Origin of the sequence: Pseudomonas violetae, assembly GCF_023072615.1 — a bacterium.
GTDB classification, from domain to species: Bacteria; Pseudomonadota; Gammaproteobacteria; order Pseudomonadales; family Pseudomonadaceae; genus Aquipseudomonas; species Aquipseudomonas violetae.
Window position 1 is genome coordinate 1 of sequence record NZ_JAKNRW010000030.1, and the last position, 56233, is coordinate 56233.

The 56233-nt window shown below is 57.2% G+C and carries 64 protein-coding genes and 1 pseudogene (1 of these 65 cut by a window edge); 15 read left to right on the forward strand and 50 right to left on the reverse strand.

From position 1 onward, the window contains the following. Positions 1-315 (reverse strand): bifunctional diaminohydroxyphosphoribosylaminopyrimidine deaminase/5-amino-6-(5-phosphoribosylamino)uracil reductase RibD (gene ribD, locus L9059_RS23970; protein ID WP_247293364.1); only part of this gene is annotated, 315 nt, incomplete at its 3' end. After that, positions 312-776, reverse strand: coding sequence for a transcriptional regulator NrdR (gene nrdR, locus L9059_RS23975; protein ID WP_003228656.1), 465 nt, complete (start codon positions 774-776; stop codon positions 312-314). The genes nrdR and ribD, both read right to left, overlap by 4 nt. Positions 777-904: 128 nt before the next feature. Between nrdR and L9059_RS23980 the strand changes: the two genes are divergently transcribed. The 3 genes from L9059_RS23980 (at position 905) to trxA (ending at position 3032) form a co-directional block, all read left to right on the forward strand. After that, complete coding sequence (locus tag L9059_RS23980; protein WP_247293365.1) at positions 905-1369, forward strand: YbaY family lipoprotein; 465 nt, start codon at positions 905-907, stop codon at positions 1367-1369. Continuing rightward, on the forward strand, positions 1366-2022 hold the full coding sequence (locus L9059_RS23985) for a class I SAM-dependent methyltransferase (protein ID WP_247293366.1): 657 nt from the start codon (positions 1366-1368) through the stop codon (positions 2020-2022). Before L9059_RS23980 ends, L9059_RS23985 begins: the two co-directional genes overlap by 4 nt. A 137-nt stretch (positions 2023-2159) precedes the next feature. Next, positions 2160-3032, forward strand: a complete 873-nt coding sequence (gene trxA / locus L9059_RS23990) for a thioredoxin (RefSeq protein WP_247293367.1) — start codon at positions 2160-2162, stop codon at positions 3030-3032. A gap of 105 nt (positions 3033-3137) precedes the next feature. Here trxA and L9059_RS23995 read toward each other — a convergent pair whose 3' ends face one another. Further along, entirely contained in the window at positions 3138-3479 is a 342-nt protein-coding gene (locus L9059_RS23995) for a hypothetical protein (RefSeq protein ID WP_247293368.1), read from the reverse strand. 134 nt (positions 3480-3613) lie between these two features. Between L9059_RS23995 and L9059_RS24000 the strand changes: the two genes are divergently transcribed. The 5 genes from L9059_RS24000 (at position 3614) to L9059_RS24020 (ending at position 7569) form a co-directional block, all read left to right on the forward strand. Beyond that, a complete protein-coding gene (locus L9059_RS24000) occupies positions 3614-4204 on the forward strand; it encodes a DUF2796 domain-containing protein (protein ID WP_247293369.1) in 591 nt (196 codons plus the stop codon). Between the two features lie 33 nt (positions 4205-4237). Continuing rightward, positions 4238-4948, forward strand: coding sequence for an ABC transporter ATP-binding protein (locus tag L9059_RS24005; RefSeq protein WP_247293370.1), 711 nt, complete (start codon positions 4238-4240; stop codon positions 4946-4948). Position 4949: 1 nt separating this feature from the next. Further along, complete coding sequence (locus L9059_RS24010) at positions 4950-6215, forward strand: ABC transporter permease (protein ID WP_247293371.1); 1266 nt, start codon at positions 4950-4952, stop codon at positions 6213-6215. Between the two features lie 11 nt (positions 6216-6226). Then, positions 6227-6745, forward strand: a complete 519-nt coding sequence (locus tag L9059_RS24015) for a DUF3299 domain-containing protein (RefSeq protein ID WP_247293372.1) — start codon at positions 6227-6229, stop codon at positions 6743-6745. A gap of 125 nt (positions 6746-6870) precedes the next feature. Continuing rightward, on the forward strand, positions 6871-7569 hold the full coding sequence (locus tag L9059_RS24020; protein ID WP_247293373.1) for an OmpW/AlkL family protein: 699 nt from the start codon (positions 6871-6873) through the stop codon (positions 7567-7569). A 159-nt stretch (positions 7570-7728) separates the two neighbouring features. Here L9059_RS24020 and L9059_RS24025 read toward each other — a convergent pair whose 3' ends face one another. Continuing rightward, positions 7729-8658, reverse strand: coding sequence for an NAD-dependent epimerase/dehydratase family protein (locus tag L9059_RS24025; protein ID WP_247293374.1), 930 nt, complete (start codon positions 8656-8658; stop codon positions 7729-7731). Beyond that, positions 8651-9535 carry a sugar nucleotide-binding protein gene (locus tag L9059_RS24030; protein WP_247293375.1) on the reverse strand — a complete coding sequence of 295 codons (885 nt, stop codon included), beginning with the start codon at positions 9533-9535 and terminating at the stop codon, positions 8651-8653. Before L9059_RS24030 ends, L9059_RS24025 begins: the two co-directional genes overlap by 8 nt. 397 nt (positions 9536-9932) lie before the next feature. On the opposite strand from L9059_RS24030, the pseudogene L9059_RS24035 reads away from it, so the two are divergent. From L9059_RS24035 to L9059_RS24050, 4 genes and pseudogenes are all read left to right on the forward strand, one after another. Next, positions 9933-10229: pseudogene (locus L9059_RS24035) on the forward strand (DUF72 domain-containing protein); the annotation flags it as partial. A 2-nt stretch (positions 10230-10231) separates the two neighbouring features. Further along, positions 10232-11026 (forward strand): endonuclease/exonuclease/phosphatase family protein, encoded by a 795-nt coding sequence (locus tag L9059_RS24040; RefSeq protein WP_247293376.1) that lies wholly within the window; start codon positions 10232-10234, stop codon positions 11024-11026. Beyond that, the gene (gene clsB / locus L9059_RS24045) at positions 11023-12315 is read left to right on the forward strand and encodes a cardiolipin synthase ClsB (protein WP_247293377.1); all 1293 of its coding nucleotides are present in this window, start codon (positions 11023-11025) and stop codon (positions 12313-12315) included. Before L9059_RS24040 ends, clsB begins: the two co-directional genes overlap by 4 nt. Further along, positions 12302-13288 carry a lysylphosphatidylglycerol synthase domain-containing protein gene (locus tag L9059_RS24050; RefSeq protein WP_247293378.1) on the forward strand — a complete coding sequence of 329 codons (987 nt, stop codon included), beginning with the start codon at positions 12302-12304 and terminating at the stop codon, positions 13286-13288. Before clsB ends, L9059_RS24050 begins: the two co-directional genes overlap by 14 nt. A 108-nt stretch (positions 13289-13396) precedes the next feature. Here L9059_RS24050 and L9059_RS24055 read toward each other — a convergent pair whose 3' ends face one another. From L9059_RS24055 to L9059_RS24065, 3 genes are all read right to left on the reverse strand, one after another. Next, positions 13397-14152: an alpha/beta hydrolase family protein gene (locus tag L9059_RS24055; protein WP_247293379.1), complete on the reverse strand. Its 756-nt coding sequence runs from the start codon at positions 14150-14152 to the stop codon at positions 13397-13399. Next, complete coding sequence (locus L9059_RS24060) at positions 14142-15251, reverse strand: DUF3182 family protein (RefSeq protein ID WP_247293380.1); 1110 nt, start codon at positions 15249-15251, stop codon at positions 14142-14144. Before L9059_RS24060 ends, L9059_RS24055 begins: the two co-directional genes overlap by 11 nt. Before the next feature lie 129 nt (positions 15252-15380). After that, the gene (locus tag L9059_RS24065; RefSeq protein ID WP_247293381.1) at positions 15381-16367 is read right to left on the reverse strand and encodes a GlxA family transcriptional regulator; all 987 of its coding nucleotides are present in this window, start codon (positions 16365-16367) and stop codon (positions 15381-15383) included. A 101-nt stretch (positions 16368-16468) separates the two neighbouring features. Here L9059_RS24065 and L9059_RS24070 point away from each other — a divergent pair, with 101 nt between their 5' ends. After that, entirely contained in the window at positions 16469-17023 is a 555-nt protein-coding gene (locus L9059_RS24070; protein WP_247293382.1) for a cysteine hydrolase family protein, read from the forward strand. A 156-nt stretch (positions 17024-17179) separates the two neighbouring features. Further along, the gene (locus L9059_RS24075) at positions 17180-19381 is read left to right on the forward strand and encodes an OsmC domain/YcaO domain-containing protein (protein ID WP_247293383.1); all 2202 of its coding nucleotides are present in this window, start codon (positions 17180-17182) and stop codon (positions 19379-19381) included. 256 nt (positions 19382-19637) lie between these two features. On the opposite strand, the gene L9059_RS24080 is transcribed toward L9059_RS24075, so the two are convergent. From L9059_RS24080 to L9059_RS24090, 3 genes are all read right to left on the reverse strand, one after another. Next, positions 19638-20108, reverse strand: coding sequence for a hypothetical protein (locus L9059_RS24080; RefSeq protein ID WP_247293384.1), 471 nt, complete (start codon positions 20106-20108; stop codon positions 19638-19640). A 176-nt stretch (positions 20109-20284) separates the two neighbouring features. Next, positions 20285-20818 (reverse strand): single-stranded DNA-binding protein, encoded by a 534-nt coding sequence (locus L9059_RS24085; RefSeq protein ID WP_247293385.1) that lies wholly within the window; start codon positions 20816-20818, stop codon positions 20285-20287. A gap of 9 nt (positions 20819-20827) precedes the next feature. Next, complete coding sequence (locus L9059_RS24090; protein ID WP_247293386.1) at positions 20828-22225, reverse strand: MFS transporter; 1398 nt, start codon at positions 22223-22225, stop codon at positions 20828-20830. A gap of 191 nt (positions 22226-22416) precedes the next feature. On the opposite strand from L9059_RS24090, the gene uvrA reads away from it, so the two are divergent. Beyond that, complete coding sequence (gene uvrA, locus L9059_RS24095) at positions 22417-25251, forward strand: excinuclease ABC subunit UvrA (RefSeq protein ID WP_247293387.1); 2835 nt, start codon at positions 22417-22419, stop codon at positions 25249-25251. Between the two features lie 63 nt (positions 25252-25314). Here uvrA and bfr read toward each other — a convergent pair whose 3' ends face one another. From bfr to rplA, 39 genes are all read right to left on the reverse strand, one after another. Next, positions 25315-25779, reverse strand: coding sequence for a bacterioferritin (gene bfr / locus L9059_RS24100; protein ID WP_007933692.1), 465 nt, complete (start codon positions 25777-25779; stop codon positions 25315-25317). 149 nt (positions 25780-25928) lie between these two features. After that, a complete protein-coding gene (locus tag L9059_RS24105; RefSeq protein WP_247293388.1) occupies positions 25929-27383 on the reverse strand; it encodes a catalase in 1455 nt (484 codons plus the stop codon). Positions 27384-27621: 238 nt separating this feature from the next. Further along, the gene (gene rplQ / locus L9059_RS24110) at positions 27622-28008 is read right to left on the reverse strand and encodes a 50S ribosomal protein L17 (protein ID WP_007896790.1); all 387 of its coding nucleotides are present in this window, start codon (positions 28006-28008) and stop codon (positions 27622-27624) included. A 42-nt stretch (positions 28009-28050) separates the two neighbouring features. Then, positions 28051-29052 (reverse strand): DNA-directed RNA polymerase subunit alpha, encoded by a 1002-nt coding sequence (locus L9059_RS24115; protein WP_003186012.1) that lies wholly within the window; start codon positions 29050-29052, stop codon positions 28051-28053. 22 nt (positions 29053-29074) lie between these two features. After that, entirely contained in the window at positions 29075-29695 is a 621-nt protein-coding gene (gene rpsD / locus L9059_RS24120) for a 30S ribosomal protein S4 (protein ID WP_003210056.1), read from the reverse strand. 18 nt (positions 29696-29713) lie between these two features. Beyond that, a complete protein-coding gene (gene rpsK / locus L9059_RS24125; RefSeq protein ID WP_002555466.1) occupies positions 29714-30103 on the reverse strand; it encodes a 30S ribosomal protein S11 in 390 nt (129 codons plus the stop codon). A gap of 30 nt (positions 30104-30133) precedes the next feature. Then, the gene (gene rpsM / locus L9059_RS24130; protein WP_003194635.1) at positions 30134-30490 is read right to left on the reverse strand and encodes a 30S ribosomal protein S13; all 357 of its coding nucleotides are present in this window, start codon (positions 30488-30490) and stop codon (positions 30134-30136) included. Between the two features lie 130 nt (positions 30491-30620). Further along, the gene (rpmJ, locus tag L9059_RS24135) at positions 30621-30737 is read right to left on the reverse strand and encodes a 50S ribosomal protein L36 (protein WP_002555468.1); all 117 of its coding nucleotides are present in this window, start codon (positions 30735-30737) and stop codon (positions 30621-30623) included. Between the two features lie 27 nt (positions 30738-30764). Next, positions 30765-32093 (reverse strand): preprotein translocase subunit SecY, encoded by a 1329-nt coding sequence (gene secY, locus L9059_RS24140; RefSeq protein ID WP_247293389.1) that lies wholly within the window; start codon positions 32091-32093, stop codon positions 30765-30767. After that, positions 32094-32531 (reverse strand): 50S ribosomal protein L15, encoded by a 438-nt coding sequence (gene rplO / locus L9059_RS24145; protein ID WP_007896782.1) that lies wholly within the window; start codon positions 32529-32531, stop codon positions 32094-32096. It abuts the gene before it with no gap. A gap of 3 nt (positions 32532-32534) precedes the next feature. After that, entirely contained in the window at positions 32535-32711 is a 177-nt protein-coding gene (gene rpmD / locus L9059_RS24150) for a 50S ribosomal protein L30 (protein WP_003186033.1), read from the reverse strand. 2 nt (positions 32712-32713) lie between these two features. Continuing rightward, a complete protein-coding gene (gene rpsE / locus L9059_RS24155) occupies positions 32714-33214 on the reverse strand; it encodes a 30S ribosomal protein S5 (protein WP_007943782.1) in 501 nt (166 codons plus the stop codon). A gap of 3 nt (positions 33215-33217) precedes the next feature. Beyond that, positions 33218-33568, reverse strand: coding sequence for a 50S ribosomal protein L18 (gene rplR / locus L9059_RS24160; RefSeq protein ID WP_003186037.1), 351 nt, complete (start codon positions 33566-33568; stop codon positions 33218-33220). 10 nt (positions 33569-33578) lie between these two features. Continuing rightward, a complete protein-coding gene (gene rplF / locus L9059_RS24165) occupies positions 33579-34112 on the reverse strand; it encodes a 50S ribosomal protein L6 (protein ID WP_003176412.1) in 534 nt (177 codons plus the stop codon). A gap of 12 nt (positions 34113-34124) precedes the next feature. Next, on the reverse strand, positions 34125-34517 hold the full coding sequence (gene rpsH / locus L9059_RS24170; RefSeq protein ID WP_008065722.1) for a 30S ribosomal protein S8: 393 nt from the start codon (positions 34515-34517) through the stop codon (positions 34125-34127). Between the two features lie 208 nt (positions 34518-34725). Beyond that, positions 34726-35031: a 30S ribosomal protein S14 gene (gene rpsN, locus L9059_RS24175; RefSeq protein WP_003176414.1), complete on the reverse strand. Its 306-nt coding sequence runs from the start codon at positions 35029-35031 to the stop codon at positions 34726-34728. A 13-nt stretch (positions 35032-35044) separates the two neighbouring features. After that, positions 35045-35584 (reverse strand): 50S ribosomal protein L5, encoded by a 540-nt coding sequence (gene rplE / locus L9059_RS24180; protein WP_003176415.1) that lies wholly within the window; start codon positions 35582-35584, stop codon positions 35045-35047. A 22-nt stretch (positions 35585-35606) separates the two neighbouring features. Further along, positions 35607-35921 carry a 50S ribosomal protein L24 gene (rplX, locus tag L9059_RS24185; RefSeq protein WP_003176416.1) on the reverse strand — a complete coding sequence of 105 codons (315 nt, stop codon included), beginning with the start codon at positions 35919-35921 and terminating at the stop codon, positions 35607-35609. 11 nt (positions 35922-35932) lie between these two features. Continuing rightward, entirely contained in the window at positions 35933-36301 is a 369-nt protein-coding gene (gene rplN, locus L9059_RS24190) for a 50S ribosomal protein L14 (protein WP_002555479.1), read from the reverse strand. A 23-nt stretch (positions 36302-36324) separates the two neighbouring features. Then, complete coding sequence (rpsQ, locus tag L9059_RS24195; protein ID WP_003176419.1) at positions 36325-36591, reverse strand: 30S ribosomal protein S17; 267 nt, start codon at positions 36589-36591, stop codon at positions 36325-36327. A 2-nt stretch (positions 36592-36593) separates the two neighbouring features. After that, on the reverse strand, positions 36594-36785 hold the full coding sequence (rpmC, locus tag L9059_RS24200) for a 50S ribosomal protein L29 (protein ID WP_008030901.1): 192 nt from the start codon (positions 36783-36785) through the stop codon (positions 36594-36596). After that, entirely contained in the window at positions 36785-37198 is a 414-nt protein-coding gene (gene rplP / locus L9059_RS24205; RefSeq protein WP_007943783.1) for a 50S ribosomal protein L16, read from the reverse strand. Before rplP ends, rpmC begins: the two co-directional genes overlap by 1 nt. 12 nt (positions 37199-37210) lie before the next feature. Next, positions 37211-37897: a 30S ribosomal protein S3 gene (gene rpsC, locus L9059_RS24210; RefSeq protein WP_003176422.1), complete on the reverse strand. Its 687-nt coding sequence runs from the start codon at positions 37895-37897 to the stop codon at positions 37211-37213. Positions 37898-37910: 13 nt separating this feature from the next. Further along, positions 37911-38243: a 50S ribosomal protein L22 gene (rplV, locus tag L9059_RS24215; RefSeq protein ID WP_003103908.1), complete on the reverse strand. Its 333-nt coding sequence runs from the start codon at positions 38241-38243 to the stop codon at positions 37911-37913. Positions 38244-38256: 13 nt separating this feature from the next. Beyond that, on the reverse strand, positions 38257-38532 hold the full coding sequence (gene rpsS / locus L9059_RS24220; protein ID WP_002555486.1) for a 30S ribosomal protein S19: 276 nt from the start codon (positions 38530-38532) through the stop codon (positions 38257-38259). A 16-nt stretch (positions 38533-38548) separates the two neighbouring features. After that, positions 38549-39373 carry a 50S ribosomal protein L2 gene (gene rplB / locus L9059_RS24225; RefSeq protein WP_247293390.1) on the reverse strand — a complete coding sequence of 275 codons (825 nt, stop codon included), beginning with the start codon at positions 39371-39373 and terminating at the stop codon, positions 38549-38551. A 14-nt stretch (positions 39374-39387) separates the two neighbouring features. Next, a complete protein-coding gene (rplW, locus tag L9059_RS24230; protein ID WP_002555488.1) occupies positions 39388-39687 on the reverse strand; it encodes a 50S ribosomal protein L23 in 300 nt (99 codons plus the stop codon). Further along, positions 39684-40286 carry a 50S ribosomal protein L4 gene (gene rplD / locus L9059_RS24235; protein WP_007896707.1) on the reverse strand — a complete coding sequence of 201 codons (603 nt, stop codon included), beginning with the start codon at positions 40284-40286 and terminating at the stop codon, positions 39684-39686. Before rplD ends, rplW begins: the two co-directional genes overlap by 4 nt. Positions 40287-40298: 12 nt before the next feature. After that, positions 40299-40934 carry a 50S ribosomal protein L3 gene (gene rplC, locus L9059_RS24240; protein ID WP_003186059.1) on the reverse strand — a complete coding sequence of 212 codons (636 nt, stop codon included), beginning with the start codon at positions 40932-40934 and terminating at the stop codon, positions 40299-40301. Between the two features lie 80 nt (positions 40935-41014). Beyond that, positions 41015-41326, reverse strand: a complete 312-nt coding sequence (rpsJ, locus tag L9059_RS24245) for a 30S ribosomal protein S10 (protein ID WP_003186070.1) — start codon at positions 41324-41326, stop codon at positions 41015-41017. A 141-nt stretch (positions 41327-41467) separates the two neighbouring features. Beyond that, entirely contained in the window at positions 41468-42661 is a 1194-nt protein-coding gene (gene tuf / locus L9059_RS24250) for an elongation factor Tu (RefSeq protein ID WP_008145495.1), read from the reverse strand. A 31-nt stretch (positions 42662-42692) separates the two neighbouring features. Further along, positions 42693-44798, reverse strand: coding sequence for an elongation factor G (gene fusA, locus L9059_RS24255; protein WP_247293391.1), 2106 nt, complete (start codon positions 44796-44798; stop codon positions 42693-42695). A 30-nt stretch (positions 44799-44828) separates the two neighbouring features. Continuing rightward, a complete protein-coding gene (gene rpsG, locus L9059_RS24260; protein WP_002555493.1) occupies positions 44829-45299 on the reverse strand; it encodes a 30S ribosomal protein S7 in 471 nt (156 codons plus the stop codon). 117 nt (positions 45300-45416) lie between these two features. Then, entirely contained in the window at positions 45417-45788 is a 372-nt protein-coding gene (gene rpsL / locus L9059_RS24265) for a 30S ribosomal protein S12 (protein WP_002555494.1), read from the reverse strand. A gap of 216 nt (positions 45789-46004) precedes the next feature. Further along, positions 46005-50204 carry a DNA-directed RNA polymerase subunit beta' gene (gene rpoC, locus L9059_RS24270; RefSeq protein ID WP_123365583.1) on the reverse strand — a complete coding sequence of 1400 codons (4200 nt, stop codon included), beginning with the start codon at positions 50202-50204 and terminating at the stop codon, positions 46005-46007. A 64-nt stretch (positions 50205-50268) separates the two neighbouring features. Beyond that, positions 50269-54342 carry a DNA-directed RNA polymerase subunit beta gene (rpoB, locus tag L9059_RS24275; protein WP_247293392.1) on the reverse strand — a complete coding sequence of 1358 codons (4074 nt, stop codon included), beginning with the start codon at positions 54340-54342 and terminating at the stop codon, positions 50269-50271. Positions 54343-54562: 220 nt separating this feature from the next. Next, positions 54563-54928, reverse strand: a complete 366-nt coding sequence (gene rplL, locus L9059_RS24280) for a 50S ribosomal protein L7/L12 (protein WP_008145490.1) — start codon at positions 54926-54928, stop codon at positions 54563-54565. 80 nt (positions 54929-55008) lie between these two features. Continuing rightward, complete coding sequence (gene rplJ, locus L9059_RS24285) at positions 55009-55509, reverse strand: 50S ribosomal protein L10 (RefSeq protein WP_247293393.1); 501 nt, start codon at positions 55507-55509, stop codon at positions 55009-55011. 198 nt (positions 55510-55707) lie between these two features. After that, positions 55708-56233, reverse strand: the 3' portion of a protein-coding gene (gene rplA / locus L9059_RS24290) for a 50S ribosomal protein L1 (protein ID WP_007896626.1). The gene runs 170 nt beyond the window's last position; only the last 526 of its 696 coding nucleotides appear in the window; its start codon lies beyond the right edge, outside the window; it ends in the stop codon at positions 55708-55710.

Below are 56233 nucleotides of genomic sequence, written 5' to 3' on the forward strand. Positions count from 1 at the left end.
CACCACCCGTGCCAGGCCGGCATTGACCAGCGCGTCGGCGCAGGGTGGCGTGTGGCCGTGATGGCTGCAAGGTTCCAGGGTCACATAGGCGGTGGCCCCACGAGCCTTGTCGCCGGCAGCGCGCAGCGCATGGACCTCAGCGTGAGGTTCACCCGTGCGCTCGTGCCAGCCTTCGCCGACGATCTGCCCGTCGCGCACGATCACACAGCCGACCCGCGGGTTGGGGTGGGTCGTGTAATGACCTTTGCGCGCCAGTTCCAGGGCGCGGGCCATGTAGTGGGCGTCGAGGACGGCTTGCTCTGCGGAGGTACTCATTCTTTCACCGGCTCACGGGCCAGGCGATCGATCTCTTCGCGGAACTCGTTAAGGTCCTGGAAGCGGCGATACACGGAGGCAAAACGAATGTAGGCGACTTCATCGAGCTTTTGCAGCTCAGCCATCACCAGTTCACCGACCACGAGAGACTTGACCTCACGCTCGCCGGTGGCTCGCAGTTTGTGTTTGATGTGCACCAGCGACGATTCAAGGCGTTCGACACTCACCGGACGCTTTTCGAGGGCACGCTGCATGCCGGCGCGGAGTTTTTCTTCGTCGAACGGCTGACGACTGCCGTCGGTTTTGATCAGGCGCGGCAACACCAGTTCAGCCGTCTCGAACGTCGTGAAGCGTTCGCCGCAGGCCAGGCATTCACGCCGGCGGCGCACCTGTTCGCCCTCGGCGACCAGACGCGAGTCGATGACCTTGGTGTCGTTGGCACCGCAGAAGGGACAGTGCATGGTGGCAGGCAACAAAAAAAGGGAGGGCCATGGTAGCGCATCCCCGTGGCAAGACAAGCCATAGGGTTTGCGGTATACAGACTGGCTATATCGACCGATCCATGGATTTCACCCTGCTGGAGCCGTAAATGCCACTAAGACCGCTCGTTTTGCTCAGCCTTTTCAGCCTGCTGGTGGCCTGCGGCACTGATGCCCCCAAGCCCCAGCCACCGACCCCGGGCCCCGCGCCGCAACAGGCGCAGAAGAAAGCCCGGGAGTCGGCCAATCTTGGCCCCTTGCCCGCTTATCAGCGCGAGTTGAGCGGCACGCTGCAAGGCGTACCAGCCGACGCCGAAGTCGAACTGGCGCTGCTGGTGATCGACGATAAGGACCGCCCGCAGCAGTTGCTCGCCAGCTCCAGCCTGATTGGTACCAATCAGGTCCTGCCATTCCATCTGCGCTTCAATCCGGAAGCCTTTCCGGCGGGCCAGCGGGTTGAGCTGCGTGGTCGCGCCAGCCAGTCGGGGCAGCTGATTCTGCATCTGCCGTCGCAGGTCATCACCCTACCGACGACCCAGGCCATGGGTCAGCTGCAATTCGTCAAAGCACCATGATTGCACCGCTCGACCTGCAACAGGCGCTGGGGCAATTGCTGGGTGATGCGCAGCTGCTGCCTGTCGCGTTGCCCGGGACACAGCTGAAACTCTGGCTGATTGACGGTGACAACATGGACCGCGCCTTCAGCCCGGAGGAAACCCGGCGGATCCTGCATGAACCGCCGTACTGGAGTTTCTGCTGGGCCAGTGGTCTGGCGGTGGCGCGCTACCTCGCAGAACACCCGCAGTGGGTCGCCGGCAAACGGGTGCTCGACTTCGGCGCCGGCTCCGGGGTGGCGGGCATTGCGGCGCTCAAGGCCGGGGCCCTGGAAGTGGTGGCCTGCGATCTCGACCCGCTGGCCATCGCCGCGTGTCAGGCGAATGCCGAACTCAATGACGTGCAGCTGCGCTACTCGACAGACTTTTTTGCCGAGGCGGATCGGTTCGATCTGATCCTGGTGGCTGACGTCCTGTACGACCGGGCGAACCTGCCGTTGCTCGATGAATTCCTGAGTCGCGGGCGAGAAGCGCTGGTGGCGGATTCGCGGGTGAGGGATTTTCGCCATCCGCTGTATCGGCGCATCGAGATGCTCGAGGCGATGACCCTGCCGGATCTGGCCGAGCCGGAGGAGTTTCGGCATGTGAGTCTTTACCACGCGCAGCGCGCTTGAAGTCGCCAAAAGAGCGCAGCCTGCGGCAGCTCCTGCGTTGACCGCGCATAAATCTGGTCCTGTAGGAGCTGTCGCAGGCTGCGATCTTTTGCGCCACCCCTTATAGTGAGCAGATTAACGCTTCCAAGAGATCCCCCATGAGTCAGGAAACGCCGTACATCTTCGACGCCACCACCGCCGATTTCGACCAGTCGGTGATCGAGAACTCATTCCACAAACCCGTCCTGGTGGATTTCTGGGCCGAATGGTGCGCGCCCTGCAAAGTGCTGATGCCAATGCTGCAGACCATCGCCGAGAGCTATCAGGGCGAGCTGTTGCTGGCCAAGGTCAACTGCGACCTGGAGCAGGACATTGTCGCCCGCTTTGGCATTCGCAGCCTGCCGACCGTGGTGCTGTTCAAGGACGGCCAGCCGGTCGACGGTTTTGCCGGTGCGCAGCCGGAGTCGGCCGTACGCACCATGCTCGAGCCGCATGTGCAGATGCCTCCGCCGGCCGCCGCCGATCCGTTCGAACAGGCTCAGGCGCTGTTCGACGACAGCCGCTTCGCCGATGCCGAAGCCGTACTCAAAGTGCTGCTGGGTGAGGACAACTCCAACGCCAAGGCGCTGATTCTCTACGCCCGCTGCCTGACTGAGCGTGGTGAGCTGGCTGATGCGCAATCGGTACTCGACTCGGTCAAGAGCGACGACCACAAGGCCGCCCTGTCCGGCGCCAAAGCGCAGATCCAGTTCCTCGGCCAGGCCAAGGACCTGCCGGATGCCGCTGACCTGAAGGCACGTCTGGCGAAAAACCCTCTGGACGATGAAGCCGTCTATCAACTGGCCGTCCAACAATTGGCCCGTCAGCAATACGATGCGGCTCTGGACGGATTGCTCAAGCTGTTCATTCGCAATCGCAGCTACAACGAAGGCCTGCCGCACAAGACCTTGTTGCAGGTGTTCGAGCTGCTGGGCAACGACCATCCGCTGGTGACCACGTACCGTCGCAAGTTGTTTGCTGCTCTTTACTGATTGCCATCACTGTAGGAGCGAGCTTGCTCGCGATGGGCGTCAACGAAAACGCGGGGCACCTGATTCACCTCGGTGCTCTCAGGTTTTTCGCGAGCAAGCTCGCTCCTACAGCCAGCAGTAGAGCGGCGTATCTGCGCCGCTGACCACCTTCACATCCGCACAATGGCGCAAGCGCACCAACAGGCGCTTGCCCGCTGCCGCGCTGCCGGCCAGCCCTTCCAACTGCTCCAGCAAATCCGGCCCGCTCAACTGCCCGGCCTTGCGCAACAGGTCCTTGGCGACCTGCCACAGCGCATCGTCCTGATTGACCGGTTTCGCCGCAGGCGCCGCGCTGGCTTCAACCGGCGCGACCTGCAACTGCGCGCCGAGCCGCGCCCAATCCGCGTCGTCCATCTCTAACGTCAAATCCACCGGCCATGCGCCGATGCTCCCGCGTATACGCAACATGAGTCTGCTCCCACATTTTTCTTCTGCGCATGCTCCCACGGGACTTGTGCAACGCCAAGCAGGCAGTCAAACTCTGCACGCATACGTTATAAGATTACATAACATTTTATTTACCTTCCGCCCGGAGAATTCCCATGCGTTGTCTGTTGCTCGCTTTGCCGTTCGCCCTGTTGCCGTTGGCCAATGCTCACGCCGCCCAAGCCCATGAACATGATCACGACCATGAACACGGCAGCCTGGAAGCCCATGAGCATGGCGTCGGCCGATTGAATGCGGCGCTGGATGGTCAGACGCTGGAGCTGGAGCTGGAAAGCCCGGCCATGAACATAGTCGGTTTCGAACACCAAGCCACCACCGATGCCGACAAAGCCAAGGTCGCCACCGCCCGTGCACAGCTGGAAAAGCCCCTGGCCCTGTTCAGCCTGCCGAAAGCTGCCGGCTGTGTGGTCGCCAACCAGGCGCTGGAAAGCCCGCTGTTCGGTGACAAGCCCCACGCCGAGGATGATCACGATGAAGCAGCCAAGGGCGAGCACCACCACGATCACAGCGAAATCCACGCCCACTACCACTTCACCTGCTCGACACCGGCGGCACTGAAGTCCCTGGACCTGGCGAATGTCTTCAATACCTTCCCGGCCACCCAGAAAATTCAGGTACAACTGATCGGTCCGAGCGGGCAGCAAGGCGTTGAAGTGACGGCCAAGGCGGCCGCCCTTAAATTCTAAACCTCCCCCCCTTACGCTTATGAAACCGGTGCTATGACCCAACCTCTCATTGAACTGTCCGACCTGGGCTTCAGCTGGCCCGGTCATCCACCATTGCTCGACATCCCGGCGTTTCGCCTGGAGGCCGGTGAGACCTTGTTTCTCAAAGGCCCCAGCGGCAGCGGCAAGACCACCCTGCTGGGCCTGCTCGGCGGCGTGCAGAAGCCCGATCGCGGCAGCATTCGGCTGCTTGGCCAGGAGCTGACCGAGTTGTCCGCGGGTGCTCGCGACACGTTTCGCGTCGATCACACCGGCTACATCTTCCAGCAGTTCAACCTGCTGCCATTTCTCTCGGTGCGCGAGAACGTCGAGTTGCCCTGCCATTTCTCCAGGCTGCGTGCCGAACGGGCCATCCAGCGTCATGGCAGCGTCGACCAGGCTGCCGCCACCCTGCTTGCCCATCTGGGGCTGAAAGATCAGCACCTGTTGAGCCGACGCGCCGACTCCCTTTCCATCGGTCAGCAGCAGCGAGTAGCCGCCGCCCGTGCTCTGATCGGCCAGCCGGAACTGGTGATCGCCGACGAGCCAACCTCGGCGCTGGACTATGACGCCCGCGAAAACTTCATTCGTCTGCTGTTTGCCGAATGCCGCGACGCCGGCTCGAGCCTGTTGTTCGTCAGCCACGACCAGAGCCTGGCGCCACTGTTCGACCGCCATCTGTCCCTGGCCGAGCTCAACCGCGCCGCCGCGTCCGAAGAGGTGTGAGATGTATCTGTTTCGTCTAGCCATGGCCAGCCTGGCTAATCGCCGCTTCACTGCGATCCTCACTGCGCTCGCCATTGCCTTGTCGGTCTGCCTTCTGCTGGCCGTGGAACGCGTTCGTACCGAAGCCAAGGCCAGCTTCGCCAGCACCATAAGTGGCACCGACCTCATTGTCGGCGCGCGCTCCGGCTCGGTAAACCTGCTGCTGTATTCGGTGTTTCGCATCGGCAATGCCACCAATAACATTCGCTGGGACAGCTTCGAACACTTCGCCAACAACCCGAAAGTGAAGTGGGCCATCCCGATGTCCCTGGGCGATTCCCATCGTGGTTATCGGGTGATGGGGACCACCGAGGCGTACTTCGAGCACTACCAGTACGGCCGCACGCAGCACCTGCATCTGGCCGAAGGCCGGGCATTCGCCACCGATCCATTTGAAGTGGTGCTAGGCGCCGAAGTGGCGGATGCGCTGCACTACAAACTCGGCGACAAACTGGTCCTGGCCCATGGCGTCGCGGTGATCAGCCTGGTCAAGCACGATGACAAGCCGTTCACCGTGGTCGGCATCCTCAAACGCACCGGCACCCCCGTAGACCGTACATTGCACATCAGCCTGGGTGGCATGGAGGCGATTCACGTCGACTGGCACAACGGCGTACCGGCCCGGGGCAATGGGCGCATCAGTGCCGATCAGGCGCGTAACATGGACCTCACGCCGCAAGCGATCACCGCCTTCATGTTGGGCCTGAACAGCAAGATTTCCACCTTCGCCCTGCAACGCGAGATCAATGAATTTCGCGGTGAGCCGATGCTTGCCATCCTGCCCGGCGTCGCCCTGCAGGAATTGTGGAGCTTGATGAGCACGGCGGAAAAAGCCTTGTTCGTGGTGTCGCTGTTCGTGGTGCTGACCGGATTGATCGGCATGCTCACGGCGATTCTCACCAGCCTCAACGAACGCCGGCGCGAGATGGCAATTCTGCGTTCGGTCGGCGCTCGTCCCTGGCACATTGCTTCGTTGCTGGTGCTGGAGGCGTTTGCCCTGGCGCTGTCCGGGGTGATTGCTGGCGTGGCCCTGCTGTACGTATGCATCGCAGGCGCCCAAGGGTATGTGCAGGCCAATTACGGTTTGTATTTACCATTGGCGTGGCCAAGTGAATATGAATGGACGCTGCTCGGTGGCATCCTGTGCGCCGCGTTGCTGATGGGCAGCGTGCCGGCCTGGCGTGCGTATCGCCAATCTCTTGCCGATGGCTTGTCGATCCGTTTATGAGGAAGTCGAAGATGCCCCGCGCCCTGCTCGCGCTGTTGATGCTGTTCGCCCTGCCCCTGTGGGCAGCCGAGCCCAAGGACCTGACCTGGTCGGAAATGATCCCGCCGGACGCAGCGCCGGAAGTGCCTAACATGACGCCCCTGCACGACCTGTCGCAGATGAGCAGTGCGCTGTCTGCCGAGTCGGCGCCAGCGGCGAAGCAGGACATGCCGAATGCGCCAGTGGTGCAGGGACTCGACGGCCAGAATATTCGCCTGCCGGGGTACATCGTGCCACTGGAAGTGAGTGAGGAAGGTCGCACGACGGAGTTTCTGCTGGTGCCCTACTTCGGCGCCTGCATCCACGTGCCGCCTCCGCCGTCGAACCAGATCGTGCATGTGAAAAGTGAAGTGGGTGTGAAGTTGGACGAGCTGTATCAGCCGTACTGGATCGAGGGGCCGTTGCAGGTCAAGGCGTCGAGCAGCGAACTGGCGGACGCCGGATATCAGATGGATGCAAACAAGATTTATGTGTATGAGCTGCCGGAGTAAACCCCGGTCATTTTATGCTGTTTGTAAGGGCCCCATCACTGTTTCATTGAGCTGCATCAAAAGTCCTGATTGTTAGCCACCTTACCATTGGACATCGAAAACTTTTAACGTCCTTTGGAGCCCTCATGCACAAGTCCGCGCTCTGCGCTTCGCTGTTTGCCCTCGCGCTCGCAGCCCCGCTTGCCCACGCCCACGAAGCTGGCGACATCATCGTTCGCGCCGGTGCGATCACCGTCAACCCGAAAGCCGACAGCTCCAGCGTCAAGGTCGACCAGGGCCCGCTGGCGGGTGCCAACCTGGGTGGCAAGGCGACCATGAGCAGCGACACGCAACTGGGTTTGAACTTCGCCTACATGATCGACAACAACTGGGGTATCGAATTGCTCGCGGCCTCCCCGTTCGAGCATGACGTGAAGATCAAGGGCACTGCCCTGGGCGCGGCCAACGGCAAACTCGGCTCGCTCAAACATCTGCCGCCGACCCTGAGCGTGGTGTACTACCCGCTGGATCACAAGTCTGTATTCCAGCCGTATGTGGGTGCCGGCATCAACTACACCTGGATATACGACGAGCACGTCGGCAGTGAAGCCAGTGCCAACGGCTTCAGCAATTTCAAGGCGGAAAACTCCTGGGGCATGGCGTTCCAGGTCGGTGCCGACTACATGATCACCGACAACATCATGCTCAACGCACAGGTGCGCTACATCGACATCGACACCACCGCCACCGTGGAAAACAACGCAGTGGCGCCGGGCACCCGGGCCAAGGTCGACGTGGATGTGGACCCGTTCATCTATATGGTCGGGCTCGGTTACAAATTCTAAACCGCTTTCGTCGGAACGCCTTCGCGAGCAAACCCGCTCCCACAGGAGAATGCGATCCACTGTGGGAGCGGGCTTGCTCGCGAAGGCGTCGGCACGGTCAACACCCGTCCAGAAACGAAAAAGGCGCCTTTGAAGGCGCCTTTTGCATTGCAGTAGAATTCAGCGCCCCAATAACCGCGCCAATCCCACATTCATTGGCGTCTGCTCCGGATAGGTAAACCGCTCCAGCAACCGTCGATTGTTCGCCCGTGAATGACGAATATCCCCGGAGCGCGCCGGACCGTAGCTCACCGGCGGCAACTCACCCACTACCGCTTCCAGCGCCTGTAGCATCTGCTTGAGCGTAGTCGCCTGGTTCCAGCCGACATTGATCGCGCCCACCTCGACCTGCGGCTTCTCGATTGCTTGCACCAGCAGATCGACCAGGTCTTCGACATAGACAAAATCCCGGGTCTGCTCGCCATCACCAAACACGGTGATCGGCAGGCCTTTCTGCGCCCGTTCGCTGAAGATGCTGATCACCCCGGAGTACGGCGAGGACGGATCCTGGCGCGGCCCGAAGATGTTGAAGAACCGGAAGATCACCGGCTCCAAACTGTGCTGGCGTCGGTAGAAGTCAAAATAATGCTCGCTGGCCAGCTTGTCGGAGGCATAGGGCGTCAACGGCGACTTGGGCGTGTCTTCGTCGATTGACTCGCCTTCACCGTTGTTGCCGTAGACCGCCGCGCTGGAGGCAAACACCACGCGTTTGACCCCGGCCTGGCGCATGGCTTCGCACACATTCAGCGAGCCTATGAAGTTGCTCTGGTGGGTCTTCACCGGATCATCCACCGAAGCCTGGACCGAAGCGACCGCCGCAAGGTGCACCACGGCGCTGCAGCCGGCCATAGTCCGCGCCACCAGCGCTGCATCGGCGACATCACCGAGGACCAACTCGATCTTGGGATTGTCCAGCGGCAGGTTGCTGCGTTTGCCGGTGGACAGGTCGTCGAGAATGCGCACCGAATGGCCCTTGGCGAGCAAGGCGTCGGTCAGGTGCGAGCCGATGAAACCGGCACCGCCGGTGATTAGAATTGGGCCGTCAGCCATGGCGATAGAACCTGTCCAGTAGGCCCGGGAGCGCCGCGCGCCAGGCACGCGGTTTGATCCCGAACGTGTGCAGAATTTTCTTGCAGGCCAGCACCGCGTGTTGCGGCTCTTCGGCAGCGTCCGGGCGCGCGGCGTGAGCCTGGGCGGTCGGCGCTTCGATGGCCAGCGGGTGCAGGTTGCGAGCTTCGGTCAGGATAGCCTGCCCCAGTGCCAGCGGCGTAGTGGCCTCATGCCCGGCGTAATGGTAGGTGCCCCAGAGCGGCGCTGCACAATCAAGTTGCTTGAGCACCGAAATAATTACACGGGCGGCATCGTCGACGGGCGTCGGATTGCCTCGGCGGTCGTCGGCCATCAGCAGTTCATCTGGCTGCTCGGCGCGAGCCAGGAAGCGCCCGAGGGTGCCGTCGACGCTGTCATCGAGCAGCCAGCCGAAGCGCAGCAGCACGTGCTGCGGGCAAGTGGCCCGCACGCTTTGTTCGATGCGCCACAAGGCCTGGCCACGCAGGCCCAAGGGCACCGGCTCGTCTTTTTCGCTGTAGGCAGTCGCGCGGGAACCGTCGAACACGCGATAGCTCGACGGTTGCAACAGAACGATGTTGTGGTGCTGGCACAATTCGGCGAGGCGCTCGACTGCGCGTTCCTGCCCGGCCAGACGCTGTTCACTGACCACCTCGGCCTGGAACCAGTCGAAGTAGTACGCAAGGTTGATCAGCGCATCCGGGCGGGTGTCGTCGAGCAATTGCGTCAGGCTCGCGGCATCCCAGCCGTCTTGCGGCGGGCGGGGGGCGAGGAAACCGATGTCTTCCTCCGCACCGAGGCGAATCAGCGCCTGCCCAAGGGCATTTCCGCCACCCAGTAACATAAGGCGCATTCGCATAGAGTCAGCAGGCCCAGTCTGATTGGAACGATGGCTTTTAGACAGCACCCGGGGGTGAGGTCATTGATAATTGCCGGAATCGTTGCATTTTGCGGGTTTAGTACGCAACCGTCACCCGTAAAGTGTAAATTGCCTCAGGAACTTGCCAATCCCTCCTGTCGCTGCCCTGGCGGGCTTCCACCCCGCGGTCAGTGCCTGGTTCCGCAACAACTTCCAGACGGTGACTGTCACCCAAGACCCGCAAGGTCCACGAAGTACTCAGCCTTCAGTACCTGCTGGATCGCCGTGTCGAGTAGCCCACGGCTGCTACCGTCCGTAGCCCGGTCGAAACTTTCTCTATCGCCCCGCAGTCAGCAAAAGAACGGGGTAGTCCGAGGACCATTAGACGGGAGGCGACATGGCGGCGATTCATATGGGTATTTCAGGCTGGCGCTACGTGCCCTGGAGGGAGGATTTCTACCCAAAGGGTTTGACCCAAAAGCGCGAATTGCAATTCGCGTCGAGGGCGGTCAACAGCATCGAAATCTATGGATCGTTCTACGCCCTGCAACGTGCGCAGCGGTATGCCGATTGGAACGCCCAAATCCCGTCGGACTTCGTGTTCAGCGTCAAGGCCCCGCAGCTCGTCACCCACGTCAAACGCTTGCGGGACGTGCATGAACCCCTGGCCAACTGCTTCGCCTCCAGGGTGCTGTCATGAGCCTATCTCAACAGCCCGATGCGCCAGAACGACTGCAAACCCTCGCCCCCGTGCGGCGCTTCACCGTACTGACGGTCAACACTCACAAGGGTTTTACCGCGCTTAACCGGCGTTTCATCTTGCCTGAACTGCGCGAAGCGGTGCGCGCCGTGTCAGCCGACGTGGTGTTTTTGCAGGAAGTCCACGGCACTCACGAGCAGCATCCCCAGCGTTACGATAACTGGCCGACGATGCCGCAGTACGAATTCCTCGCCGACAGCCTGTGGCCCCAATTTGCCTATGGCCGCAACGCGGTCTACCCGGCAGGTGATCACGGTAATGCGCTGCTGTCGAAATTTCAGATCATCCGCCATGACAATCTCGATGTGTCCATCAGCGGGCATGAAAACCGCGGGATTTTGCACTGCGTGCTGCGCCTGCCGGGTGACGGTCCGGAGGTGCATGCGATCTGCGTCCACCTGGGCCTGCGCGAAACCCACCGCAACGAGCAACTGCGCCTGTTGGCCCGACGCCTTGAAGAACTGCCGGAGGATGCGCCAGTGATGGTCGCCGGCGATTTCAATGACTGGCGCCAGCGCGCCGACGCCCTGCTCAAGCCCTGCGGTTTGCGCGAAGTGTTCGCCGAGCACCATGGCAAGCCCGCGCGCAGCTTTCCGGCACGGATGCCGGTACTGCGCCTGGACCGCATCTATGTACGCAACCTCAAGGCCAGCCGTCCGCAGGTATTGGCAACACGGCCCTGGTCCCACCTATCCGACCACGCACCGCTATCGGTGGAGATCGAGCTATGAGCATCCCGTCGATGGAGAAAACCACTTTGGACAGCGTTTCCGTACCGCCGGTGCACGAGCCCGCAGCCGTTGATGTCGAGTACGGATGGCAAGGCAATAATCGCGTGGAACTGTTGGAAAACGGCGAGGAGTATTTCCCCAGGGTGTTCGAGGCGATGCGCCAGGCCAAGACGGAAATCATCTTGGAAACCTTCATCGTCTTCGAAGACAAGGTCGGCAACGAACTGCAGGAAGTGCTAATAGGCGCCGCTAAACGAGGGGTGCGCGTTACCGCCAGCCTCGATGGTTTCGGCTGCGGCGAACTCAGCACAGGCTATCTCACCGCGCTGAGCGAAGCGGGTGTCCGCTTGCAGATCTTCGATCCGGCCCCCAAGCGCTTGGGCATCCGCACCAACTGGTTTCGCCGGCTGCACCGCAAGATCGTGGTGGTGGACGGCACGATTGCATTTATCGGCGGCATCAACTTTTCCGGCGATCACCTGCTCGACTACGGCCCCGAAGCCAAGCAGGATTACTCCGTGGAGATCCAGGGGCCGGCGGTGGCGGACATTCATCATTTTGCCCTGCTGCAAAGTGGTCGTCCTGCCCGTGCCAAATATTGGTGGCAGCGCCGCCGGCAGCGCCGCTCGGAACTGGCAGTCACTGATCACGATGGCCAGGTGCGCCTGGTGTATCGCGACAACGGTGATCACCGCACCGATATCGAAGAGGTCTATCGACAGGTGCTGCGCAGCGCCCAGCGCCGGGTGGTGATCGCAAACGCCTATTTCTTCCCGGGCTATCGCCTGCTGCGCGAGATCCGCAACGCGGCCCGCCGTGGCGTAGAAGTAAAGCTGATCCTGCAAGGTCAGCCGGACGTGCTGGTGGCCAAACTGGCTGCACGCATGACCTACGACTACCTGCTCAAATCCGGCGTGCAGATTCACGAATATTGCCAACGCCCGTTGCACGGCAAAGTGGCCTTGGTGGATGAGGACTGGAGCACCGTTGGCTCAAGCAACCTTGACCCGCTGAGCCTGTCGATGAATCTTGAGGCCAATGTGCTGATTCGCGATCGCACTTTCAATCGTCAGCTGTTCGAGCGCCTTGAAGACCTGAGCAACAATCACTGCAAGGCCATGTCCGCGCAGACATCGCCGCGTGGGCGGGTGTGGCACATGACCGTGGGTTTTCTGGTGTTCCACTTCCTGCGTCACTTTCCAGCCTGGGCCGGGTGGTTACCGGCCCATAAGCCGCGCTTGAAACTGTTTACCCTTCCGAACGGGAGCGATCGCCATGAGCAGCGCTGAAACACAGTCGGCGCCGCACGCCGAGAGCCCGGGTAAATCTCGCTGGAGTCGCTGGAAACGGCCGCTGACGATGTTGTTTTTCCTGGCCCTGATCGTGCTGTTCACGATGCTCGCCCGGCGCATCGAATGGAATGAAGTGTTCGACACCCTGGCGGATTTCAAGGTGCGCACCTTGATCATCGCGTCGGGACTGACGCTGGTGAGTTTCCTGGTATACGCCTGCTTCGACCTGATCGGTCGCACCTACATACGCCAGGACCTGACCTGGAAGCAGATCCTTCCCGTGGGCATCATCAGCTATGCCTTCAACCTCAATCTCAGCGCCTGGGTCGGCGGTATCGCCATGCGTTATCGCCTGTATTCGCGTCTGGGCGTAAGCAAGTCCAACATCGCCAAGATCCTCGGCCTCAGCCTGGCGACCAACTGGTTCGGCTACATGGTGATTGCCGGTGCGGTGTTCAGCAGTGGGCTGGTGCGCATGCCGCCAGGCTGGAAGTTGAGCAGCACAGCCTTGCAGGGCGTCGGGGTGGTGCTGTTGCTGGTGAGCGCTGGGTATCTGGCGGCCTGTCAGTTTTCCAAACGTCGCGAGTGGTTGATTCGTGGGGTGGAAATCAATTTACCGTCGTTGCGCATGGCCGTCCTGCAACTGGTACTGGGCGCGCTGAATTGGTCATTGATGGCCGCCGTGATTTTCACCCTGTTGCCGAGCAAGCTCGATTATCCGTTGGTGCTGGGCGTGCTGCTGATCAGCGCCATTGCCGGGGTGATTACCCACATTCCCGCGGGGCTTGGGGTGCTGGAGGCGGTGTTTGTCGCGCTGCTGCAGCATGAAGCTTCGCGCGGAAGCCTGGTCGCAGGTTTGCTGGCGTACCGGGCGATCTACTTTATCTTGCCGCTGTTGATTACTTTGGTGATGTATCTGGTGGTGGAGGCAAAGGCCAAGTCGCTGGGGATTGCCAAGAAGCCGGGTTGATGTTGGCGATCTTACCGACGCCATCGCGGGCAGGCTAGCTCTCACAGTTGATCGCAATCTACTGTGGGAGCGAGCCTGCTTGCGATGGTTTCAAGAACGCCACACCTCTCACTTCGACTGAATAACACTCAACCGCTCACCGACCACCATCTCGGTGATCCAGTCCACCAGAATCGAGGTGTACGCCTGCTGTGACACCGGCTCGCTCAAGGCATGGTCCGCACCATCGATAATCCGGTGCGTCAACGAGTGAGTCTGCTGGCAGGCCGCGCGATAACTCATGATCGTCGCATGCGGTACATAGTCGTCTGTCTCCGACTCCACCAGCAACACATCCCCGGTGAACTGCGAACACGCGTGTAGTGCCCGATTGCTATCAGCGCGGATCAGCGTGCTGCGGTAGTCACGCAGATCAATCTTGTCCAGCGCCCGCTTGGGTGTGTGCCACTGCTCATCGCGATACAGTGCTGGCACGCGCAGCGCCAGCCAACGCACTGGGCGCAATGAGGTCAGGATCGAAGCCAGGTAACCACCGTAACTGGTGCCAACCACCGCAATCGCCGAAGTATCCAGGGCCGGATGGGCCAGCAGCCGGTCGTAGGCGGCCAGCAAATCGCGCAAATTATCCTCACGAGTCACCCGCGTCAGAGGGATGCCGGTGCCGGTGTGCCCACGTAAATCAAAAGTCAGGCACACGCAACCCAACCCGGCAATGCCCTTGGCCCGTTCCAGGTCGCGCTCCTGGCTACCTCCCCAGCCGTGCACAAAGAGCACGCCTGGTACTTTGGATTTGGGGCTGAGGAAAGTCCCGCTCATCTGTTCATCGTCGATGTCGATCTGAATGGTTTCGCTTCTAGCCGTCATAGGATTTGACCGTCACGTACTTGAGAAGAAAGTCACTGTTTTGCGCAGGTCCGCGGTACACCTCGATAGCGTCCGACGGCAGCGGCTGATCAATGTAGGTTTCCACCGACGACACACGAATCGCGCGCATCCCCGGATCGTTGACGAAAGACTGCAAGGCGGCCACCTCAGCGCTACTGGCACCGCCCATGCGCCAGGACTGCTCCAGCACTCCGCTGCGCGCCAGCCCCTTGCTGTCCAGGCCTTGAGCGATGTCGTAATTGCGCCGCGAAGCATAGAAACCGGGGTAGGTCTCGTCGGCGGCGCTATCAAACACCTGGGCCTGGCGAATCGCCAGCCGCACATCCTCGGCCAGCGGCAGGTTGAGCAGGTCCTCGTAATAACCCTGGACTACCAGCAGGTTTGAACCGCCGTAGACTTGCTCGCCTTGACCATCCTCAGTCAGGTGCTGATCGCCGCAGTAACTGAGCACCTGGTCGCCAATGAAGCTCTGACCGACGCTGTGGGTGATCACGTTGTGCAGATCCTGCTCCAGCACCACACCTTCGTTAAACAGCGCATGGGCTTCGGGACGGGCAAGAATAGTGTCGAAGTGGTCGAGGCTGTCGACCACCTCTTGCCCGCGACCGGCACAGCCGTGCACCGGTTTGAGACGGATCGGGCCGCTTTGCAGCAGATACTCCGCTGCAGGGCGGGCATCCTCCAGGGAAAAGACACTGAGGCCGTCGAGCACCACTTTACGCACTCTTTCGGCGAACAACGGCGACCAGCCTTGCGGCGCATGCGCCTGTGGACTGAACAAACCATGGGTGATGGCTTTGGTGCAGATGAAATCGTGGTCGACGTAGCCACCCCACAAATCCTCCGGCCCCCTGACGCCCAGTTCGCGCGCGGCCGCCACGCCCACCAGCGTCTGGGTCGGCAACAGATACAGGTCGCGATCGCCATGCACGCTCGCGTCGTAACTGCCGCCGAATTTCAGCCCTAGGATCTGCGCCAGCCAACGCGCCAGAGCGCGGTTGGTCTCTACCTCATGCTGAGGTGCCTGGGCTCGCACGGAGTGCGCGACGACCAGTTTCTTGCGGTTTGTTGGGGTCATGCATCCCCCTTCAATATGCGCTTGGTGGATGTCGCAGGATTGGGCTTTGGATCAAGCCGGCTGCCACCTGCTGGATACCGCCAGGGAATCCTGCGGTTAATCACTCCGACATTTCCCATGATCTAGCGTTCAACTCTGGCCAGCGCCCACTCCAAAGCGATTACGGTAATCGCTGGGGGCCAGACCAGTGATTTTCCTGAACGTGGCCCGGAACGCACTTGGGTCTTGATACCCCACCGTCCAGGCAATGTGATCGATCGTGCCGTTGGTGAATTCGAGCATTTCCCGTGCCTTGCCGACTCGCAGATGCTGGCAATACTCGGTAGGCCTAAGCCCGGTAGCGGCACGAAACCGGCGCAGAAAAGTGCGCTCTTCCAGCCCCGCTCGTTGCGCCATTGCCGTCAGGGAAACCTCGGTCGCCCCGGCGCTTTGCAGCCAGTGCTGGACCTTGAGGATCGCCGCGTCGCCATGATTGAGAATAGGTGAGAAGTTACTGCCGCACTCGCTGGCACTGTCACTGTGCTCGACCACCAGAAATCTGGCGGTGCCGGTAGCGATGCTCGGCCCGAGCAGGCGGTCGACTAGCCGCAAGCCCAACTCTGACCATGCCATCAACCCGGCCGTGGTAATCAGGTCACCGTCATCGACAATCGGCGTGTCGGCCTTGAGCGTGATCGCAGGATAACGTTCGGCGAAACCCTTGGCCGAAGTCCAATGCGTGGTGGCGCTACGGCCGTCGAGCAAACCACTCTCGGCCAGCAGAATCGAACCCACACAAACGCCACCAAGGGTCGCACCACTGGCATGTTGCTCGCGCAGCCAGCGGAACAATGACGGCGGAGCCTGACCCTCGGTATAACCGGCAATCGACGGCGGAATCAAAACCGCCGCCAGCGATTTTTCGGGCGCGGGATGGCTGTCATATACCCGGATCGGGGGCAGATCTGCGGCAACCTGCCAGTGACTGACCCGCAACAGAGGCAATTGTGCAGCCTGATGTTCGGCAGCAATCCGGTTGGCCACCCCGAACAAATCCGTCAACCCATGCACCGCCGCCAGCTGCGCGCCTGGATAAATCAGCACGCCCAGCTCTACGACAGTCCTCTGCAGATTCATTGTCAGTTTTCCCCCTTCTATTGTCGGTGCGGCCAATCCTCGGAACGCCTGCCACCCCTGATACTCCATTCCACACCCACACACTTTTCGAGGAAATGGTCATGGCCAAGCAAGCACTCATCGTAGTCGATATCCAAAACGACTACTTCCCCCAAGGCAAGTGGCCACTGGTCGGCGCCGATGCTGCAGCCGACAACGCCGTACGTCTGCTCAAAGCCTTTCGCGATGGCGGTGACTCGGTGGTGCATATTCGCCATGAGTTCACTTCCGACGAAGCGCCCTTCTTCACCCCAGGCTCCGAAGGCGCGAAATTGCACCCCAAGGTTCTTAACCGCACCGATGAACCGGTGGTGCTCAAGCACTTCGTCAACTCGTTCCGTGAAACCGAACTGCAGTCGACCCTCGACGAGCAAGGCATCAAGGAGCTGGTTGTCGTCGGCAGCATGAGCCACATGTGCATCGACGGCATAGCCCGCGCCGCCGCCGACTTCGGCTACACCGTCACGGTGATTCACGACGCCTGCGCCTCACGCGACCTGGAATTCAACGGAGTCACAGTGCCTGCCGCCCAGGTTCACGCCGCATTCATGTCGGCATTGGGGTTTGCTTATGCGAAGGTGATCTCGACTGACGAATTCCTGGCAACCAGCCACTGACCTTGAAAAGGGCCAGGCCGAACCCTTCGGCTGGTCCTTGTTTTGCCTGCTAAAAAAGCCCGGCGGGAGCATATCGTCAGACACCCACGAGACTTACCGCTGAAATGCCGGATAATGGCGGCCAAATCGACTAGCCCGCTATTCTGGTAATCCCCCATGGAAATCAAGGTCAACTTTCTCGACAACCTTCGACTTGAAGCCAAGTTCGATGACTTCACGGTGGTGGCCGATCAACCTATCCGCTACAAGGGCGATGGCTCGGCGCCGGGCCCGTTCGACTACTTCCTGGCTTCCTCGGCGTTGTGCGCGGCGTATTTTTTAAAGTTGTACTGCAGCACGCGCAATATCCCCACCGATAACATCCGCCTATCACAGAACAATATTGTCGACCCGGAAAACCGCTACAACCAGATCTTCAAGATCCAGGTCGAGTTACCCGCAGACATCTCCGACAAGGACCGCCAGGGCATCCTGCGCTCCATCGACCGTTGCACCGTGAAAAAAGTGGTGCAGGCCGGCCCTGAGTTTGTGATCGAAGAGGTGGACAACCTCGACGCCGATGCACAGGCGCTGCTGATGCCTGCTTCCAACTCCCAGGCAAACACCTATATTGCTGGCAAGGACCTGCCGCTGGAGCAGACCATCGCCAATATGTCGGCCATTCTGGCGGACCTGGGCATGAAGATCGAAATCGCCTCGTGGCGCAATATCGTGCCCAATGTGTGGTCGCTGCATATCCGCGATGCACACTCGCCGATGTGCTTTACCAACGGCAAGGGTGCGACCAAGGAAGGCGCATTGGCGTCGGCGCTGGGCGAGTTTATCGAGCGACTCAACTGCAACTTCTTCTACAACGACCAGTTCTGGGGCGAAGACATCGCCAACGCAGCGTTTGTGCACTACCCGGACGAACGCTGGTTCAAGCCTGGCCGCAAAGACGCGCTGCCGACTGAAATTCTCGACGAGCACTGCCTGAAGATTTATAACCGCGACGGTGAGCTGCGTGGCTCCCATCTGATCGATACCAACTCGGGCAATGAAGAGCGTGGCATCTGCTCGCTGCCGTACGTGCGACGTTCGGACGGTGAAGTGGTGTACTTCCCTTCCAACCTGATTGAAAACCTGTTCCTGAGCAACGGGATGAGTGCCGGTAACACCTTGGCAGAAGCCCAGGTGCAGTGTCTGTCGGAGATCTTCGAGCGCGCGGTCAAACGTGAAATCATCGAGGGTGAATTCGCCTTGCCGGATGTACCGGCCGACGTGCTGGCGAAGTACCCGGGTATCCTGGCCGGCATTCAGGCACTGGAAGAGCAAGGGTTCCCCGTATTGGTCAAGGATGCGTCCCTGGGAGGTGAATTCCCGGTGATGTGCGTCACCCTGATGAACCCGCGCACCGGCGGCGTGTTCGCCTCGTTCGGTGCCCACCCTAGCCTGGAAGTGGCGCTGGAACGCAGCCTGACCGAATTGCTCCAGGGGCGCAGCTTCGAAGGCCTCAACGACTTGCCCCAGCCGACTTTTGAAGGGCACGCGGTGACCGAGCCGAACAACTTCGTCGAGCACTTCATCGACTCGAGCGGCGTAGTGTCGTGGCGCTTCTTCAGCTCAAAATCGGATTACGAATTTGTAGAGTGGGATTTCTCCGGCCAGGGCGAAAACTCGAATGCCGAGGAAGCCGAGACCTTGTTCGGCATTCTTGATGGCATGGGCAAGCAAGTGTACATGGCGGTTTACGAACATATCGGCGCCAAGGCGTGCCGCATCCTGGTGCCAGACTATTCGGAAATCTACCCTGCGGACGACCTGATCTGGGACAACACCAACAAAGCGCTGTTCTTCCGCGCCGACATCCTCAATCTGCATCGCCTGGATGAAGAGGAACTGCGGGCACTGGTTGAGCGCCTGGTGGAAAGTGAGCTGGACGACTACACCGACATCACTTCGTTGATCGGCATCGAATTTGATGACAACACCGCCTGGGGTCAGTTGACGATCCTGGAGTTGAAGCTGCTGATCTATCTCGCCTTGCAGCAATATGAAGAGGCGAAAGAGGCGGTGGAAATGTTCCTGCAGTACAACGACAACACGGTTGAACGTGGCCTGTTCTATCAGGCAGTCAACGTGGTGCTGGAAATGAAGCTGGACGAAGACCTGGAACTGGAAGACTACGAGGCCAATTTCCGCCGGATGTTTGGCAACGAGCGAACGGATGCAGCGATCGGGTCGGTGGACGGTAGCGTGCGCTTCCATGGCTTGACGCCGACCAGCATGAAGCTGGAAGGGTTGGATCGGCATCTGCGGCTGATCGACAGCTACAAGAAACTGCACTCGGCGCGGGCCAATGTGACTACGTTTTTGTAGGAGCGGCCGCACGGCGTTCCGTTTGCTGCGGGCGGTGTTCCGACGACGAATGATTACATGGCCTGCGTGGCTCTGCTATGCCTGGATCTTGGGAGCGCCACCCGCACGAAACCGACGCCCGCATTGAGGGTTTCGTATTGCTTAACCAATATGAAGTCCTAATTCCATATGCGCGTACGCTACCCAATCTCGGTGTTCGGATTGGGTGGCAGCGTTACAAGGCATTTCGTAAAGAACCTAAAAACCAAGTTACTCATTAAATGCAGGAAATATAAAAAATATCTTCACCGACATGCCGGACATCAACCCTTTCATTTAGCTCAGTGTCATCCGGCCCTAGTACCGAATAATAATGCAGCAAGTATGCTTCGGGGGTCATTGGTACCTTGGACTGCGAAATCCATTTATGGACACCGAAGATAATGCCGCCGACACTGACAATTGGAGCAGGATACAACTGAAATATCTGGAAAAAATTTGGACCTGAGAATGTGCTGACCATGATCGTCGACGGCCCAAAGATCAGGAACAAGCCGCCTACAAAGCAAAGCCCCGAGCCAATCCATTTGAGGCTCCAGCTGAAGAGGTCATCCCTCCAGTCCTTGTCGAGCTCGGATGCTATATAGTCAGCGTAGTCCTCAGTGAACTCTTCGACTGTATACTCTCGTGGTAGAGAGCTCACCCTAACTTCCCACTTATCTGCTTTGCCTTCATGCCCTTGCATCATAACCACTCGATAAAATTCAGGAGTGGAGATTAACCAAAGAAAAGTCACGATAGTCGTGTAGACCACATGAAAAACAAAAAACAGAATATTCCTACAGCGAAACACTAAAAAGCCCCAAACGCATACGCTTTGGGGCTTTCAGGGAAATACTTTACAGTTTTAGTCTAAGGTAACTCTCAGAACGGAATATCGTCATCAAAGCTGTCGAAATCCGGAGCTGGCTGCGGAGCGGCCTGCTGAGGTGCCGGACGCGACTGCTGCGGTGCAGACTGTTGTTGTGGTGCCTGCGGGCGTGGAGCCTGCTGGCGTGGAGCCGGGGCGGACTGCTGGTAGTTGTTGCCCCCGCCTTGCTGGTCACCCTGCTGTGGACGACCGCCCAACAGTTGCATGGTGCCTTGCATGTCGACCACGATTTCAGTGGTGTAACGCTTGATACCGTCTTTTTCCCATTCACGGGTCTGCAGCTTGCCTTCGATGTACACCTGCGAACCCTTACGCAGGTATTCGCCGGCGATCTCAGCAACCTTGCCGAACATCGATACACGGTGCCATTCGGTCTTCTCGACCTTCTGACCGGTTTGCTTATCGGTCCATTGTTCGCTGGTCGCCAGACTCAGGTTGGTCACGGCGTTACCGTTAGGCAGGTAGCGAACTTCGGGATCCTGGCCGCAAGTGCCGACCAATATGACTTTGTTAACCCCACGGGCCATAACGTTCTCCTAGGCTTCGCACGCTGTCGGGGCCGGGTTGTTCACCAGGCGCTCGAGGGTGGTGCGATCCAATAGTTCGGTGTCCAATTTGATGTAAATGGCTGCTTCATCAGCAACCACGACTGCATCTGTTACCCCTACGACGGCCATCAGGCGCTCGACCAGACCCGCTTCGCGGATCGCTTCGGGCGACAGCGGCAAGCGCAGGCTCGTCACGTAGGGAGGTTCGCGCATGGTAACAGCAAAGGCCAACCAGAGGGCAGCCAGCCCGGCGCATCCAAGGAACACAGCCGACAAACCGCCATGCTGGAACATCCACCCGCCCATGATCCCGCCCAACGCCGAACCGAGGAACTGACTGGTGGAATAAACCCCCATAGCCGTGCCCTTGCCGCCTGCCGGTGAAACCTTGCTGATCAGCGAGGGCAACGAGGCTTCCAGCAGGTTGAATGCGGTGAAGAACACCACCGTGCCAATTACCAGAGCCCGCAAGCTATCGCCGAACTGCCAGAAGAATAGCTCAGTGAGCATCAGCGTCAGCACCGCGCCCAATAAAACTCGTTTCATTTTACGTTTCTTCTCACCGTAGATAATGAACGGGATCATGGCGAAGAAAGAAATCAGCAGCGCGGTGAGGTATACCCACCAGTGCTGCTCCTTGGGAAGGCCGGCTTTTTCGACCAGTGCCAGGGGCAAAACAACGAAGCTGGACATCAACATGGCGTGCAACACAAAAATGCCGAGGTCCAGGCGCAACAGGTCCGGGTGCTTGAGCGTTGGCAACAGCGCCTGGCGTGCCACACCGGATTCTCGATGCTGCAGCGGACCGGTGGCACGGGGCACCATGAACATCACGATGGCAATGCCGAGCAGCGCCATGCCTCCGGTGGCGAGGAACAGCCCGGACAGCCCAAAGGCGCGTGTCAGCAGCGGGCCTACGACCATTGCAACGGCGAATGACAAGCCGATGGTCATGCCGATCATGGCCATGGCTTTCGTGCGGTGCTGCTCGCGGGTCAAGTCTGACAGCAGCGCCATCACCGCAGCGGAAATTGCGCCCGCGCCCTGCAGGATCCGCCCGGCAATCACACCCCAGATAGAATCGGCATTGGCGGCCAATATGCTACCCAGGGCAAAGATGATGAGCCCCAGGTAGATCACCGGGCGACGGCCGATGCGGTCGGAAATGAAGCCTAAGGGAATCTGGAAGAGCGCCTGGGTCAGGCCGTAAGCGCCAATCGCCAGTCCGATGAGGGCCGGGGTCGCTCCAGCCAGGTCCATGCCATAGGTCGCCAACACTGGCAATACCATGAACATGCCAAGCATACGGAAGGCGAACACCAGGGCCAGACCGCTTGCTGCGCGGGTCTCACTGCCACTCATGCGTTCGCTGTGGGGATCGTGCATGGAAAAACCTCATGTGAACCGGCGGCGATTCTACCAGTCCCATCGATTGACAGGGTATATCGCGACGCTTTGCCGCGCTCACCTGACAGACTCTTCATGTAAGAGAATAACCCGCTCGTTTGATAGTGTGCATCCATCCAGTATTTGGCCGTATACTCCTACGTTTTCGACGCCCGCCAAGCGAGGCCACTTTGGACAAGATCCTGATTCGTGGGGCCCGAACCCACAACCTGAAGAACATCGACCTGACCCTGCCGCGGGACAAACTGATCGTCATCACCGGCCTGTCCGGATCCGGCAAGTCTTCCCTGGCGTTCGACACACTGTACGCCGAGGGCCAGCGCCGCTACGTCGAATCGCTGTCTGCCTATGCCCGGCAGTTCCTGTCGATGATGGAAAAACCTGACGTCGACACCATTGAAGGTTTGTCGCCAGCTATTTCCATCGAGCAGAAGTCGACCTCGCACAACCCGCGCTCGACGGTCGGCACCATCACCGAAATCTATGATTACCTGCGCCTGCTGTACGCCCGTGTCGGTATTCCACGCTGCCCGGACCACGATATCCCCCTGGAAGCGCAAACCGTCAGTCAGATGGTCGATCTGGTCCTCGCCCAACCGGAGGGCAGCAAGCTCATGCTGCTGGCACCGGTGATTCGCGAGCGTAAAGGCGAACATCTTTCGGTCTTCGAAGAACTGCGCGCCCAAGGTTTCGTGCGCGCCCGGGTTAACGGCCGGCTGTGCGAGCTGGATGAACTGCCGAAGCTGGATAAACAGAAAAAGCATTCGATCGATGTCGTGGTTGACCGCTTCAAGGTTCGCGCCGATCTGCAACAGCGTCTGGCCGAGTCGTTCGAGACCGCCCTGAAATTGGCCGACGGCATCGCGCTGGTCGCGCCGATGGACGACGAAGCCGGTGAAGAAATCATTTTCTCCGCGCGATTTGCCTGCCCGATCTGCGGCCATGCGATCAGCGAGTTGGAGCCCAAGCTGTTCTCCTTCAACAACCCCGCTGGCGCTTGCCCGACCTGCGACGGTCTGGGGGTGAAGCAGTTTTTCGACATCAAGCGATTGGTCAATGGCGAGCTGACGCTAGCAGAAGGCGCTATACGCGGCTGGGACCGACGCAATGTCTACTACTTTCAGATGCTCGGGTCGTTGGCGGCGCATTACAAATTCAGCCTTGAAGTGCCGTTCAACGAACTGCCCGCCGACCAACAGAAATTCATTCTGCATGGCAGTGGCTCGCAGAACGTCGACTTCAAATATCTGAACGACCGTGGCGATATCGTCAAACGCTCGCACCCGTTCGAAGGCATCGTGCCGAACCTGGACCGTCGCTATCGCGAAACCGAGTCGGCCTCGGTCCGCGAAGAACTCGCCAAGTTCCTCAGTACCCAGCCCTGCCCTGACTGCCGTGGCACCCGCCTGCGTCGTGAAGCGCGGCACGTCTGGGTGGGCGAGAAGACGCTACCGGCGGTGACCAACCTGCCGATTGGCGATGCCTGTGAATATTTCGGCGGCCTGAAGCTCACTGGCCGTCGCGGTGAAATTGCCGACAAGATCCTCAAGGAAATCCGCGAGCGCCTGCAGTTCCTGGTCAACGTGGGTCTCGACTATCTTTCGCTGGACCGCAGTGCCGACACGTTGTCCGGCGGTGAGGCTCAGCGAATCCGCCTGGCTAGCCAGATTGGCGCCGGCCTGGTGGGAGTCCTATACATCCTCGACGAACCTTCAATCGGTCTGCATCAACGCGACAATGACCGTTTGCTCGGCACCCTCAAGCACCTGCGCGACATCGGTAACACGGTAATCGTGGTCGAGCATGATGAAGATGCGATCCGTCTCGCTGATTACGTTGTGGATATCGGGCCCGGCGCGGGGGTACACGGTGGACATATCGTCGCCGAAGGCACGCCGGCCGAGGTCATGGCGCATCCGGATTCATTGACCGGCAAGTATTTGTCCGGACGCGTGAAGATCGCGGTGCCGGCCCAGCGCACGCCACGCAACAAGAAGCTGTCGCTGTCGCTCAAGGGCGCTCGCGGCAACAACCTGCGCAATGTCGACCTGGACATTCCGATCGGCCTGCTGACCTGTGTGACCGGCGTATCGGGCTCCGGAAAGTCGACGCTGATCAACAACACGCTATTCCCCCTGAGCGCTACTGCGCTAAACGGTGCAACCACCCTCGAAGCTGCCGCCCACGACAGCATCAAGGGCCTGGAGCACCTGGACAAGGTTGTCGACATCGACCAGAGCCCGATCGGTCGTACGCCTCGCTCGAACCCGGCGACCTACACCGGGCTGTTCACACCGATTCGCGAACTGTTCGCCGGCGTGCCGGAGTCCCGCTCCCGGGGTTACGGGCCAGGGCGTTTCTCCTTCAACGTGAAAGGCGGACGCTGCGAAGCTTGTCAGGGCGACGGCTTGATCAAGGTGGAAATGCACTTCCTGCCGGATATCTATGTTCCGTGCGACGTCTGCAAGAGCAAGCGCTATAACCGCGAGACCTTGGAGATCAAGTACAAAGGCAAGAACATCCACGAGACCCTCGAGATGACTATCGAAGAGGCACGAGTGTTCTTCGATGCGGTCCCAGCCTTGGCACGCAAGCTTCAAACACTGATGGACGTGGGACTGTCCTACATCAAGCTTGGGCAATCGGCGACCACGCTGTCCGGCGGTGAAGCCCAGCGGGTGAAACTGTCCCGCGAACTGTCCAAGCGCGATACCGGCAAGACCCTGTATATCCTCGACGAACCAACTACTGGCCTGCACTTCGCGGATATCCAGCAATTGCTCGACGTGCTGCATCGACTGCGCGACCACGGCAACACCGTGGTGGTGATCGAGCATAACCTCGACGTGATCAAGACTGCCGACTGGTTGGTGGACTTGGGGCCGGAAGGGGGTTCCAAAGGTGGGCAGATCATAGCGGTCGGTACGCCGGAAGAAGTCTCGGAGATGAAGCAGTCTCACACCGGCTTCTACCTGAAACCGCTGCTGGCTCGCGACAAGGCCTGATTCAAGCCCACGAAAAAGCCCCTGTCACTTTGTCGGTGACAGGGGCTTTTTTGTATCAGGGAATCAGAACTGCGATTGCAGGTAATTCTCCAGACCAATCAACTTGATCAGACCCAACTGCTTCTCAAGCCAGTAGGTGTGATCTTCTTCAGTGTCGTTCAGTTGAATGCGCAGGATCTCGCGACTGACGTAGTCCTTGTGCAGCTCGCAGAGCTCGATGCCCTTGCAGAGTGCGGCGCGGACTTTGTATTCCAGTCGAAGGTCGGCAGCGAGCATATCAGGCACCGTAGTGCCGACATCCAAGTCGTCCGGACGCATGCGTGGCGTGCCTTCCAGCATCAGGATACGACGCATCAGGGCGTCAGCGTGCTGCGCTTCTTCTTCCATCTCGTGGTTGATACGTTCGTAGAGCTCGGTGAAACCCCAGTCCTCGTACATCCGCGAATGGATGAAATATTGATCACGAGCCGCCAGTTCGCCGGTGAGCAACGTGTTGAGGTAATCGATTACGTCTGGGTGCCCTTGCATCGCCCTACATCTCCCTGCTTGAAAGTCTGTAGTTTGAACCAACCCGACCAATTGGTCACGCCGATTGCGCGATAAAAGCGAGGATATTCTGAGAAAAGCAGTTTAAATAACGCAAAAACCGCCCAAATGAGGGCGGTTCTGCTTCTCGTTTAGACTTCGTTAAGCTGTACGTTGAGCACCTTTGCGATTGCTTCTCCATACGCTGGGTCGGCTCTGAAGAAATGCTGCAACTGACGATCAACCACATCGCTGGAAACTCCGGTCATAGCGCCGGCAATGTTGTTGACGAGCAGGTTCTTCTGCTCATCGCTCATCAGACGGAACAGCGCACCAGCGTGACTGTAATAATCGGTGTCCTCGCGATGATCATAACGATCAGCCGCTCCGCTCAAGGTCAGCGCAGGCTCTGCGTAACGCGGCGCTTGCTTCGGCGAATCTACATAGCTGTTCGGTTCGTAATTCGGTGCTGCGCCGCCATTGCTGCCGAACGCCATCGATCCATCACGCTGGTAGCTGTTGACCTGGTTACGCGCAGCGTTCACCGGCAGTTGTTGGTGGTTGGTGCCAACACGGTAGCGGTGGGCATCGGCGTAAGCGAACACACGACCTTGCAGCATGCGATCCGGCGACAAACCCACACCCGGAACCATGTTGCTCGGACCGAATGCCGCCTGCTCTACTTCGGCAAAATAGTTCTGAGGATTCCGGTTGAGTTCAAGCTCACCGACTTCGATCAGCGGGAACTCTTTCTGCGACCAGGTCTTGGTCACGTCGAACGGATTTTCGTAATGAGCGGCGGCCTGGGCCTCAGACATGATCTGAATGCACACTCGCCATTTCGGGAAGTCACCGCGCTCGATCGCCTCGAACAGGTCGCGCTGGGCGTAATCAGGGTCGGTACCGGCCAGGCGTGCAGCGTCTGCCGGGGCCAGGTTCTTGATCCCTTGCTGGGTTTTGTAATGCCACTTCACCCAGTGACGCTCGCCCTTGGCATTGAGCAGGCTGTAGGTGTGGCTGCCGAAGCCGTGCATGTGACGGTAACCGTCCGGAATGCCTCGGTCCGAGAACAGGATGGTGACCTGGTGCAGGGCCTCAGGCGAGTGAGACCAAAAATCCCACATCATCTGTGCACTTTTGAGATTGCTCTGCGGCAGACGCTTTTGCGTGTGGATGAAGTCCGGAAACTTCAGCGGATCACGGATGAAGAACACTGGTGTGTTGTTACCGACAATGTCCCAGTTACCTTCCTCGGTATAGAACTTCAGGGCAAAGCCCCGTGGATCGCGCTCGGTATCGGCGGAACCGCGCTCACCACCTACCGTGGAGAATCGCAAGAAGGTTGGGGTTTGCTTGCCGACAGCTTCAAATAGTTTGGCACTGGTGTATTCCATGATGTCGCGGGTCACGGTGAACGTGCCGTAGGCACCCGAACCCTTGGCGTGGACACGACGCTCAGGGATGTTTTCACGGTTGAAATGGGCGAGCTTTTCGATCAGATGAAAGTCGTCAAGAAGCAGCGGGCCGCGAGGGCCGGCGGAGCGGGAATTCTGGTTATCGGCGACAGGAGCGCCACTGGCGGTGGTTAGCGTTTTGTTCTGACTCATGCGGTGTTCTTCCTCTGTCTGATCTGGATCTTGCCGGCCAATCGGCTTGGGATAAGTATCACCATTGATCAGCACACCTACAAATTCATTAATTTGCGGACATCAATAGAAAAATACTAAGAACGATCCAGATCGAATAATGACTGCAACAGGCATAGGGAGCGTTTACGAACAGCGCGTTTATAACAGACACAAAAAACCGGGCACTAGGCCCGGTTTTTCGTTTCAGACTGACGTCTTACTCAGCGGATACAGCTTCACCGCCAACTGGACGATCAACCAACTCAACGTACGCCATAGGCGCGTTGTCACCCGTGCGGAAACCGCACTTGAGGATGCGCAGGTAGCCACCCTCACGGGTAGCGTAACGCTTGCCCAGGTCGTTGAAGAGCTTACCAACGATAGCTTTCGAACGAGTACGGTCGAAAGCCAGACGGCGGTTAGCCAGGCTGTCTGTCTTAGCCAAAGTGATCAGCGGCTCAGCAACGCGACGCAGTTCTTTGGCTTTTGGCAGTGTAGTTTTGATCAGCTCGTGCTCGAACAGCGACACCGCCATGTTTTGAAACATGGCCTTGCGGTGCGAGCTGGTGCGGCTCAGGTGACGACCACTTTTACGATGACGCATGGTTCATTCCTTACCAAACACAACGTTCGGTGATTACGACGATCAGGCAGTCGCCTTGTCGTCCTTCTTAAGACTTGCAGGCGGCCAGTTGTCGAGGCGCATGCCGAGGGACAGACCGCGGGAGGCCAGAACGTCCTTGATTTCAGTCAAGGATTTCTTGCCAAGGTTCGGAGTCTTCAACAGCTCTACTTCGGTACGCTGAATCAGGTCACCGATGTAGTAGATGTTTTCCGCCTTAAGGCAGTTAGCCGAACGTACAGTCAGTTCCAGATCGTCAACCGGGCGAAGCAGGATCGGATCGATCTCGTCTTCCTGCTCGACAACCACTGGCTCACTGTCACCTTTGAGATCGACGAACGCAGCCAACTGCTGTTGCAGGATGGTTGCAGCACGGCGGATAGCCTCTTCAGGGTCCAGGGTACCGTTGGTTTCCAGATCAATAACCAGCTTGTCCAGGTTAGTACGCTGCTCGACACGGGCGTTTTCCACCACGTATGCGATACGGCGAACCGGGCTGAACGAAGAGTCAAGCTGCAAGCGACCAATGCTGCGGCTTTCGTCTTCATCGCTCTGACGCGAGTCTGCCGGTTCATAACCACGACCACGAGCTACGGTGAGCTTCATGTTCAGGGCGCCGTTAGACGCCAGGTTAGCGATTACGTGATCGGGGTTAACGATCTCGACATCATGATCCAGCTGAATATCGGCAGCGGTAACCACCCCCGAACCCTTCTTCGACAAGGTCAGCGTAACTTCGTCACGACCGTGCAGCTTGATAGCCAGACCTTTAAGGTTCAACAGGATTTCAATTACGTCTTCCTGTACGCCTTCGATGGCGCTGTACTCATGGAGTACACCGTCAATCTCGGCCTCGACTACTGCACAGCCGGGCATTGAGGACAACAGGATGCGGCGCAGCGCGTTGCCCAGGGTGTGGCCGAAACCACGCTCGAGAGGCTCGAGAGTGATCTTGGCGCGGGTTGGACTGACAACCTGCACATCAATATGGCGGGGTGTCAGGAACTCATTTACCGAAATCTGCATGGATGCACCTATTTTCTAGCCCTTACTTGGAGTAGAGCTCGACAATCAGGCTTTCGTTGATGTCGGCGGACAGATCACTGCGAGCTGGAACGTTCTTGAAAACGCCCGACTTCTTCTCAGTGTCTACTTCTACCCATTCTACGCGGCCACGTTGGGCACACAGATCGAGAGCTTGGACAATGCGAAGTTGGTTCTTTGCTTTCTCGCGAATCGCGACCACGTCACCAGCACGAACCTGGTACGACGGCACGTTTACGGTCTGACCGTTAACGCTTACGGATTTGTGCGATACCAGCTGACGGGATTCGGCACGAGTCGAACCAAAGCCCATACGGTATACAACGTTGTCCAGACGGCATTCGAGCAGTTGCAGCAGGTTTTCACCGGTTGCACCTTTCTTGCCAGCAGCTTCTTTGTAGTAGCCGCTGAACTGACGCTCGAGAACGCCGTAGATACGACGAACCTTCTGCTTTTCACGCAGTTGGGTGCCGTAATCGGACTGGCGACCGCGGCGTTGGCCGTGGATACCAGGTGCTGCTTCAATGTTGCACTTCGATTCGATCGCGCGCACGCCGCTCTTCAGGAAGAGATCGGTGCCTTCGCGACGAGCGAGTTTGCATTTTGGACCAATGTAACGAGCCATTCTTTACAATCTCCTGGATTACACGCGGCGCTTCTTCGGCGGACGGCACCCGTTGTGCGGGATTGGCGTCACGTCGGTGATGCTGGCGATCTTATAGCCACAGCCGTTCAAAGCACGGACAGCGGACTCACGACCTGGACCTGGACCCTTGACGTTAACGTCGAGGTTTTTCAGGCCATATTCCAGCGCAGCTTGACCAGCACGTTCAGCAGCTACTTGAGCAGCGAACGGGGTGGACTTGCGGGAACCGCGGAAACCCGAACCACCGGAGGTAGCCCAAGAAAGAGCGTTGCCTTGACGGTCGGTGATGGTCACGATTGTGTTGTTAAAAGAAGCATGGATGTGGGCGATGCCATCAACCACTGTCTTTTTAACTTTTTTACGAGGACGAGCAGCAGGTTTTGCCATGATAATTTTCCTGTCGATTCGCTGGGGCGATTACTTGCGGATCGGCTTACGCGGACCTTTACGGGTACGCGCGTTAGTCTTGGTACGCTGACCGCGTACTGGAAGACCACGACGATGACGCAGACCGCGATAGCAACCGAGGTCCATCAAACGCTTGATTTTCATGTTGATTTCGCGACGCAGGTCACCTTCAGTGGTGAACTTCGCCACTTCGCCACGCAGCTGTTCAATCTGCTCGTCGCTCAGATCTTTGATCTTTGCAGCTGGGTTTACCCCAGCAACCGCACAGATCTTCTGTGCAGTAGTGCGACCAACACCATAGATGTAGGTCAGCGAGATAACAGTATGCTTGTTATCTGGAATGTTAACGCCTGCAATACGGGCCATTCAGTGGGACTCCAATTGACAGCTACCTACGCCCCGGAAGCCAAGAAATAGGGCGCGAGATAATATCGCTGTAATAACAAATAATCAACCCGGTAGCGCACTAGCTACCGGGCTTGAAGCACAATCACACTCAGCCTTGGCGCTGTTTGTGACGCGGTTCCGCGCTGCAAATTACTCGAACAACACCTTCGCGGCGAATAATCTTGCAGTTACGGCACAGCTTTTTCACCGATGCACGAACTTTCATCACCAACTCCTCGAACCTTATGGGTACTCAGCGCAACATTCCGCTGCCGTAACCCTTCAGGTTGGCTTTCTTCATCAGGGATTCGTACTGGTGCGAAACGAGGTGCGATTGTACTTGGGACATGAAGTCCATCACAACCACGACGACGATCAGCAACGAGGTCCCGCCAAGGTAGAACGGAACGTTTGCCGCAACCACCAGAAACTGGGGCAGCAGGCACACGGCCGTCATATATAGAGCACCGAACAGGGTCAAACGAGTCAGAACGCCATCAATGTAGCGCGCCGACTGCTCACCTGGACGGATGCCCGGAATAAAGGCACCGGACTTCTTCAGGTTTTCCGCTACGTCTTTCGGATTGAACATCAACGCCGTATAGAAGAAGCAGAAGAAAATAATCCCTGCACTAAACAGCAGAATATTCAACGGCTGACCAGGAGCGATCGACTGCGAGATGTCCTGCAACCAGCCCAAACCTTCAGACTGACCGAACCAGGTACCCAACGAAGCCGGGAACAGCAAAATGCTGCTCGCGAAAATAGCCGGAATAACACCGGCCATGTTCACCTTCAACGGCAAGTGGCTAGTCTGCGCAGCGAAGACCTTACGGCCCTGCTGACGCTTGGCGTAGTGAACAGCAATACGACGCTGGCCACGCTCAATGAACACCACAAAACCGATAATCGCTACTGCCAGCAAACCGATGGCAACCAGGGCGAAAATGTTGATATCCCCCTGACGTGCAGACTCGAAAGACTGCCCGATCGCTCTCGGAAGACCGGCGACGATACCTGCGAAAATCAACATCGAGATACCGTTGCCAACACCACGCTCAGTAATCTGCTCACCCAGCCACATCATAAACATCGCACCAGCCACAAAAGTGGATACCGCGACGAAATGGAAGCCAAAGTCACCAGTGAACGATACGCCCTGCCCTGCCAGACCAATGGACATGCCAATTGCCTGAACGAGAGCGAGGACGACAGTGCCGTAGCGGGTGTACTGAGCAATCTTGCGACGCCCAGCTTCACCTTCCTTCTTCAACTGCTCCAGCTGCGGGCTGACGGCGGTCATCAGCTGCATGATGATCGATGCCGAAATGTACGGCATGATCCCCAGTGCAAAGATGCTCATCCGTTCCAGCGCGCCGCCGGAAAACATGTTGAACAAGCTAAGAATGGTCCCCTCATTCTGTCGAAACAGGTCCGCGAGTCGGTCCGGGTTGATACCTGGAACCGGGATGTGTGCGCCTATTCGGTAGACGATAATCGCCAGGAACAGAAAACGCAGACGAGCCCAGAGTTCAGACATACCGCCTTTGCCGAGCGCAGAGAGAGCACCTTGCTTAGCCATTTATTCCTCGAACTTGCCGCCAGCTGCTTCGATAGCCGCACGCGCACCTTTGGTGGCGCCGATTCCCTTTCCGATGGTAACAGCGCGAGTCACTTCGCCGGACAGCATGATTTTCACACGCTGAACGTTGACGTTGATCACGTTGGCATCTTTCAGGGACTGCACGGTGACGATGTCGCCTTCCACTTTAGCCAACTCGGACAGACGCACTTCTGCGCGATCCATGGCCTTCAGGGAAACGAAACCGAATTTTGGCAGGCGACGATGCAGCGGCTGTTGACCGCCTTCAAAGCCTGGAGCAATGGTGCCACCGGAGCGGGAGGACTGACCTTTGTGGCCACGGCCACCGGTCTTGCCCAAACCACTACCGATACCACGGCCCGGACGATGCTTTTCGCGACGGGAACCCGGCGCTGGACTCAGATCATTGAGTTTCATCGATTAACCCTCGACACGCAGCATGTAGTAAGCCTTGTTGATCATCCCGCGATTCTCGGGAGTATCAAGTACTTCTACAGTGTGACCGATGCGACGCAGACCCAGACCCTTAACGCACAGTTTGTGGTTAGGGATGCGGCCGGTCATGCTTTTGATCAGCGTTACTTTAACGGTAGCCATGATCAGAAGATCTCCTTGACACTTTTGCCACGCTTGGCGGCAATGGATTCAGGAGATTGCATAGCTTTCAAACCTTTGAAAGTGGCGTGAACCACGTTTACCGGGTTAGTCGAGCCGTAGCACTTGGCCAGAACGTTCTGAACGCCAGCAACCTCGAGGACAGCACGCATAGCGCCGCCAGCGATGATACCGGTACCTTCAGAAGCAGGCTGCATGTACACCTTCGAAGCGCCGTGACCGGACTTCATTGCGTACTGCAGGGTAGTGCCGTTCAGGTCAACTTGGATCATGTTGCGGCGAGCAGCTTCCATTGCCTTCTGGATCGCAGCAGGCACTTCACGCGACTTGCCACGGCCGAAGCCAACGCGCCCTTTACCATCACCAACCACGGTCAACGCGGTGAAAGTGAAGATACGGCCGCCTTTAACGGTTTTGGCTACGCGGTTAACTTGAACCAGCTTCTCGATGTAGCCTTCGTCGCGCTTTTGGTCGTTATTTGACATAACTTAGAACTCCAGCCCAGCTTCACGAGCAGCATCAGCCAGCGCCTTGACGCGGCCGTGATACTTGAAGCCAGAGCGGTCGAAAGCCACCTGCGAGACGCCAGCGGCTTTTGCACGCGTAGCGACCAGCTGGCCAACCTTAGTGGCCGCGTCGATGTTGCCAGTGGCACCATCACGCAGTTCTTTATCCAAAGTCGAGGCAGATGCCAGGACTTTGTTGCCGTCGGCCGAAATGACCTGGGCGTAGATGTGCTGCGACGAGCGGAACACGCAGAGACGCACGACTTCGAGTTCGTGCATTTTCAGGCGTGCTTTGCGAGCGCGACGCAGTCGAGTAACTTTTTTGTCGGTCATTTGCTATGCCCTACTTCTTCTTGGCTTCTTTACGACGGACGACTTCGTCCGCGTAGCGCACACCTTTGCCTTTGTACGGCTCTGGTGGACGGAAGTCGCGGATCTCGGCGGCCACTTGACCTACCAGCTGCTTATCGATGCCCTTGATCAGGATATCGGTCTGGCTAGGAGTCTCAGCGGTGATGCCTTCCGGCAGTTCATAATCCACTGGGTGCGAGAAGCCAAGAGCCAGATTCAGCACTGTGCCTTTTGCTTGCGCTTTGTAACCAACACCGACCAGCTGGAGCTTACGCTCGAAGCCTTGGCTTACGCCTTGGACCATGTTGTTTACCAACGCACGAGTGGTACCAGCCATTGCGCGAGTTTGTTGATCGCCATTGCGAGCAGCGAAACGCAGCTCACCAGCTTCTTCAACGATCTCAACGGACGAATGGATGTTCAGTTCGAGAGTGCCCTTGGCACCCTTCACCGAAAGCTGTTGGCCTGCGAATTTGACTTCGACACCGGCTGGCAGCTTAACGGGGTTCTTAGCGACGCGTGACATGCTTATCCCCCCTTAGAACACAGTGCAAAGAACTTCGCCGCCGACACCGGCAGCGCGCGCAGCACGATCCGTCATCACACCTTTGTTGGTGGAGACGATAGACACACCGAGACCGCCACGAACTTTCGGCAGATCATCGACGGACTTGTACTGACGCAGGCCTGGACGGCTAACGCGCTTCACTTCTTCGATGACTGGACGGCCTTCGAAATATTTCAGCTCGATAGACAGCAGTGGTTTTGTTTCGCTGCTGATCTGATAACCCGCGATGTAACCTTCGTCCTTCAGGACTTTAGCTACAGCCACCTTCAACGTGGAAGAAGGCATGCTTACGACGGACTTTTCAGCCATCTGGGCATTACGGATTCGAGTTAGCATGTCCGCTAACGGGTCCTGCATACTCATGGGCTAGACGCTCCTAATACAAAAAAATAAGCCTTGCGGCTACTACCTTCGCCGAGAACCTCCGTACGAAAAAAGTACGGGCTCAGGCGAGCCGGGTATTCTAGACACACCCCACAAATGAATCAAGCCCCAAAAGGGGCTTGATTCAAGTTCAAGGTCACCGGCGGTCAGGATCTTGCGATCCAGAACACCGAGACTTTGACAGTGCTTACCAGCTGGCTTTAACCAGACCAGGTACGTCACCACGCATTGCAGCTTCACGCAGTTTGTTACGGCCGAGGCCGAACTTGCGGTAAACGCCGTGTGGACGACCGGTCAGGCGGCAGCGGTTACGCATGCGCGAAGCGCTTGCGTCACGTGGCTGCTTCTGCAGAGCTACTGTAGCTTCCCAACGCGCTTCTGGACTTGCGTTCAGATCAACGATGATAGCTTTCAGTGCTGCACGCTTTTTGGCGTACTTGGCAACCGTGAGCTGACGCTTCAGCTCGCGGTTTTTCATGCTCATCTTGGCCATTTTCCTACTCCAATCAGTTGCGGAACGGGAATTTGAAAGCACGCAACAGGGCGCGACCTTCATCATCGTTCTTGGCAGTGGTGGTCAGGGTAATGTCCAGACCGCGGAGAGCATCGATCTTGTCGTAGTCGATTTCCGGGAAGATGATCTGCTCTTTAACGCCCATGCTGTAGTTACCACGACCATCGAAGGACTTGGCATTCAGGCCGCGGAAGTCGCGAACCCGAGGCAGGGAGATCGACAGCAGACGATCCAGGAATTCGTACATACGCTCACGGCGCAGAGTCACTTTGACGCCGATCGGCCAACCTTCACGGACTTTAAAGCCAGCGATGGATTTCCGAGCGTAAGTCACAACAACTTTCTGACCGGTGATCTTTTCCAGGTCGGCAACAGCGTGCTCGATGACTTTTTTGTCACCGACCGCTTCGCCCAGACCCATGTTCAGGGTGATTTTGGTAACGCGTGGAACTTCCATCACGTTCGAAAGCTTAAGTTCTTCCTTAAGCTTCGGTGCGATTTCTTTCCAGTAAATCTCTTTTAGTCGTGCCATGGTCTCATCTACCTAGCAGTGTTCAAGCATCAACCGCTTTTTGGGTCGACTTGAAGACACGAATTTTCTTGCCGTCTTCTACTTTGAAACCAACGCGATCAGCCTTGTTGGTTTCGCCGTTGAAAATGGCGACGTTAGAAGCGTCCAGTGGAGCTTCTTTTTCGACGATACCGCCTTGCACGCCCGACATAGGGTTAGGCTTGGTATGACGCTTAACCAGGTTCAGACCACCAATAACCAGACGGTTATTAGCGAGAACCTTAAGCACCTTACCGCGCTTACCTTTGTCTTTGCCGGCGATCACGATGATCTCGTCGTCACGACGAATCTTTTGCATGTCGGATCTCCTTACAGCACTTCTGGGGCGAGCGAGACGATCTTCATGAACTTCTCAGTACGAAGTTCACGGGTCACTGGCCCAAAGATACGGGTGCCGATCGGCTCTTGCTTGTTGTTCAGAAGAACAGCAGCGTTGCCATCAAAGCGGATAATGGAGCCATCAGCACGACGTACGCCGTGACGAGTGCGGACTACAACAGCAGTCATCACTTGGCCTTTTTTCACCTTACCGCGAGGAATTGCTTCCTTCACGGTAACTTTGATGATGTCACCGATACCAGCGTAACGACGATGGGAGCCACCCAGCACCTTGATGCACATAACGCGGCGTGCGCCGCTGTTATCGGCCACATCGAGCATGGATTGAGTCTGAATCATATAATTTCTCCGACCCCTAGTCCTTAGACTTCCACAGCGCGTTCGAGAACATCAACCAGCGCCCAAGACTTGGTCTTGGCCAAAGGACGAGTTTCACGAATAGTGACTTTGTCGCCGATGTGGCACTGATTGGTTTCGTCGTGCGCGTGCAGCTTAGTCGAACGCTTAACGTATTTACCGTAGATCGGGTGCTTTACGCGACGCTCGATCAGAACGGTGATGGTCTTGTCCATTTTGTCGCTGACAACACGGCCAGTCAGCGTACGGACGGTTTTTTCGGCTTCAGCCATGATTACTTACCTGCCTGCTGTTTGAGCACAGTCTTCACGCGAGCGATGTCACGCTTAACTTGCCGGAGCAGGTGAGACTGCCCCAACTGGCCAGTTGCTTTCTGCATGCGCAGATTGAACTGGTCGCGCAGCAGGCCGAGCAGTTGCTCGTTAAGCTGCGGCGCGTCTTTTTCACGAAGTTCGTTCGCTTTCATCACATCACCGTCCGTTTAACAAAAGCGGTGGCGAGCGGCAGCTTTGCAGCAGCCAGGGCAAAAGCCTCACGCGCCAGCTCTTCAGAAACGCCCTCGATTTCATACAGGACTTTGCCTGGCTGAATCTGGGCAACCCAGTACTCCACACTACCCTTACCTTTACCCATACGAACTTCGAGGGGCTTTTTGGAGATAGGCTTGTCCGGGAATACACGGATCCAGATCTTGCCGCCACGTTTAACGTGACGGGTCAGAGCACGACGCGCTGACTCGATCTGACGAGCGGTGAGACGACCACGAGCTACAGACTTCAGCGCATATTCGCCGAAGCTGACTTTGCTACCGCGCTGAGCCAAGCCACGGTTGTGGCCAGTCATCTGCTTGCGGAACTTCGTACGCTTTGGTTGCAACATTTGGCGTACCCCTTACTTAGCAGCTTTTTTACGAGGCGCTGGTGCTTGTGGTTTCAGTTCTTCTTGGCGACCACCAATTACTTCGCCTTTGAAGATCCAAACCTTTACACCGATCACACCATAAGTGGTGTGAGCTTCGTAGTTGGCATAGTCGATGTCGGCACGCAGGGTGTGCAGTGGCACACGACCTTCGCGATACCATTCAGTACGTGCGATTTCAGCACCGCCGAGACGACCGCTCACTTGGATTTTGATGCCTTTGGCACCAATGCGCATGGCGTTCTGTACAGCGCGCTTCATAGCGCGACGGAACATTACGCGACGCTCCAGCTGCTGAGCTACGCTCTGCGCAACCAACATACCGTCGAGTTCCGGCTTGCGGATTTCTTCGATATTGATGTGCACAGGCACACCCATTTGCTTGGTCAGGTCCTGACGCAGTTTCTCAACATCTTCACCTTTCTTCCCGATAACGATACCTGGACGAGCGGTGTGGATGGTGATACGTGCTGTTTGAGCCGGACGATGGATATCGATACGGCTTACGGACGCGCTTTTTAGTTTGTCTTGGAGATACTCACGCACCTTCAGATCAGCGAACAAATAGTCCGCATAAGTCCGACCGTCTGCGTACCAGACGGAGGTGTGCTCCTTGACGATTCCCAGGCGAATGCCAATGGGATGTACTTTCTGACCCATCTCTTCGACTCCGTTACTTGTCAGCAACCTTGACAGTGATATGGCAAGACCGCTTGACGATGCGATCAGCACGGCCTTTGGCACGTGGCATGATTCGCTTCAGCGAACGCCCTTCGTTGACGAAAACGGTGCTGACTTTAAGGTCATCAACGTCTGCGCCTTCGTTATGCTCGGCGTTGGCTACGGCCGACTCCAGCACTTTCTTCATGATCTCGGCGGCTTTCTTACTGCTGAAAGCCAACAGGTTGAGCGCTTCGCCCACCTTCTTCCCGCGGATCTGGTCGGCGACCAAGCGGGCTTTCTGGGCGGAGATTCGAGCGCCCGACAACTTAGCGGCTACTTCCATCGTTCCTTACCCCTTAACGCTTGGCTTTCTTGTCTGCCACGTGCCCACGATATGTGCGGGTACCGGCAAACTCGCCTAGTTTGTGGCCGACCATGTCTTCGTTCACGAGAACTGGAACATGTTGACGACCGTTATGCACTGCAATGGTCAAACCGACCATTTGTGGCAGGATCATCGAACGACGCGACCAGGTCTTAACTGGTTTGCGATCGTTCTTTTCCGCCGCCACTTCGATCTTCTTCAGTAGGTGAAGATCAATAAAAGGACCTTTTTTCAGAGAACGTGGCACTGTCGTATCCCTCTATTTACTTGCGACGACGGACGATCATTTTGTCGGTACGCTTATTACCACGAGTCTTCGCGCCCTTAGTCGGGAAGCCCCATGGCGATACCGGATGACGACCACCAGAGGTACGACCTTCACCACCACCATGTGGGTGGTCAACCGGGTTCATGGCAACACCACGAACGGTTGGGCGAACGCCACGCCAGCGTTTGGCACCAGCTTTACCCAGCGAACGCAGGCTGTGCTCGGAGTTCGAGACTTCACCCAGGGTCGCACGGCATTCAGCCAGCACTTTACGCATCTCACCAGAACGCAGACGCAGGGTCACGTAGACACCTTCACGAGCGATCAGCTGAGCCGAAGCACCAGCGGAACGAGCGATTTGCGCGCCTTTACCCGGCTTCAATTCGATGCCGTGTACGGTACTACCAACTGGAATGCTGCGCAGTTGCAACTGGTTGCCTGGCTTGATCGGAGCCAAAGCACCCGAAATCAGCTGGTCGCCAGCGTTCACGCCTTTAGGGGCGATGATGTAACGGCGTTCGCCGTCTGCGTACAACATAAGAGCAATGTGAGCAGTACGGTTTGGATCGTATTCGATACGCTCAACAGTGGCTGGAATGCCATCTTTGTCGTTGCGACGGAAATCGACCAGACGATAATGCTGCTTATGGCCACCACCGATGTGACGAGTGGTAATACGACCATTATTGTTACGACCACCAGTCTTCGATTTTTTCTCGAGCAGCGGTGCGTGAGGAGCGCCTTTATGCAGCTCCTGGTTGACCACCTTGACCACATGACGGCGGCCAGGGGAAGTCGGTTTGCATTTAACGATTGCCATGATGCACCCCTTCCTTACTCAGCACTGCTGCTGAAATCGAGATCTTGGCCTGGCTGAAGGGAGATAACTGCCTTCTTCCAGTCATTACGCTTGCCCAGACCGCGAGCAGTGCGCTTGCTCTTACCCAGAACATTCAGGGTAGTAACACGCTCTACTTTCACGCTGAACAGGCTTTCGACGGCCTTCTTGATTTCCAGCTTGGTTGCGTCAGTTGCAACCTTGAAAACGAACTGGCCTTTCTTGTCAGCCAGAACCGTAGCCTTTTCGGAAACGTGCGGGCCGAGCAGAACTTTAAATACGCGTTCCTGGTTCATCCCAGCAGCTCCTCGAATTTCTTCACGGCCGACACGGTGATCAACACCTTGTCGTATGCGATCAGACTAACTGGATCGGAACCTTGCACGTCACGTACATCAACGTGTGGCAGGTTACGAGCAGCCAGGTACAGGTTCTGATCAACTACTTCAGACACGATCAAGACGTCAGTCAGGCCCATGCCGGTCAGTTTGTTCAGCAGATCTTTGGTCTTCGGTGCATCAACAGCGAAGTCCTGAACCACAACCAGACGATCAGTACGCACCAGCTCAGCAAGGATGGAACGCATTGCTGCGCGATACATCTTCTTGTTCAGCTTCTGGGTGTGATCCTGAGGACGAGCTGCGAAAGTGGTACCGCCGCCACGCCAGATTGGGCTACGGATAGTACCGGCACGCGCGCGGCCAGTACCTTTCTGACGCCATGGGCGCTTACCGCCACCACGAACGTCGGAACGGGTCTTTTGCTGCTTGCTACCTTGACGGCCGCCGGCCATGTAGGCCACGACTGCTTGGTGAACCAGCGTCTCGTTGAATTCGCCGCCAAATGTCAGTTCGGAAACTTCGATCGCTTGAGCGTCATTTACATTTAATTGCATGTCAGCTTCCCCTTAACCGCGAGCCTTGGCTGCTGGACGTACAACCAAGTTGCCGCCAGTAGCGCCAGGAACAGCGCCCTTGACCAACAACAGATTGCGTTCAGCGTCCACGCGCACTACTTCGAGGGACTGCACGGTCACGCGCTCAGCGCCCATATGACCGGACATTTTTTTGCCCTTGAATACACGACCAGGAGTCTGGCACTGGCCGATAGAGCCTGGAACGCGGTGGGACACGGAGTTACCGTGGGTATTATCTTGCCCGCGGAAGTTCCAACGCTTGATCGTACCCTGGAAGCCTTTACCTTTGGACTGACCGGTTACATCAACCAGCTGACCAGCGGCGAAGATTTCAGCGTTGATCAGATCGCCGGCCTGGTACTCGCCTTCTTCAAGGCGGAATTCCATTACGGTACGACCAGCGGCAACGTTCGCTTTAGCGAAGTGGCCAGCCTGAGCAGCTGTAACACGCGAAGCACGACGCTCGCCTACAGTGACTTGCACTGCACGATAGCCATCGGTTTCTTCAGTTTTGAACTGGGTGACGCGATTCGGCTCGATCTCAATGACCGTGACCGGAATGGAGACACCTTCTTCGGTGAAAATACGGGTCATACCGCATTTACGACCGACTACACCAATAGTCATGTTGTAAACCTCATGAGTGTACGGGGCTTTCACCCGCTATGGCCGCCCATTTCAGAGCGTTACACGACTAAGACCGAGTCTTAGCCGAGGCTGATCTGCACTTCCACACCGGCCGCAAGATCAAGCTTCATAAGAGCATCAACGGTTTTATCCGTTGGCTGGACGATGTCCAGAACGCGCTTATGAGTACGGATCTCGTACTGGTCACGCGCGTCTTTGTTGACGTGCGGGGAGACCAGAACGGTGAACCGCTCTTTACGGGTAGGCAGTGGAATTGGACCACGCACTTGAGCACCAGTACGTTTCGCGGTTTCCACGATTTCCTGGGTGGATTGGTCGATCAGGCGATGGTCAAAAGCCTTCAACCTGATACGGATTTGCTGATTTTGCATTGGATTTCAGACTCCGGCTGCTATTCCCAGCGAGCGCAATACGCCCGTTAAAAGGAGGCGCAATTCTATAGACGGGCTACCACAGTGTCAACCCAATAAAAAAGCCCCCGCTAGGCGGGGGCTTTTTCAAGTCACCACTTATTAAGCGATGATTTTGGCTACGACGCCAGCGCCGACGGTACGACCGCCTTCACGAATGGCGAAACGCAGACCATCTTCCATTGCGATGGTTTTGATCAGGGTGACAACCATTTTGATGTTGTCGCCTGGCATTACCATTTCAACGCCTTCCGGCAGTTCGCAGTTACCGGTCACGTCAGTGGTCCGGAAGTAGAACTGTGGACGGTAGCCTTTGAAGAACGGAGTGTGACGACCGCCTTCTTCTTTGCTCAACACGTACACTTCAGCTTCGAAGGTAGTGTGCGGCTTAACCGAACCTGGCTTGACCAGAACCTGGCCACGCTCTACGTCGTCACGCTTGGTGCCGCGCAGCAGCACGCCGCAGTTCTCGCCAGCACGACCTTCGTCGAGCAGCTTACGGAACATTTCAACACCGGTGCAGGTGGTGACGGTAGTGTCACGCAGACCAACGATTTCCAGTGGATCCTGAACCTTGACGATACCGCGCTCGATACGGCCAGTTACAACAGTACCGCGACCGGAGATCGAGAATACGTCTTCGATTGGCATCAGGAACGGCTTGTCGATAACACGAACTGGATCTGGGATGTAGCTGTCCAGAGTCTCAACCAGTTTACGAACGGCAGTGGTGCCCATTTCGTTGTCGTCTTGGCCGTTCAGAGCCATCAGAGCGGAACCGATGATGATCGGGGTGTCGTCGCCTGGGAAGTCGTAAGTGCTCAGCAGATCGCGCACTTCCATCTCAACCAGTTCCAGCAGCTCAGCGTCGTCTACCATGTCAGCCTTGTTCAGGAAGACAACGATGTACGGAACGCCAACCTGACGGGACAGCAGGATGTGCTCACGGGTTTGTGGCATCGGACCATCAGCGGCCGAGCAAACCAGGATAGCGCCGTCCATCTGAGCAGCACCGGTGATCATGTTCTTCACATAGTCGGCGTGACCTGGGCAGTCAACGTGAGCGTAGTGACGGATCAGCGAGTTGTATTCAACGTGTGCGGTGTTGATGGTGATACCACGAGCCTTTTCTTCCGGAGCGCTGTCGATCTTGTCGAAAGCAACAACGGCCGAACCGAAAACTTCGGAGCAGACGCGAGTCAGAGCAGCGGTCAGCGTGGTTTTACCGTGGTCGACGTGACCGATGGTGCCAACGTTGACGTGCGGGAGGGTACGGTCAAATTTTTCTTTAGCCACGACAATTAACTCCTAGCCTAAAGGGGCTGAATCAGCCTTGTTTTTTGGTAACGGTTTCGACGATGTGCGACGGAGCCGTATTGTATTTTTTGAATTCCATAGAGTAGCTTGCGCGACCTTGGGACATGGAGCGAACGTCGGTTGCGTAACCGAACATCTCACCCAACGGAACCTCAGCACGAATTACTTTGCCGGAAACCGTATCTTCCATACCCAGGATCATGCCGCGACGACGGTTAAGGTCGCCCATCACGTCACCCATATAGTCTTCAGGTGTAACAACCTCTACCGCCATGATCGGCTCAAGCAGCTCACCACCGCCCTTCTGGGCCAGTTGCTTGGTCGCCATGGAAGCAGCCACCTTAAACGCCATCTCGTTGGAGTCGACGTCGTGGTAGGAACCATCAAACACAGTAGCCTTCAGGCCGATCAGCGGATAGCCGGCAACAACGCCGTTCTTCATCTGCTCTTCGATACCCTTCTGGATAGCCGGGATGTATTCCTTAGGAACCACACCACCCACTACTTCGTTCACGAATTGCAGACCTTCCTGACCTTCGTCAGCAGGAGCAAAACGGATCCAGCAGTGGCCGAACTGACCACGACCGCCGGACTGACGAACGAACTTGCCTTCAATTTCACAGTTCTTCGTGATGCGCTCACGATAGGAAACCTGAGGCTTACCGATGTTGGCTTCGACGTTGAACTCACGGCGCATCCGGTCAACCAGGATGTCCAGGTGCAATTCGCCCATGCCGGAGATGATCGTTTGACCAGTCTCCTCATCAGTCTTGACGCGGAAAGATGGATCTTCCTGAGCAAGTTTGCCCAGAGCGATACCCATTTTTTCCTGGTCGTCCTTGGTCTTAGGCTCAACGGCAACCGAAATAACCGGCTCCGGGAAGTCCATGCGAACCAGGATGATTGGCTTGTCAGCGTTGCACAAAGTCTCACCAGTGGTGACGTCCTTCATGCCGATCAAGGCCGCGATGTCACCAGCGCGTACTTCCTTGATCTCTTCGCGGGCGTTTGCGTGCATTTGCACCATACGACCCACACGCTCTTTCTTGCCCTTAACCGAGTTGATCACGCCGTCGCCGGAGGCCAACACGCCCGAGTAAACTCGAACAAAGGTCAAGGTACCCACGAATGGGTCGGTAGCGATCTTGAACGCCAGAGCCGAGAACGGCTCGCTGTCGTCTGCGTGACGCTCCATTTCCTTGGTCTCGTCATCCGGGTCAGTACCCTTGATGGCAGGAATGTCGGAAGGAGCAGGCAGGTAGTCGATAACGGCGTCGAGAACCAGGGGAACACCCTTGTTCTTGAAGGAAGAACCGCAAACAGCCAGGACGATCTCACCAGCGATAGTACGCTGACGCAGAGCGGCCTTGATTTCCGCGTTGGTGAGTTCTTCACCTTCGAGGTACTTGTTCATCAACTCTTCGCTGGCTTCAGCCGCAGCCTCAACCATGTTGCCGCGCCACTCGTCAGCCAGTTCCTGCAACTCAGCAGGGATAGGCTCGCGACGTGGAACCATGCCTTTGTCAGCATCGTTCCAGTAAACAGCTTCCATGGCCATCAGATCGATCTGGCCCTGGAAGTTGTCTTCGGAACCGATAGCCAACTGGATCGGCACCGGAGTGTGACCCAGACGCTGCTTGATCTGACCGATCACGCGCAGGAAGTTCGCACCAGCACGGTCCATCTTGTTTACGTAAACAAGACGTGGAACGCCGTACTTGTTGGCTTGACGCCATACGGTTTCCGACTGAGGCTCAACACCCGAGGTACCGCAGAACACAACGACCGCGCCGTCGAGAACACGCAGGGAACGTTCAACTTCAATGGTGAAGTCAACGTGGCCAGGGGTGTCGATGACGTTGAAGCGATATTGGTCTTTGTGCTGCTTCTCGGAACCCTGCCAGAAGGCGGTAATGGCAGCAGAAGTAATGGTAATACCACGCTCCTGCTCCTGAACCATCCAGTCTGTGGTCGCGGCGCCGTCATGCACCTCGCCCATTTTGTGACTTTTGCCAGTGTAAAAAAGGACGCGCTCGGTGGTGGTGGTTTTACCAGCATCCACGTGAGCAACGATACCAATGTTACGGTAGCGATTAATCGGTGTTGTACGAGCCATAAAGCCCTCGCAAAATTAGTGACGCTAAAATTAGAAGCGGTAGTGCGAGAAAGCTTTGTTAGCTTCAGCCATACGGTGCACGTCTTCACGCTTCTTAACTGCAGCACCTTTACCTTCGGCAGCGTCCAACAGTTCGCCAGCCAAACGCAGAGCCATAGACTTCTCGCCGCGCTTACGGGCGAAGTCTACCAACCAGCGCATTGCCAGGGCGTTACGACGGGACGGACGAACTTCAACCGGAACCTGGTAAGTAGCACCGCCTACACGGCGCGACTTCACTTCGACCAGCGGAGCGATGGCGTCGAGAGCTTTCTCGAAGATTTCCAGGGGGTCGCTGTTCTTGCGTTCTTTAACCTTCTCCAGCGCGCCATAAACGATACGCTCGGCAACGGCTTTCTTGCCGCTTTCCATAACGTGGTTCATGAACTTGGCCAGGATTTGGCTTCCGTATTTTGGATCGTCAAGCACTTCGCGCTTGGCTGCTACGCGTCTTCTTGGCATGGATAAGCCCTCAAACGGTCTTCAGGTTCGCTCGGAATCGGTGCCCTTTCGGGACGCCTCCGACCTTACTCTTATCGACTCAGAAAAATAGAAAATCAGTTTTACAAAAAGCCGCTACTACTTAGGCTTCTTGGTACCGTACTTCGAACGACCCTGGTTACGACCTTTAACGCCGGAAGTATCCAAAGAACCGCGTACGGTGTGGTAACGAACACCTGGCAAGTCTTTTACACGACCGCCGCGGATCAGTACCACGCTGTGCTCTTGCAGGTTGTGGCCTTCACCGCCGATGTACGAGGAAACCTCGAAACCGTTGGTCAGACGCACACGGCATACTTTACGCAGTGCCGAGTTAGGTTTTTTCGGCGTGGTGGTATACACACGGGTGCATACGCCACGACGTTGCGGGCAGTTCTGCAGCGCAGGCACGTCGGATTTCTCGACGATACGCTTACGCGGCTGACGTACCAGCTGGTTGATAGTTGCCATCTACTAGCTCCACTGTTGTCTTGCGACGCTATTGTCTTGCAAGAAAAGCAAAATGGCAGGAACGAATTCCCGCCAAATTTAGGGGTACAAGAGTCTAAAGAGGATCTTGCCCCCAGTCAAGGCAAGGCCCCGACCTCTCCGCTCATCCAATCTCGACAATTTGTCTCGATTCGACGAACGGAGCGGCCAGGGCCTCACGCTCATTTATCGCAGAACTCAGTTACCGCTAGAGTTCAGCGCTTCGGTCAGTGCAGCTTCCACTTCACTGGCGCTTACGCGCAACGGCTTGTCAGCATCACGGCGGCGCTTGCGCTCGCTGTGGTAAGCCAAACCGGTACCCGCCGGGATCAGACGACCCACGACTACGTTTTCTTTCAGGCCGCGCAGGTAATCGCGCTTGCCGGTTACCGCCGCTTCGGTCAGTACGCGAGTGGTTTCCTGGAAGGAAGCCGCCGAGATGAACGATTCGGTGGACAACGACGCCTTGGTGATACCCAACAGCACGCGAGTGAACTTGGAAACGAATTTCTCGTCGCCAGCCAGGCGCTCGTTCTCTACCAGAACGTGAGTCAATTCCATCTGGTCGCCCTTGATGAAAGTGGAATCGCCGGATTCAGCGATTTCAACTTTACGCAGCATCTGACGCAGGATGGTCTCGATGTGCTTATCGTTGATCTTCACGCCTTGCAGACGGTAAACGTCCTGGATCTCGTTCACGATGTACTTGGCCAGCGCACTTACACCCAGCAGGCGCAGGATGTCGTGTGGATCGCTCGGGCCGTCGGAGATAACTTCGCCGCGGTTTACCTGTTCGCCTTCGAAGACGTTCAGGTGACGCCACTTCGGAATCAGCTCTTCGTACGGATCGCTACCGTCGTTCGGGGTAATGACCAGACGGCGCTTGCCTTTGGTCTCTTTACCGAACGCGATGGTGCCGCTGACTTCGGCCAGAATCGAGGCTTCTTTCGGACGACGGGCTTCGAACAAGTCGGCAACACGCGGCAGACCACCGGTGATGTCACGGGTCTTCGAAGTCTCTTGCGGAATACGAGCGATAACATCACCGATCGCGATTTTCGCACCATCCGCTACACCGACCAGGGCGTTCGCAGGCAGGAAGTACTGAGCAATCACGTCGGTACCCGGCAGCAAGAGATCCTTGCCGTTGTCATCAACCATCTTCACAGCAGGACGGATGTCTTTACCGGCAGCTGGACGGTCTTTGGCGTCGAGTACTTCAATGTTGGTCATACCGGTCAATTCGTCAGTCTGACGCTTGATCGTGATGCCTTCTTCCATGCCCACGTAGGTCACGGTACCTTTCATTTCGGTAACGATTGGGTGAGTGTGCGGATCCCACTTGGCCACGATTGCGCCAGCGTCGACCTTGTCACCTTCTTTAACCGAAATCACAGCACCGTACGGCAGCTTGTAACGCTCGCGCTCACGACCGAAGTCATCAGCGATTGCCAGCTCACCGGAACGGGACACAGCAACCAGGCAGCCATCCACTCGCTCAACGTGCTTCAGGTTGTGCAGACGGACGGTACCGCCATTCTTCACCTGAACGCTGTCAGCAGCGGAGGTCCGGCTTGCCGCACCACCGATGTGGAACGTACGCATGGTCAGCTGGGTACCCGGCTCACCGATGGACTGGGCAGCGATAACGCCGACCGCTTCACCGATGTTCACCTGGTGACCACGAGCCAAGTCACGGCCGTAGCACTTGGCGCAAATGCCGTAGCGGGTTTCGCAGCTGATCGGCGAACGCACGATCACTTCATCGATGCTGTTCAGCTCGATGAACTCAACCCACTTCTCGTCTACCAATGTACCGGCAGGAACGATGATTTCTTCGGTACCTGGCTTGAATACGTCACGGGCAATGACACGACCCAATACGCGCTCACCCAGCGGCTCAACAACGTCACCGCCTTCAATGTGCGGAGTCATTACCAGGCCATGTTCGGTGCCGCAATCGATCTCGGTCACAACCAGATCCTGCGCCACGTCTACCAGACGACGAGTCAGGTAACCGGAGTTCGCAGTTTTCAACGCGGTATCCGCCAAACCTTTACGAGCACCGTGAGTGGAGATGAAGTACTGAAGTACGCTCAAACCCTCACGGAAGTTCGCAGTAATCGGCGTTTCGATGATGGAACCGTCCGGCTTGGCCATCAGGCCACGCATACCGGCGAGCTGACGGATCTGCGCAGCAGAACCCCGTGCGCCCGAGTCGGCCATCATGTACATCGAGTTGAAGGACTCTTGGTCGACTTCGACGCCATGGCGGTCGATGACTTTCTCTTTCGAGAGGTTGGCCATCATCGCCTTGGAAACTTCGTCGTTCGCCTTGGACCAAAGGTCGATCACTTTGTTGTACTTCTCGCCCTGGGTTACCAGGCCGGAGGCGTACTGACTTTCGATCTCTTTCACTTCATCAGTTGCAGCATTGATGATGCGGGCTTTTTCGTCCGGGATAACGAAGTCGTTAACGCCGATGGAAACGCCGGAAATGGTCGAATAGGCAAAACCGGTGTACATCAACTGGTCAGCGAAGATCACGGTCTCTTTCAAACCAACCACGCGGTAGCACTGGTTGATCAGCTTGGAGATCGCCTTTTTCTTCATAGGCTGGTTGACGACGTCATACGACAGGCCTGGTGGAACAACCTGGAACAACAGCGCACGGCCGACAGTGGTGTCGACAATGCGAGTGTTCTTGACGCTGCCGCCATCACGATCGTTGACGGTTTCGTGGATTCGCACTTTAACTTTAGCGTGCAGCGCGGCTTCGCCGGCACGGAACACACGGTCAACTTCTTGCAGATCCGCAAACACACGACCTTCGCCTTTGGCGTTGATCGCTTCACGAGTCATGTAGTACAGACCCAATACAACGTCCTGCGACGGAACGATGATTGGCTCACCGTTCGCTGGCGACAGAATGTTGTTGGTCGACATCATCAACGCACGCGCTTCCAACTGGGCTTCCAGTGTCAGCGGTACGTGCACGGCCATTTGGTCGCCGTCGAAGTCGGCGTTGTACGCAGCACAGACCAAAGGGTGCAGCTGGATAGCCTTACCTTCGATCAGTACCGGTTCAAACGCCTGGATACCCAGACGGTGAAGGGTCGGTGCACGGTTGAGGAGAACCGGGTGTTCACGGATCACTTCAGCGAGAACGTCCCAAACCTCTGGCAGCTCACGCTCAACCATTTTCTTGGCAGCTTTAATGGTGGTTGCGAGACCACGCATTTCCAGCTTGCCGAAAATGAACGGCTTGAACAGCTCGAGAGCCATTTTCTTCGGCAGACCGCACTGGTGCAGACGCAGGGTCGGACCTACGGTAATTACCGAACGACCGGAGTAGTCAACACGCTTACCGAGCAAGTTCTGACGGAAACGACCTTGCTTACCCTTGATCATGTCAGCCAAGGATTTCAGAGGACGCTTGTTCGAGCCGGTAATAGCGCGGCCACGACGACCGTTATCGAGCAGTGCATCGACAGCTTCCTGCAACATACGCTTTTCGTTGCGCACGATGATGTCCGGAGCGGACAGATCAAGCAGGCGCTTCAAGCGGTTGTTACGGTTGATCACTCGACGATACAGATCGTTGAGGTCGGAAGTCGCGAAGCGACCGCCATCCAGCGGGACCAGTGGACGCAGATCTGGCGGCAGAACCGGCAGAACGGTCAGCACCATCCATTCTGGAAGGTTGCCGGAACCCTGGAAGGCTTCCATCAACTTCAGGCGCTTGGACAGCTTCTTGATTTTGGTTTCGGAGTTGGTTTGCGGAATTTCTTCACGCAGACGGCCAATCTCGTGCTCCAGATCGATAGCGTGCAGCAGTTCACGGACAGCTTCGGCACCCATGCGGGCATCGAAATCGTCGCCGAACTCTTCCAGCGCTTCGAAATACTGCTCATCGTTCAGCAACTGACCTTTTTCAAGGGTGGTCATGCCTGGATCGATAACGACATAGCTCTCGAAGTAGAGAACGCGTTCGATATCCCGCAGGGTCATGTCCATCAGCAAGCCGATACGGGACGGCAGCGACTTCAGGAACCAAATGTGGGCAACCGGGGAAGCCAGTTCGATGTGCGCCATGCGCTCACGACGAACTTTGGCCAGCGCGACTTCAACGCCGCACTTCTCGCAGATCACACCGCGGTGCTTCAAGCGCTTGTACTTACCGCACAGGCACTCGTAATCCTTTACCGGGCCAAAGATCTTGGCGCAGAACAGGCCGTCACGCTCAGGTTTGAACGTACGGTAGTTGATGGTTTCCGGCTTTTTAACTTCACCGAACGACCACGAACGGATCATCTCAGGCGATGCCAATCCAATACGGATGGCGTCGAACTCTTCGACTTGACCCTGGTTTTTCAGCAAATTCAGTAGGTCTTTCAAGGCCTTTCCTCCTGGCGGAGCAGAGAGCGGGCAATCCTGCCCCGCTCTCGATTCGCGTCACGTGTTATTCGGTTTCCAGATCGATATCGATGCCGAGGGAACGAATTTCCTTGATCAACACGTTGAAAGACTCGGGCATGCCCGGCTCCATACGGTGATCGCCATCCACGATGTTTTTGTACATCTTGGTACGGCCGTTCACATCGTCCGACTTCACTGTGAGCATTTCTTGCAGAGTGTAAGCAGCACCGTATGCTTCCAGTGCCCAGACCTCCATCTCCCCGAAACGCTGACCACCGAACTGTGCCTTACCACCCAGCGGCTGCTGGGTAACCAGGCTGTACGAACCGGTAGAACGAGCGTGCATCTTGTCGTCTACCAAGTGGTTCAGCTTCAGCATGTACATGTAGCCAACAGTAACCGGGCGCTCGAACTTGTTGCCGGTACGGCCGTCGGTCAGCTGCATCTGGCCGCTTTCTGGCAGGTCTGCCAGTTTCAGCATGGCCTTGATTTCGCTTTCCTTGGCGCCGTCGAACACTGGAGTGGCCATTGGAACGCCGCCGCGCAGGTTCTTCGCCAGATCCAGAATTTCCTGGTCGGAGAAGCTATCCAGATCTTCGTTACGACCGCCGATCTGGTTGTAGATCTCGTCGAGGAAGGTGCGAAGTTCAGCAACTTTACGCTGCTCTTCGATCATCCGGTTGATCTTCTCGCCCAGACCTTTGGCCGCAAGGCCCAGGTGGGTTTCAAGGATCTGACCAACGTTCATACGCGAAGGTACGCCCAACGGGTTGAGGACGACGTCGACCGGGGTGCCATTGGCATCGTGCGGCATGTCTTCAACCGGCATGATCACGGAGACCACACCTTTGTTACCGTGACGACCGGCCATCTTGTCGCCCGGCTGGATGCGGCGACGGATTGCCAGGTAAACCTTGACGATTTTCAGCACGCCTGGAGCCAGGTCATCGCCCTGCTGCAGTTTGCGCTTCTTGTCTTCGAACTTGTCGTCCAGCAGACGGCGGCGATCAACGATGTAGGCCTGAGCCTTCTCGAGCTGCTCGTTCAGAGCATCTTCAGCCATGCGCAGTTTGAACCACTGACCATGCTCAAGACCGTCGAGAATTTCGTCGGTGATGTCCTGACCTTTCTTCAGACCAGCGCCGCCTTCAGCCTTGTGGCCTACCAGAGCGGAGCGCAGACGTTCGAAAGTTGCGCCTTCAACGATACGGAACTCTTCGTTCAGGTCCTTGCGGATCTCGTCGAGTTGAGTCTTCTCGATCGACAGCGCACGAGCATCACGCTCAACGCCGTCACGGGTGAAGACCTGTACGTCGATGACGGTACCCTTGGTGCCGGTAGGCACACGCAGGGAGGTGTCTTTAACGTCGCTGGCTTTTTCACCGAAGATGGCACGCAACAGCTTTTCTTCCGGGGTCAGCTGGGTCTCGCCTTTCGGAGTGACCTTACCTACCAGAATGTCGCCTGCGCCAACTTCAGCACCTACGTAAACGATACCGGCTTCGTCCAGTTTGTTCAGTGCAGCTTCACCCACGTTAGGGATGTCCGCAGTGATTTCTTCTGGCCCAAGCTTGGTGTCACGCGCCACACAGGTCAGTTCCTGAATGTGGATCGTGGTGAAGCGATCTTCTTGAACAACTCGTTCCGACAGGCAGATGGAGTCTTCGAAGTTGTAACCGTTCCAGGCCATGAACGCGATGCGCATGTTCTGACCCAGTGCCAGCTCACCCATATCGGTGGACGGACCATCAGCCATGATGTCGCTACGCTGAACCCGATCACCTTTACGCACCAGCGGACGCTGGTTGATGCAGGTGTTCTGGTTGGAGCGGGTGTACTTGGTCAGGTTGTAGATGTCGACACCAGCCTCGCCGGTTTCAACTTCGTCATCAGCAACACGAACCACGATACGGCTGGCATCAACGGAGTCGATCACGCCGCCACGACGAGCCACGACGCAAACGCCGGAGTCACGGGCTACGTTACGCTCCATGCCGGTACCGACCAGCGGCTTGTCAGCACGCAGGGTTGGTACAGCTTGACGCTGCATGTTCGAACCCATCAACGCACGGTTGGCGTCATCGTGCTCGAGGAACGGGATCAGCGACGCTGCAACCGAGACTACCTGCTTCGGAGAGACGTCCATCAAGGTGACGTCTTCCGGCGCCTTGACGGTGAACTCGTTCAAGTGACGAACAGCTACCAGTTCGTCGATCAGCATTTTCTTGTCGTTCATCGTGGCCGAAGCCTGAGCGATCACGTGATCAGCTTCTTCGATGGCGGACAGGAACACGATCTCGTCGGTGACCAGTGCGTCTTTCACCACACGGTACGGGCTCTCAAGGAAGCCATACTGGTTGGTGCGCGCATAGGCGGCCAGGGAGTTGATCAGACCGATGTTCGGACCTTCCGGCGTTTCAATCGGGCATACACGACCGTAGTGAGTCGGGTGTACGTCACGCACTTCAAAGCCAGCACGCTCACGAGTCAAACCGCCAGGGCCGAGTGCAGACACACGACGCTTGTGGGTGATCTCGGACAGCGGGTTGTTCTGGTCCATGAACTGGGAAAGCTGGCTGGAACCGAAGAACTCTTTCACCGCCGCAGCCACTGGCTTGGCGTTGATCAGGTCTTGCGGCATCAGGCCTTCGCTTTCAGCCATCGACAGACGCTCTTTGACCGCACGCTCAACACGTACCAGGCCAACGCGGAACTGGTTCTCGGCCATTTCGCCTACGCAGCGAACACGACGGTTACCCAGGTGGTCGATGTCATCGACGATGCCTTTACCGTTACGGATGTCGACCAGAGTCTTCAGCACAGCAACGATGTCTTCTTTGCACAACACGCCCGAACCTTCGATCTCGGTACGACCGATACGACGGTTGAACTTCATCCGGCCGACCGCAGACAGGTCATAGCGCTCAGGGCTGAAGAACAGGTTGTTGAACAGGGTCTCGGCAGCGTCTTTGGTTGGCGGCTCGCCTGGACGCATCATGCGATAGATCTCGACCAGCGCTTCCAATTGGTTGCTGGTGGAGTCGATCTTCAGGGTGTCGGAGACGAACGGACCGCAGTCGATATCGTTGGTGTACAGCGTTTCGATGCGAACAACTTGGGCCTTGGCGATTTTTGCCAGGATCTCGGTGTTCAGCTCGGTGTTGCACTCTGCCAGGATTTCGCCGGTTGCCGGATGCACGATGGCCTTGGCGGTAGTGCGACCCAGGACGTAGTCCAGAGGCACTTCCAGGGTCTTGAGACCGGCTTTTTCGATCTGGTTGATGTGGCGCGCGGTAATACGGCGACCAGCCTCAACGATGACCTTGCCCTTCTCGTCCTGAATATCAAGAACAGCGATTTCACCACGCAGACGCGAAGCAATCAGTTCCAGACTGAGGGTTTCGCCGCTCAGGTGGAAAACGTTGGTGGTGTAGAACGCGTCGAGCACTTCTTCAGTGGTATAGCCGAGCGCGCGCAGCAGTACCGATGCAGGCAGCTTGCGACGACGGTCGATACGCACGAATACGCAGTCTTTCGGGTCGAACTCGAAGTCCAGCCACGAACCGCGGTAAGGAATGATGCGCGCGGAGTACAGCAGTTTGCCGGAGCTATGCGTCTTGCCGCGGTCGTGGTCGAAGAACACGCCCGGGGAACGGTGCAGCTGGGAAACGATTACACGCTCGGTACCGTTGATTACGAAGGTACCGTTTTCAGTCATCAGGGGGATTTCACCCATGTAGACTTCTTGCTCTTTGATGTCCTTGATCGCTTTGTTCGACGATTCTTTGTCGAAAATGATCAGGCGCACTTTTACCCGCAAAGGTACGGCGTAAGTTACACCGCGCAATACGCATTCTTTGACATCAAATGCCGGTTCGCCCAGGCGATAACCGACGTACTCCAGCGCAGCATTGCCGGAGTAGCTGATGATCGGGAAAACGGATTTGAAGGCCGCATGCAGGCCCACGTCGCGGAACTGATCTTTAGTCGCTCCCGCCTGCAAGAATTCACGATACGAATCCAGCTGGATTGCCAGGAGATACGGCACATCCATGACGTCCGGCAACTTGCTAAAGTCCTTGCGGATACGTTTTTTCTCAGTATATGAGTAAGCCATCAGCGTTCCCCAGCTTGGTCACCTGCTTGTTTGGCCCCTCCCGACGGGAGCAGCCAGAAAATCGTGCAAACCCCATGGTTTGCGCCACCGCATCGGGTGGTTACAGCTCGTTACCAGCACCGACCCAGTCGGTTGCCAATAACGGAAAAAGGCCGGTGGCAAGAGCCACCAGCCATCAGCCTTTCGCTTAACGCTCGGGCTGGAGACGCAAGGTCGATGCTTACTTCAGCTCGACTTTAGCGCCTGCTTCTTCCAGAGTGGCTTTTGCTTTGTCAGCTGCATCTTTCGATACGGCTTCCAGAACAACGCCAGGAGCGCCGTCAACTACTGCCTTGGCTTCTTTCAAGCCCAGACCGGTCAGTTCACGTACTGCCTTGATCACGTTAACTTTCTTCTCGCCAGCTTCCAGCAGCATGACGTTGAATTCAGTTTGTTCTTCAACAACGGCAGCAACAGCAGCTGGACCAGCGGAAGCAGCGGCAGCAGAAACGCCGAACTTCTCTTCCATGGCCTTGATCAGCTCAACGATTTCCAGAACGGATTTTTCGCCGATTGCTTCGATGATTTGGTCGTTAGTCAGAGACATGACTATAAATTCCTGTATTGGGGTGACAGCCTACGCGGCCATCGAAATAAACAATAAACGCTGAAAGGAGTCGCTTAGCCTTAGGCTGCAGCTGCTTCTTTCTGGTCGCGAAGTGCCGCCAGAGTACGAGCCAATTTGCTGGTTGCGCCTTGAATCACGCTCATCAGCTGAGAAATTGCTTCGTCACGGGTCGGCAGGCTTGCCAGTACGTCGATCTGATTAGCTGCGAGGAACTTGCCCTCGAACGCAGCTGCCTTGATCTCGAACTTATCCTGACCTTTTGCGAATTCCTTGAAGATACGAGCAGCAGCGCCCGGATGATCTTTGGAGAATGCAATCAAGGTCGGGCCAGTGAACACGTCGTTGAGCACGTCATATTGAGTGCCAGCAACGGCGCGCTTGAGCAGGGTATTACGTACAACACGTACGTAAACGCCAGCTTCACGAGCCTCTTTACGGAGTCCGGTCATAGCGCCAACTGTCACGCCGCGGGCATCAGCCACAACAGCAGACAGGGCAACTTGGGCAGCCTCGTTGACTTCAGCGACGATGGCCTTCTTGTCTTCGAGTTTAATTGCCACGGGTTTAACTCCTGCTTGTTACCGTTTCATCCAACCGAGGCCGGATGTCGTTTTGGTGTCTGATTCGGTAAGGAACCGGGAGCACCATCTGCGTAGGCTTGAGGTTTAAGACTTGCGTCGCCTACGGTCTTGGATAGCCCCCGCCAGGCAGGGACCCCAATCTTTCAATTGGCGCAATCGCTTGCGCCAACCTGTGTCTTACGCGTCGAGCGAGCCTTGGTCGATGACCAGACCTGGACCCATGGTGGTGCTGAGGGTAACGCGCTTGACGTAAATACCTTTCGAGGAAGCTGGCTTGATACGCTTCAGATCAGCGATCAGGGCTTCAACGTTTTCCTTCAGCTTGACGGCATCGAAGCCGACTTTGCCAACGGAAGTGTGGATGATGCCGTTTTTGTCGGTGCGATAACGAACCTGACCAGCCTTGGCGTTTTTAACCGCGGTAGCTACGTCTGGAGTTACGGTGCCAACTTTAGGGTTAGGCATCAGGCCACGTGGACCGAGGATCTGACCCAACTGACCAACAACGCGCATTGCATCCGGGGATGCGATAACTACGTCATAGTTCAGGTCGCCGCCTTTCATTTCGGCAGCCAGGTCGTCCATACCTACACGGTCAGCGCCGGCAGCCAGAGCGGCCTCAGCAGCTGGACCCTGGGTGAACACAGCTACGCGAACGGTCTTGCCAGTGCCGTGTGGCAGCACAGTAGCGCTACGAACGACC

Coding starts and splice junctions, on each gene's coding strand:
- nrdR (WP_003228656.1), bottom strand. CDS start 776: ATGCACTGTCCCTTCTGCGGTGCCAACGACACCAAGGTCATCGACTCG.
- L9059_RS23980 (WP_247293365.1), top strand. CDS start 905: ATGCCACTAAGACCGCTCGTTTTGCTCAGCCTTTTCAGCCTGCTGGTG.
- L9059_RS23985 (WP_247293366.1), top strand. CDS start 1,366: ATGATTGCACCGCTCGACCTGCAACAGGCGCTGGGGCAATTGCTGGGT.
- trxA (WP_247293367.1), top strand. CDS start 2,160: ATGAGTCAGGAAACGCCGTACATCTTCGACGCCACCACCGCCGATTTC.
- L9059_RS23995 (WP_247293368.1), bottom strand. CDS start 3,479: ATGTTGCGTATACGCGGGAGCATCGGCGCATGGCCGGTGGATTTGACG.
- L9059_RS24000 (WP_247293369.1), top strand. CDS start 3,614: ATGCGTTGTCTGTTGCTCGCTTTGCCGTTCGCCCTGTTGCCGTTGGCC.
- L9059_RS24005 (WP_247293370.1), top strand. CDS start 4,238: ATGACCCAACCTCTCATTGAACTGTCCGACCTGGGCTTCAGCTGGCCC.
- L9059_RS24010 (WP_247293371.1), top strand. CDS start 4,950: ATGTATCTGTTTCGTCTAGCCATGGCCAGCCTGGCTAATCGCCGCTTC.
- L9059_RS24015 (WP_247293372.1), top strand. CDS start 6,227: ATGCCCCGCGCCCTGCTCGCGCTGTTGATGCTGTTCGCCCTGCCCCTG.
- L9059_RS24020 (WP_247293373.1), top strand. CDS start 6,871: ATGCACAAGTCCGCGCTCTGCGCTTCGCTGTTTGCCCTCGCGCTCGCA.
- L9059_RS24025 (WP_247293374.1), bottom strand. CDS start 8,658: ATGGCTGACGGCCCAATTCTAATCACCGGCGGTGCCGGTTTCATCGGC.
- L9059_RS24030 (WP_247293375.1), bottom strand. CDS start 9,535: ATGCGAATGCGCCTTATGTTACTGGGTGGCGGAAATGCCCTTGGGCAG.
- L9059_RS24040 (WP_247293376.1), top strand. CDS start 10,232: ATGAGCCTATCTCAACAGCCCGATGCGCCAGAACGACTGCAAACCCTC.
- clsB (WP_247293377.1), top strand. CDS start 11,023: ATGAGCATCCCGTCGATGGAGAAAACCACTTTGGACAGCGTTTCCGTA.
- L9059_RS24050 (WP_247293378.1), top strand. CDS start 12,302: ATGAGCAGCGCTGAAACACAGTCGGCGCCGCACGCCGAGAGCCCGGGT.
- L9059_RS24055 (WP_247293379.1), bottom strand. CDS start 14,152: ATGACGGCTAGAAGCGAAACCATTCAGATCGACATCGACGATGAACAG.
- L9059_RS24060 (WP_247293380.1), bottom strand. CDS start 15,251: ATGACCCCAACAAACCGCAAGAAACTGGTCGTCGCGCACTCCGTGCGA.
- L9059_RS24065 (WP_247293381.1), bottom strand. CDS start 16,367: ATGAATCTGCAGAGGACTGTCGTAGAGCTGGGCGTGCTGATTTATCCA.
- L9059_RS24070 (WP_247293382.1), top strand. CDS start 16,469: ATGGCCAAGCAAGCACTCATCGTAGTCGATATCCAAAACGACTACTTC.
- L9059_RS24075 (WP_247293383.1), top strand. CDS start 17,180: ATGGAAATCAAGGTCAACTTTCTCGACAACCTTCGACTTGAAGCCAAG.
- L9059_RS24080 (WP_247293384.1), bottom strand. CDS start 20,108: ATGATGCAAGGGCATGAAGGCAAAGCAGATAAGTGGGAAGTTAGGGTG.
- L9059_RS24085 (WP_247293385.1), bottom strand. CDS start 20,818: ATGGCCCGTGGGGTTAACAAAGTCATATTGGTCGGCACTTGCGGCCAG.
- L9059_RS24090 (WP_247293386.1), bottom strand. CDS start 22,225: ATGCACGATCCCCACAGCGAACGCATGAGTGGCAGTGAGACCCGCGCA.
- bfr (WP_007933692.1), bottom strand. CDS start 25,779: ATGCAAGGGCACCCAGACGTAATCGATTACCTCAACACGTTGCTCACC.
- L9059_RS24105 (WP_247293388.1), bottom strand. CDS start 27,383: ATGAGTCAGAACAAAACGCTAACCACCGCCAGTGGCGCTCCTGTCGCC.
- rplQ (WP_007896790.1), bottom strand. CDS start 28,008: ATGCGTCATCGTAAAAGTGGTCGTCACCTGAGCCGCACCAGCTCGCAC.
- L9059_RS24115 (WP_003186012.1), bottom strand. CDS start 29,052: ATGCAGATTTCGGTAAATGAGTTCCTGACACCCCGCCATATTGATGTG.
- rpsD (WP_003210056.1), bottom strand. CDS start 29,695: ATGGCTCGTTACATTGGTCCAAAATGCAAACTCGCTCGTCGCGAAGGC.
- rpsK (WP_002555466.1), bottom strand. CDS start 30,103: ATGGCAAAACCTGCTGCTCGTCCTCGTAAAAAAGTTAAAAAGACAGTG.
- rpsM (WP_003194635.1), bottom strand. CDS start 30,490: ATGGCCCGTATTGCAGGCGTTAACATTCCAGATAACAAGCATACTGTT.
- rpmJ (WP_002555468.1), bottom strand. CDS start 30,737: ATGAAAGTTCGTGCATCGGTGAAAAAGCTGTGCCGTAACTGCAAGATT.
- secY (WP_247293389.1), bottom strand. CDS start 32,093: ATGGCTAAGCAAGGTGCTCTCTCTGCGCTCGGCAAAGGCGGTATGTCT.
- rplO (WP_007896782.1), bottom strand. CDS start 32,531: ATGAAACTCAATGATCTGAGTCCAGCGCCGGGTTCCCGTCGCGAAAAG.
- rpmD (WP_003186033.1), bottom strand. CDS start 32,711: ATGGCTACCGTTAAAGTAACGCTGATCAAAAGCATGACCGGCCGCATC.
- rpsE (WP_007943782.1), bottom strand. CDS start 33,214: ATGTCAAATAACGACCAAAAGCGCGACGAAGGCTACATCGAGAAGCTG.
- rplR (WP_003186037.1), bottom strand. CDS start 33,568: ATGACCGACAAAAAAGTTACTCGACTGCGTCGCGCTCGCAAAGCACGC.
- rplF (WP_003176412.1), bottom strand. CDS start 34,112: ATGTCACGCGTCGCTAAGAACCCCGTTAAGCTGCCAGCCGGTGTCGAA.
- rpsH (WP_008065722.1), bottom strand. CDS start 34,517: ATGAGTATGCAGGACCCGTTAGCGGACATGCTAACTCGAATCCGTAAT.
- rpsN (WP_003176414.1), bottom strand. CDS start 35,031: ATGGCCAAGATGAGCATGAAAAACCGCGAGCTGAAGCGTCAGCTCACG.
- rplE (WP_003176415.1), bottom strand. CDS start 35,584: ATGGCACGACTAAAAGAGATTTACTGGAAAGAAATCGCACCGAAGCTT.
- rplX (WP_003176416.1), bottom strand. CDS start 35,921: ATGCAAAAGATTCGTCGTGACGACGAGATCATCGTGATCGCCGGCAAA.
- rplN (WP_002555479.1), bottom strand. CDS start 36,301: ATGATTCAGACTCAATCCATGCTCGATGTGGCCGATAACAGCGGCGCA.
- rpsQ (WP_003176419.1), bottom strand. CDS start 36,591: ATGGCTGAAGCCGAAAAAACCGTCCGTACGCTGACTGGCCGTGTTGTC.
- rpmC (WP_008030901.1), bottom strand. CDS start 36,785: ATGAAAGCGAACGAACTTCGTGAAAAAGACGCGCCGCAGCTTAACGAG.
- rplP (WP_007943783.1), bottom strand. CDS start 37,198: ATGTTGCAACCAAAGCGTACGAAGTTCCGCAAGCAGATGACTGGCCAC.
- rpsC (WP_003176422.1), bottom strand. CDS start 37,897: ATGGGTCAGAAAGTACATCCCATTGGCATTCGCCTGGGAATCGTCAAG.
- rplV (WP_003103908.1), bottom strand. CDS start 38,243: ATGGAAGTAGCCGCTAAGTTGTCGGGCGCTCGAATCTCCGCCCAGAAA.
- rplB (WP_247293390.1), bottom strand. CDS start 39,373: ATGGCAATCGTTAAATGCAAACCGACTTCCCCTGGCCGCCGTCATGTG.
- rplW (WP_002555488.1), bottom strand. CDS start 39,687: ATGAACCAGGAACGCGTATTTAAAGTTCTGCTCGGCCCGCACGTTTCC.
- rplD (WP_007896707.1), bottom strand. CDS start 40,286: ATGCAATTAAATGTAAATGACGCTCAAGCGATCGAAGTTTCCGAACTG.
- rplC (WP_003186059.1), bottom strand. CDS start 40,934: ATGACTATTGGTGTAGTCGGTCGTAAATGCGGTATGACCCGTATTTTC.
- rpsJ (WP_003186070.1), bottom strand. CDS start 41,326: ATGCAAAATCAGCAAATCCGTATCAGGTTGAAGGCTTTTGACCATCGC.
- fusA (WP_247293391.1), bottom strand. CDS start 44,798: ATGGCTCGTACAACACCGATTAATCGCTACCGTAACATTGGTATCGTT.
- rpsG (WP_002555493.1), bottom strand. CDS start 45,299: ATGCCAAGAAGACGCGTAGCAGCCAAGCGCGAAGTGCTTGACGATCCA.
- rpsL (WP_002555494.1), bottom strand. CDS start 45,788: ATGGCAACTATCAACCAGCTGGTACGTCAGCCGCGTAAGCGTATCGTC.
- rpoB (WP_247293392.1), bottom strand. CDS start 54,342: ATGGCTTACTCATATACTGAGAAAAAACGTATCCGCAAGGACTTTAGC.
- rplL (WP_008145490.1), bottom strand. CDS start 54,928: ATGTCTCTGACTAACGACCAAATCATCGAAGCAATCGGCGAAAAATCC.